This is a genomic window from Pantoea sp. At-9b (assembly GCF_000175935.2).
Taxonomy (GTDB): Bacteria; Pseudomonadota; Gammaproteobacteria; order Enterobacterales; family Enterobacteriaceae; genus Pantoea.
Genome location: NC_014839.1, coordinates 346,029 through 394,054, shown reverse-complemented (window position 1 = coordinate 394,054; position 48,026 = coordinate 346,029). Strand labels below are relative to the sequence as shown.

55 protein-coding genes and 3 pseudogenes are annotated in these 48,026 nt (G+C 55.8%); 10 read left to right on the top strand and 48 right to left on the bottom strand.

The window, feature by feature from the left end:
- Positions 1-58: 58 nt before the first annotated feature.
- The 32 genes from PAT9B_RS25820 to PAT9B_RS25665 all read right to left on the bottom strand — a co-directional run bounded on the left by PAT9B_RS25820 (position 59) and on the right by PAT9B_RS25665 (position 24,384).
- The gene (locus PAT9B_RS25820) at positions 59-367 is read right to left on the bottom strand and encodes a hypothetical protein (protein WP_013512226.1); all 309 of its coding nucleotides are present in this window, start codon (positions 365-367) and stop codon (positions 59-61) included.
- Between the two features lie 336 nt (positions 368-703).
- A complete protein-coding gene (locus PAT9B_RS25815; RefSeq protein WP_013512225.1) occupies positions 704-1,018 on the bottom strand; it encodes a hypothetical protein in 315 nt (104 codons plus the stop codon).
- An 84-nt stretch (positions 1,019-1,102) separates the two neighbouring features.
- Positions 1,103-1,834, bottom strand: coding sequence for a complement resistance protein TraT (gene traT / locus PAT9B_RS25810; RefSeq protein ID WP_013512224.1), 732 nt, complete (start codon positions 1,832-1,834; stop codon positions 1,103-1,105).
- Between the two features lie 128 nt (positions 1,835-1,962).
- The gene (locus PAT9B_RS25805; RefSeq protein ID WP_013512223.1) at positions 1,963-2,532 is read right to left on the bottom strand and encodes a hypothetical protein; all 570 of its coding nucleotides are present in this window, start codon (positions 2,530-2,532) and stop codon (positions 1,963-1,965) included.
- 26 nt (positions 2,533-2,558) lie between these two features.
- Entirely contained in the window at positions 2,559-5,690 is a 3,132-nt protein-coding gene (gene traG, locus PAT9B_RS25800) for a conjugal transfer mating-pair stabilization protein TraG (RefSeq protein ID WP_013512222.1), read from the bottom strand.
- Positions 5,683-7,050: a conjugal transfer pilus assembly protein TraH gene (traH, locus tag PAT9B_RS25795; RefSeq protein ID WP_013512221.1), complete on the bottom strand. Its 1,368-nt coding sequence runs from the start codon at positions 7,048-7,050 to the stop codon at positions 5,683-5,685. Before traH ends, traG begins: the two co-directional genes overlap by 8 nt.
- 74 nt (positions 7,051-7,124) lie before the next feature.
- Positions 7,125-7,628 carry an ATP-binding protein gene (locus PAT9B_RS25790; protein ID WP_041526184.1) on the bottom strand — a complete coding sequence of 168 codons (504 nt, stop codon included), beginning with the start codon at positions 7,626-7,628 and terminating at the stop codon, positions 7,125-7,127.
- Positions 7,629-7,651: 23 nt separating this feature from the next.
- Positions 7,652-7,957, bottom strand: coding sequence for a hypothetical protein (locus tag PAT9B_RS25785; RefSeq protein WP_013512219.1), 306 nt, complete (start codon positions 7,955-7,957; stop codon positions 7,652-7,654).
- Positions 7,958-7,992: 35 nt separating this feature from the next.
- On the bottom strand, positions 7,993-8,619 hold the full coding sequence (gene trbB / locus PAT9B_RS25780) for an F-type conjugal transfer protein TrbB (RefSeq protein ID WP_013512218.1): 627 nt from the start codon (positions 8,617-8,619) through the stop codon (positions 7,993-7,995).
- Positions 8,609-8,821: a hypothetical protein gene (locus PAT9B_RS25775; RefSeq protein WP_013512217.1), complete on the bottom strand. Its 213-nt coding sequence runs from the start codon at positions 8,819-8,821 to the stop codon at positions 8,609-8,611. The genes trbB and PAT9B_RS25775 overlap by 11 nt, the downstream gene beginning before the upstream one ends.
- Positions 8,818-9,288, bottom strand: coding sequence for a hypothetical protein (locus PAT9B_RS25770; protein WP_013512216.1), 471 nt, complete (start codon positions 9,286-9,288; stop codon positions 8,818-8,820). Before PAT9B_RS25770 ends, PAT9B_RS25775 begins: the two co-directional genes overlap by 4 nt.
- 10 nt (positions 9,289-9,298) lie before the next feature.
- Entirely contained in the window at positions 9,299-10,096 is a 798-nt protein-coding gene (gene traF / locus PAT9B_RS25765; RefSeq protein WP_013512215.1) for a type-F conjugative transfer system pilin assembly protein TraF, read from the bottom strand.
- Positions 10,096-11,934: a type-F conjugative transfer system mating-pair stabilization protein TraN gene (gene traN / locus PAT9B_RS25760; protein ID WP_013512214.1), complete on the bottom strand. Its 1,839-nt coding sequence runs from the start codon at positions 11,932-11,934 to the stop codon at positions 10,096-10,098. Before traN ends, traF begins: the two co-directional genes overlap by 1 nt.
- On the bottom strand, positions 11,931-12,557 hold the full coding sequence (trbC, locus tag PAT9B_RS25755) for a type-F conjugative transfer system pilin assembly protein TrbC (RefSeq protein ID WP_013512213.1): 627 nt from the start codon (positions 12,555-12,557) through the stop codon (positions 11,931-11,933). The genes traN and trbC overlap by 4 nt, the downstream gene beginning before the upstream one ends.
- A 9-nt stretch (positions 12,558-12,566) precedes the next feature.
- The gene (gene traU, locus PAT9B_RS25750; RefSeq protein WP_013512212.1) at positions 12,567-13,559 is read right to left on the bottom strand and encodes a conjugal transfer pilus assembly protein TraU; all 993 of its coding nucleotides are present in this window, start codon (positions 13,557-13,559) and stop codon (positions 12,567-12,569) included.
- Positions 13,556-13,897 (bottom strand): hypothetical protein, encoded by a 342-nt coding sequence (locus PAT9B_RS25745; RefSeq protein WP_013512211.1) that lies wholly within the window; start codon positions 13,895-13,897, stop codon positions 13,556-13,558. The genes traU and PAT9B_RS25745 overlap by 4 nt, the downstream gene beginning before the upstream one ends.
- Positions 13,898-14,068: 171 nt before the next feature.
- On the bottom strand, positions 14,069-14,359 hold the full coding sequence (locus tag PAT9B_RS25740) for a hypothetical protein (RefSeq protein ID WP_013512210.1): 291 nt from the start codon (positions 14,357-14,359) through the stop codon (positions 14,069-14,071).
- Positions 14,356-14,976, bottom strand: a complete 621-nt coding sequence (gene traW / locus PAT9B_RS25735; RefSeq protein ID WP_013512209.1) for a type-F conjugative transfer system protein TraW — start codon at positions 14,974-14,976, stop codon at positions 14,356-14,358. The genes PAT9B_RS25740 and traW overlap by 4 nt, the downstream gene beginning before the upstream one ends.
- Positions 14,973-15,419, bottom strand: a complete 447-nt coding sequence (trbI, locus tag PAT9B_RS25730) for a type-F conjugative transfer system protein TrbI (protein WP_013512208.1) — start codon at positions 15,417-15,419, stop codon at positions 14,973-14,975. Before trbI ends, traW begins: the two co-directional genes overlap by 4 nt.
- A gap of 15 nt (positions 15,420-15,434) precedes the next feature.
- Positions 15,435-18,074 (bottom strand): type IV secretion system protein TraC, encoded by a 2,640-nt coding sequence (gene traC, locus PAT9B_RS25725; RefSeq protein WP_013512207.1) that lies wholly within the window; start codon positions 18,072-18,074, stop codon positions 15,435-15,437.
- Complete coding sequence (locus PAT9B_RS25720) at positions 18,064-18,342, bottom strand: hypothetical protein (protein ID WP_013512206.1); 279 nt, start codon at positions 18,340-18,342, stop codon at positions 18,064-18,066. The genes traC and PAT9B_RS25720 overlap by 11 nt, the downstream gene beginning before the upstream one ends.
- Entirely contained in the window at positions 18,342-18,890 is a 549-nt protein-coding gene (gene traV / locus PAT9B_RS25715) for a type IV conjugative transfer system lipoprotein TraV (protein WP_013512205.1), read from the bottom strand. The genes PAT9B_RS25720 and traV overlap by 1 nt, the downstream gene beginning before the upstream one ends.
- A gap of 156 nt (positions 18,891-19,046) precedes the next feature.
- Positions 19,047-19,331, bottom strand: a complete 285-nt coding sequence (locus tag PAT9B_RS25710; protein WP_041526183.1) for a hypothetical protein — start codon at positions 19,329-19,331, stop codon at positions 19,047-19,049.
- The gene (locus PAT9B_RS25705; RefSeq protein WP_013512203.1) at positions 19,321-19,503 is read right to left on the bottom strand and encodes a hypothetical protein; all 183 of its coding nucleotides are present in this window, start codon (positions 19,501-19,503) and stop codon (positions 19,321-19,323) included. Before PAT9B_RS25705 ends, PAT9B_RS25710 begins: the two co-directional genes overlap by 11 nt.
- Entirely contained in the window at positions 19,496-19,969 is a 474-nt protein-coding gene (locus PAT9B_RS29520; protein ID WP_013512202.1) for a hypothetical protein, read from the bottom strand. The genes PAT9B_RS25705 and PAT9B_RS29520 overlap by 8 nt, the downstream gene beginning before the upstream one ends.
- 53 nt (positions 19,970-20,022) lie before the next feature.
- Positions 20,023-20,397, bottom strand: coding sequence for a hypothetical protein (locus tag PAT9B_RS25695; protein ID WP_013512201.1), 375 nt, complete (start codon positions 20,395-20,397; stop codon positions 20,023-20,025).
- Positions 20,394-20,906: a transcription/translation regulatory transformer protein RfaH gene (rfaH, locus tag PAT9B_RS25690; RefSeq protein WP_013512200.1), complete on the bottom strand. Its 513-nt coding sequence runs from the start codon at positions 20,904-20,906 to the stop codon at positions 20,394-20,396. Before rfaH ends, PAT9B_RS25695 begins: the two co-directional genes overlap by 4 nt.
- 18 nt (positions 20,907-20,924) lie before the next feature.
- On the bottom strand, positions 20,925-22,292 hold the full coding sequence (traB, locus tag PAT9B_RS25685; RefSeq protein WP_013512199.1) for an F-type conjugal transfer pilus assembly protein TraB: 1,368 nt from the start codon (positions 22,290-22,292) through the stop codon (positions 20,925-20,927).
- The gene (gene traK, locus PAT9B_RS25680) at positions 22,289-23,026 is read right to left on the bottom strand and encodes an F-type conjugal transfer protein TraK (protein WP_013512198.1); all 738 of its coding nucleotides are present in this window, start codon (positions 23,024-23,026) and stop codon (positions 22,289-22,291) included. The genes traB and traK overlap by 4 nt, the downstream gene beginning before the upstream one ends.
- A 3-nt stretch (positions 23,027-23,029) precedes the next feature.
- The gene (locus PAT9B_RS25675; protein WP_013512197.1) at positions 23,030-23,629 is read right to left on the bottom strand and encodes a TraE/TraK family type IV conjugative transfer system protein; all 600 of its coding nucleotides are present in this window, start codon (positions 23,627-23,629) and stop codon (positions 23,030-23,032) included.
- A gap of 51 nt (positions 23,630-23,680) precedes the next feature.
- Entirely contained in the window at positions 23,681-23,983 is a 303-nt protein-coding gene (gene traL / locus PAT9B_RS25670) for a type IV conjugative transfer system protein TraL (protein WP_013512196.1), read from the bottom strand.
- Between the two features lie 8 nt (positions 23,984-23,991).
- Positions 23,992-24,384: a type IV conjugative transfer system pilin TraA gene (locus PAT9B_RS25665; protein ID WP_013512195.1), complete on the bottom strand. Its 393-nt coding sequence runs from the start codon at positions 24,382-24,384 to the stop codon at positions 23,992-23,994.
- Between the two features lie 211 nt (positions 24,385-24,595).
- Here PAT9B_RS25665 and PAT9B_RS25660 point away from each other — a divergent pair, with 211 nt between their 5' ends.
- The gene (locus PAT9B_RS25660; protein WP_013512194.1) at positions 24,596-25,282 is read left to right on the top strand and encodes a hypothetical protein; all 687 of its coding nucleotides are present in this window, start codon (positions 24,596-24,598) and stop codon (positions 25,280-25,282) included.
- 371 nt (positions 25,283-25,653) lie between these two features.
- On the opposite strand, the gene PAT9B_RS25655 is transcribed toward PAT9B_RS25660, so the two are convergent.
- The gene (locus tag PAT9B_RS25655) at positions 25,654-26,046 is read right to left on the bottom strand and encodes a relaxosome protein TraM (protein WP_013512193.1); all 393 of its coding nucleotides are present in this window, start codon (positions 26,044-26,046) and stop codon (positions 25,654-25,656) included.
- Between the two features lie 849 nt (positions 26,047-26,895).
- On the opposite strand from PAT9B_RS25655, the gene PAT9B_RS25645 reads away from it, so the two are divergent.
- The gene (locus PAT9B_RS25645) at positions 26,896-27,429 is read left to right on the top strand and encodes a lytic transglycosylase domain-containing protein (protein WP_013512192.1); all 534 of its coding nucleotides are present in this window, start codon (positions 26,896-26,898) and stop codon (positions 27,427-27,429) included.
- Between the two features lie 22 nt (positions 27,430-27,451).
- Here PAT9B_RS25645 and PAT9B_RS25640 read toward each other — a convergent pair whose 3' ends face one another.
- Together PAT9B_RS25640 and PAT9B_RS25635 are read right to left on the bottom strand one after the other, a co-directional pair.
- The gene (locus PAT9B_RS25640; RefSeq protein WP_013512191.1) at positions 27,452-28,273 is read right to left on the bottom strand and encodes a DUF932 domain-containing protein; all 822 of its coding nucleotides are present in this window, start codon (positions 28,271-28,273) and stop codon (positions 27,452-27,454) included.
- Between the two features lie 56 nt (positions 28,274-28,329).
- Positions 28,330-28,641 carry a hypothetical protein gene (locus PAT9B_RS25635; RefSeq protein ID WP_013512190.1) on the bottom strand — a complete coding sequence of 104 codons (312 nt, stop codon included), beginning with the start codon at positions 28,639-28,641 and terminating at the stop codon, positions 28,330-28,332.
- Positions 28,642-28,880: 239 nt separating this feature from the next.
- On the opposite strand from PAT9B_RS25635, the gene PAT9B_RS31040 reads away from it, so the two are divergent.
- The gene (locus tag PAT9B_RS31040; protein ID WP_190274693.1) at positions 28,881-29,045 is read left to right on the top strand and encodes a hypothetical protein; all 165 of its coding nucleotides are present in this window, start codon (positions 28,881-28,883) and stop codon (positions 29,043-29,045) included.
- A 319-nt stretch (positions 29,046-29,364) separates the two neighbouring features.
- Here PAT9B_RS31040 and PAT9B_RS25630 read toward each other — a convergent pair whose 3' ends face one another.
- From PAT9B_RS25630 to PAT9B_RS31295, 11 genes are all read right to left on the bottom strand, one after another.
- Complete coding sequence (locus tag PAT9B_RS25630) at positions 29,365-30,960, bottom strand: IS66 family transposase (protein WP_013512188.1); 1,596 nt, start codon at positions 30,958-30,960, stop codon at positions 29,365-29,367.
- Between the two features lie 26 nt (positions 30,961-30,986).
- Positions 30,987-31,358, bottom strand: a complete 372-nt coding sequence (tnpB, locus tag PAT9B_RS25625; RefSeq protein WP_013512187.1) for an IS66 family insertion sequence element accessory protein TnpB — start codon at positions 31,356-31,358, stop codon at positions 30,987-30,989.
- Complete coding sequence (locus PAT9B_RS25620; RefSeq protein WP_013512186.1) at positions 31,345-31,689, bottom strand: hypothetical protein; 345 nt, start codon at positions 31,687-31,689, stop codon at positions 31,345-31,347. Before PAT9B_RS25620 ends, tnpB begins: the two co-directional genes overlap by 14 nt.
- A 326-nt stretch (positions 31,690-32,015) precedes the next feature.
- Positions 32,016-32,198, bottom strand: coding sequence for a hypothetical protein (locus PAT9B_RS30795; RefSeq protein WP_049792248.1), 183 nt, complete (start codon positions 32,196-32,198; stop codon positions 32,016-32,018).
- A 244-nt stretch (positions 32,199-32,442) separates the two neighbouring features.
- The gene (locus PAT9B_RS31305; RefSeq protein ID WP_223300512.1) at positions 32,443-32,694 is read right to left on the bottom strand and encodes a hypothetical protein; all 252 of its coding nucleotides are present in this window, start codon (positions 32,692-32,694) and stop codon (positions 32,443-32,445) included.
- 51 nt (positions 32,695-32,745) lie between these two features.
- Positions 32,746-33,012, bottom strand: coding sequence for a hypothetical protein (locus PAT9B_RS31300; protein WP_223300511.1), 267 nt, complete (start codon positions 33,010-33,012; stop codon positions 32,746-32,748).
- A 229-nt stretch (positions 33,013-33,241) separates the two neighbouring features.
- The gene (locus PAT9B_RS31430) at positions 33,242-33,376 is read right to left on the bottom strand and encodes a hypothetical protein (protein ID WP_255360073.1); all 135 of its coding nucleotides are present in this window, start codon (positions 33,374-33,376) and stop codon (positions 33,242-33,244) included.
- A gap of 41 nt (positions 33,377-33,417) precedes the next feature.
- Complete coding sequence (locus PAT9B_RS25605) at positions 33,418-34,191, bottom strand: hypothetical protein (protein WP_013512184.1); 774 nt, start codon at positions 34,189-34,191, stop codon at positions 33,418-33,420.
- 3,446 nt (positions 34,192-37,637) lie between these two features.
- Complete coding sequence (locus tag PAT9B_RS25595; protein WP_049792247.1) at positions 37,638-37,976, bottom strand: PerC family transcriptional regulator; 339 nt, start codon at positions 37,974-37,976, stop codon at positions 37,638-37,640.
- Positions 37,969-38,166, bottom strand: a complete 198-nt coding sequence (locus tag PAT9B_RS25590; protein WP_255360082.1) for a hypothetical protein — start codon at positions 38,164-38,166, stop codon at positions 37,969-37,971. Before PAT9B_RS25590 ends, PAT9B_RS25595 begins: the two co-directional genes overlap by 8 nt.
- 337 nt (positions 38,167-38,503) lie before the next feature.
- Positions 38,504-38,824 carry a hypothetical protein gene (locus tag PAT9B_RS31295; protein ID WP_049792245.1) on the bottom strand — a complete coding sequence of 107 codons (321 nt, stop codon included), beginning with the start codon at positions 38,822-38,824 and terminating at the stop codon, positions 38,504-38,506.
- A 287-nt stretch (positions 38,825-39,111) separates the two neighbouring features.
- Between PAT9B_RS31295 and PAT9B_RS25580 the strand changes: the two genes are divergently transcribed.
- The 5 genes and pseudogenes from PAT9B_RS25580 to PAT9B_RS30770 all read left to right on the top strand — a co-directional run bounded on the left by PAT9B_RS25580 (position 39,112) and on the right by PAT9B_RS30770 (position 42,274).
- Positions 39,112-39,390 (top strand): hypothetical protein, encoded by a 279-nt coding sequence (locus PAT9B_RS25580; protein ID WP_013512179.1) that lies wholly within the window; start codon positions 39,112-39,114, stop codon positions 39,388-39,390.
- A 133-nt stretch (positions 39,391-39,523) separates the two neighbouring features.
- Positions 39,524-39,694, top strand: coding sequence for a hypothetical protein (locus PAT9B_RS31035; RefSeq protein WP_013512178.1), 171 nt, complete (start codon positions 39,524-39,526; stop codon positions 39,692-39,694).
- Positions 39,695-39,760: 66 nt separating this feature from the next.
- Positions 39,761-39,919, top strand: a complete 159-nt coding sequence (locus tag PAT9B_RS31030; RefSeq protein ID WP_013512177.1) for a YlcI/YnfO family protein — start codon at positions 39,761-39,763, stop codon at positions 39,917-39,919.
- 200 nt (positions 39,920-40,119) lie between these two features.
- Positions 40,120-40,916, top strand: a pseudogene (locus PAT9B_RS31025) (transposase).
- 237 nt (positions 40,917-41,153) lie between these two features.
- Positions 41,154-42,274: pseudogene (locus PAT9B_RS30770) on the top strand (IS3 family transposase).
- Between the two features lie 208 nt (positions 42,275-42,482).
- Here the strand turns inward: PAT9B_RS30770 and PAT9B_RS25560 are convergent.
- Positions 42,483-43,226, bottom strand: a complete 744-nt coding sequence (locus tag PAT9B_RS25560) for a YdiY family protein (RefSeq protein WP_041526178.1) — start codon at positions 43,224-43,226, stop codon at positions 42,483-42,485.
- 1,165 nt (positions 43,227-44,391) lie between these two features.
- Between PAT9B_RS25560 and PAT9B_RS30125 the strand changes: the two are divergent.
- Positions 44,392-45,509 (top strand): annotated as a pseudogene (locus PAT9B_RS30125) (IS3 family transposase).
- 281 nt (positions 45,510-45,790) lie between these two features.
- Positions 45,791-46,000 (top strand): hypothetical protein, encoded by a 210-nt coding sequence (locus tag PAT9B_RS30460; RefSeq protein WP_013512174.1) that lies wholly within the window; start codon positions 45,791-45,793, stop codon positions 45,998-46,000.
- Between the two features lie 644 nt (positions 46,001-46,644).
- On the opposite strand, the gene PAT9B_RS31290 is transcribed toward PAT9B_RS30460, so the two are convergent.
- Entirely contained in the window at positions 46,645-46,929 is a 285-nt protein-coding gene (locus PAT9B_RS31290; protein ID WP_049792243.1) for a DUF1173 family protein, read from the bottom strand.
- Between the last annotated feature and the right edge of the window lie 1,097 nt (positions 46,930-48,026).

Sequence of the window (48,026 nt, the reverse complement as noted above, 5' to 3'; positions counted from 1 at the left end):
AACGTGAGAGGCGGGCCGCAGCCGGGCCCGTCAGGGATGAAAAACTGGCGCGGGTGCGTTATGACACGCGGGAAAAATGTGAAGCCTGACGTCGGGAGGTCCGGAAGAGTGAAACTGCCACCAGTGACCCCGTTGACAGCACCGCGCCGGCGGCCAGCACCAGGAGGGCCAGCAGCATCAGCGGGATACCGTCCGGTAACAGGGTACCGGTACTGCGCAGCGCAAGGTCATACGCGAACAGGCTGCTGTTGCTCATCATAAATTTCATCAGCGCTACCCCCTGAAACCAGAGGACAGAAGCACTCCACGCGAAAAACAGGGTAAACCAGGCAATAAGGGTGCGGCCCGCACCGTGATTCTGCAGCATAAAAACTCCTTAATGGATGAGGTATTGAGGAACAGACTGACGTTAATAACACCGTAGCTCCCGCCACAGTACAGGTGCCGGCGGCACCTGTGCGAGGAGGCGAAACATCACGGGAATGGAAATAAACACGAACGCACCGTCCTGACGGACAGCGACGAATAAATAATTACGGGAACCCTTTGTCAGGGAGGAGGCGGCACCTGCTGTGCAGGTACCACCTTTGTGTCCGCAGAATGCATGTGCGGACGGGGGAGTGCGGATGCCGTCGTGTTCAGTGAGAACGGGTAAATGCTCACCGGGGACATCCGCGTCCGGTGTGGTGGACCCGGCTGATAATTAATAACCTGTTTCTCTGCGCTCTGCAAGACGCCACAGATACCGCGCAAAACGGTTGATTACCGTACCGACAGTCAGCCCGACCGCACACGCCAGCAGTACATACAGAAAAAATACCGGCACCAGCACCTCCGCAAACGGGATGCCTGCGTGAGAGGGCCCCTGCTCCATCGTATTCTGTACCACGTCCAGCAACATTTCAGGAAGAAAGTCCTGTGTGGAAAAGAGGAAAATCAGCGTGAACGGGATACTCAGCGCCACAGTTGTGGACCATTCAGGCAGCAGGCTGTCGAGCAGTTCAGTTTTTCGGTGCATCCGGGGATCCTGTCATGGCTTAAAGTCCCGAAACAGTACCACATATAATCAGAGAAGCGGCACCGGGGTGCCGCTCCGCGGGACTTACATAATCCCGGCAACCGACTTCGCCAGCTGGGCTTCCAGCACCGGCTTCGCTTCCTCAAATTTCAGGTTGACCTTGTTGGCATTGGAGACGACGCGGGTCTGGTATTTCATACGATTACCTTCCTCGCTGCTGATCTGCACTTTAACACCGGAGGTTCCCTGTCGCAGGGCCGCCACGTTATCGGTGGTCACTTTTGATTTACTGCGTTCGGAAATCTGCAGATCGGTCACCATCGTGAAGTTCACGTCTTCCACCATTGCATCTGCCGCCATGCCTGCCAGACCGGCCGCCAGTCCGACGCCGAGGATGGCACCGCCGGATGAGCTGTTATACGCAGTGATCCCGCTGCCCAGGGCAGCCCCCATAGCTGCCCCCTCATACCCGCTGGAAAGGAACCCCTGCGCCTGCCGCAGGTCCATTTTCTCGGCCTTCAGCACGTTTGCCTGAATCCAGTAGTAGGCTGCATCCGGCGATGACGTCACGGTGTAGCCTTTGGCGCGAAGATCCTGCGCCAGCAGGGTCGGCAGGTCGCTCATGTCTTTATCAGAGGTATTGCGCACCTGCAGATATACGGTCTTCTGATCAGACGGTTCCAGCCAGACGGTCTGGCTCATCTGCGTTTTGACTTCGAGATTGCGCTTTTTGATGGCGGTGCTCATGGCACCACAGCCGGACAGTAACAGGGAGGCAGCAGCAATGGCCGCCACAAGCAGATTGCGGTTTTTCATGGACGTATCCTTGTTGAACGGAAAAAGCGGGCCGCACGCGCCCCGGGGCACGCTGATTTAATGGTATTTACGGAGAGAACCCTTCCGTCAGAGTGCCGGAAGGGAATATCGGCAGACGCCGTGAGAACTTAAATCTTTTTAATCAGGTTGCTGATTTTTTCCAGAGCCAGACCAGCTCCGAGACGATTGATTTCCATTCCTACAGTAATGTTAAGAACCAGAAACAAAGCAAACTCTAGTGCCGGAATACCGAAAGCAAACCATGAAATGAAACCTGATAAAATCACTGAAAGAATCATTAATCCTACAAAAAAAGTAAAAGTGCGCTTAACAACCTTTCTCAAGTGACTAAATATCAATGATTTTTCACGAACATCTTCAGGTATGACCATGTACATAATAATGTTGCTATAGGTCATAAATGCAAAAATAAGCCCTATAATTGCAGTAGGAACAGTGACAACCCATCCTTCACTTAAAAAGTAGTCCCAATACCCATATATGGAATTAATATCGCTATAGAAAGATACATATACCATTGAAATACTGGCAAAACTTAACAGGACCGCAAGCATGGGGAATAGGATACTTACCCTAAATACCTTTGAGGCTGAAGGAATCACCCTGTAGTCCGAGCTAAAACTTCCAGTAATCAAGGATATATCGGCATTAATTTCAGAAACAGAAAGATTTCCCATAATCCCTCCTCATAAAAACTTTAGATTTAAGAAGCTTTATTATGTGCTGCGCGGAGATTTTCCAGTTTTTTCTTAAACTCTTTAATCTCGGCACCATCCCCAATTGGTTTAGTCTGCCTTAAATCTTCTTCTGTACGGCCTATCTGTTGACTCCGGACCGCATCCTGATGCTCATCCCTGAGTATATTACTGGATGCCTGAACAGTGGTTTTATTTTCAGCGATTTTCCCGTCATTTTCCCTGACAGTTTCCATCAGGCCAGATCTTTGTGCTGCCACCTTATCAGCCACGTTACTCTGAATACCCGAGCCTGCGGCCTGCCCGCTCACGCGACGGGAACTGCTGAGGAAGTCATCCGTCATTGCCTGTGACGGTGCACCTGCCGGCACGCTGAGGTTGCGTTCACGGTGCTGAACGTTTGTCGCCGTTGCCCGTCCGTTTCCGCTGACAGCCCCCTGCGATTCGCCAGCTGTAACTTCACGACCGTTCTGCCGCAAGCTGCCCGACACAGGTTCTGTACTTCCCGCCGTCGGACCGGTCGGATATTGCTCACGTGCGTTGCCGATGCTGCCGGTATGTTCCCCTGCTGGTACGGCGGGTCCTGACACCGGTGAACCCGCCTGAACCCGTGCATCACCGTTCACAGGCATATAAGGTGCATCCAGTGAGCGGGTAGGCTGCAGCGGCTGTCCGTTCACCTGGTCAGTCCGCGCACCGTAGTTCCGCATGATTTCCGGCTCAAGCCGCTCGTGCATAAACTCGGTGGCCGCGCCCTGTGCGCTCCTGACGTTGGTCAGGATGTTCTGCGCATCGCTGCCGTACTTCGCCGTGGTCCAGTCCACAAACTCCTGGTTGTAGTTGGCGTCCAGGCTGGCGCTCTGCGTCTGCGACAGCGTGGCCATGCGGCTGAACTCCTGACTCCGTGTGCTGCTCTCCGTGTACTGGTGGTACTGACTCTTCGCATCGTTGAGCGTCGCCGCAAACTGCTGCGCCTGCGAGGCCGACTGATTGTCGGTATGGCTGCCTGATTCGCTCAGGCGGGCAGAGGTGACCATATCCACCCCCTCCCGGAAATCGCGCGCCTCCTGGCTGTTCTGGTCGTGGCGGTTGTCGCGCCCCTCGGCGTGGCTGTCCTGCGTACCGTGTGAGCTGCCGGAAGTATGACGCCAGTCAACGCTGCCCTCACCACCTGCGCTGAGTCCGGTGGCCCACTTACCGAGTTTACCGGCCAGCTGGTCACCGGAGTCAAATTTGACATATCCTCTGGCACCCGTTCCCCCCTGGTTAGTGATATCCATCAGCTGGTTATACGCCTGCTGTTCAGAGACATTATGCGACTTCGCGTAGCTCTCCACCGCCGACTGCATTTTGCTCGCGCCGCGGCTGATGTTCGTTGATACGGTGCTGTCACTGCCCTGCGTCACGCTGTCGCTGTTCCCGCTCTGGTGCGTCAGCTGGTTCATCTGCTGGAAGCCGCTGGTCACGCTGTGATTATACCCGTCCAGCGAACTCTGCGCCTCCTGCTGCGCCTGACGCGCCTGTTCGGAGAAACCGCTGCTGGCCAGCGCGCTGAGCCGCATGTTCACCGGCAGATTCGATATCGCCCCGCTGGTGTCATAGACGCTGTGCCCGTCGGCCGTCTGCGTGTGCATCGAGCCGTTGCCGGTCTGAAACGCCTGCTGCCCGGACCGGCGACTCATGTTGGTGTCAAACTTGTTGGCGTTGACGTTATCCATCGACATGTTGTTAAACGACCAGTTGCCGTCGGCCGTGGTGGATGCCTGTCCGCCGGTCGCAAACGCTGCCGAACTCATGATGCCACCCACGGCCTGCGACGCCACCGATGCCGCGCCTTTCGTCAGGAAAAACGCCAGTACCGGTATCGACATGCTGAGATAGCCTGCGATGTTTGCCGCATCCGAATGCTGCAGAGCCACCTGATCCTGATTTGCCAGCACCAGCGCCGTGCTGCCGGTCTTCGACTGCAGGTAGAAGTTGGCCAGCGAGTTGAGGATGGCAAACATTACCGGCCACATCTGGAAGTAGAGAAAGCCCCCGGCGTAGAGCTTCAGCGTGTTCAGCCCGAAAATGCTGTGGTTGACCAGCGAAAGCGCAATCACCAGTGGAAACAGGCCAATCAGCACCAGCATCATCAGCGACTGAAACATCGGCAGGGTACGGGCCGCTATCACGCCGCCTGCCCCCCAGCTGATGCGCTGTTTGGTCAGGCTGGACTCCGTGGCCAGGTTGAGCAGGTTGGCCGTGTCGGACGACCGCGCCGCAAACCCTTTCCAGCCGTCTCGGACGGCGGCATACGTGACGTTATTACGCATAATCTGCGACGCACTCTGCCCCCCGGCGTAAAAAAAGTCATAGCTGTCAGCCATCGCGCTGCTGAGCAATGAGCTTGCGTCAATCCGGCTGCCGAACAGTCGCGTCGAAAGTGCCTGCCAGGTGGTCCCCCCGATGCTGATGTCCGCCCCGATCAGGTTCTGAATGAGCCCCGCCGCCTGCTGGCAGGTGATGAACTGGCGGCCGCCGCCGGTATCCTGGTACAGACCGCGCAGCGGACTCGGATTACTGGTGATGAGCGTCAGCGGGTCCTTGCTGTTCAGCAGCTGCGCCACGGTGTATTTGTTATTCAGCAGAATATCGCCCATCACGCAGTTTTCCACGTAGTCGGTGAGCATCTGCGACAGCTGCGGGTTCTGCGTGCGGAAGTCAGACGACTGCGCCACAATCTGCGAGCCAAACAGCATCCCCGACTTCGTGTAGGTCAGTGAGTCCGGTCGGGCCAGCGCATAGTCATACAGCTGCGCCACCCCAAAACCGGCCCCCGTCGCCAGTCCGGCAATCGCAGCCAGCCCCGCCGGCACGTTATCCACCTCGTACACCGCGGCCGGGTCCGTGATGTCAATAATCTGCACGCTGCGCTTCGGCACCAGCAGCACGGACGTGATGACGAAAAAGATGGCCACCCAGTGCAGAAACACCATCGGATTGCGTGATTTGATAAAACTGAACATCACACCCAGCACGCCGAACAGACCGACGATGCGCTTCAGCGTGCTGAACGTATCCGAGCCGATGATGGTGACCACGCCGTTAAACACCTGCCGCCACATGTCCCCGCCGTAAATGGTCCAGACTTCAGTCATTGCCGCGCCCCCACTGGTAGTTGCCCTGATAAGACGTTGAGATGATGGTTGAGACCTGCTGCTGAAGGTACTGCATGTTGCGGTCGATGCCGTCCAGTGCGTTCTGGTCTGCGGTGGACTGCAGCTTCATCTGCGCCAGCAGCGAAGTCGCCGCCATCACGTTGTTGCGCAGTTCACCCGCCGCCTGTTCCGGGAAGTTCTTACCCGCCAGCGACTGGCTGGCCTGCTTCACCAGCTCCTGCAGGTACTGGATCATCATGTCCTGCGCGATAAAGTCCGCCACCTGTATCAGGTAGGTCGGGCTCATCCCCATGCTGCGGGAGTTGGTCAGATACTTCAGCACCGGCACCGAGGTGGTGTTGATAAAGCCCTTTTCCTTATCCGACAGGCCGGTGTCTGCGCTGAGCTTGCTGTCGATGGAAATCATCAGGTTACGCACCTGCGTGACCAGCGCGACGTCACTGCTGACGGTCACGTCCGTGACCACCGGACCCAGGCAGAGGTCGGCCTCGTCGCAGCCGTAGATTTTCGCGGTTCCCCCGCGCATCAGCACGGTGATGATGTCCCGGTTATCAACCAGCGGTGAGAGGATGGTGACCTGCCCGTCCTTGTTGAAGATAATGGAGCCCACTACGCTCATGACCAGCTCCTTCAGCTGCCGGTTGCCGTCAAACAGATGGTTACGCCCCAGCGCATCCCAGATGAGGTTTTTGTTCTTCAGCACCTGGTCTTTTTCAGCGTCAGAGGCTTTACTGGTGACACTGTCACCCTGACCGCCCACCGTGCATCCCTGACGCGATGCCGCCCAGTCCGCAAAAATGTTGCTCTCCCCGGCAATGTCCTGACAGATTTTCAGGTTCGACGCCTGGGACACCGGCCACAGGCCACCGATGATCCCCTGTGCGGCCTGACACGAACTCATGTTCATGGAGTTGACATCCGAGGCCAGCTTCTGCAGGAAGTCTTTGGCCTGTTTTAGCTCCGGGACCATTGTCTGCAGTGCCAGGTCAAAGGCATAGCCGGCGGCATTACTCATGATCTGCTTCACGAACCGCTGCAGTTCAGCACCGTTAATGAAGGAAAAAGCCCCCAGATAGGCGTCAATGCCGCCGCAGCCGGCATTGAGTGACGGCACCTGCATTGAAATAAGCTGTACCTGCTTGACCGGGTTACGCAGATAAATGGAGCCGCCGGTAACGTAACCGGCCGCCTGCCCCTGCCACGCCTGCGCTTTTGAGACGTTGCCGTCAAAGCCGAGGCTGCCGAAATAGCCGTTCAGGTCGCCCTGCACGTCGGCCAGAGCCGGTACGCTTATGACCAGGGCCGTCGCGACGGAAAGAAGGAACTGCCTGAGTTTCATGTGATAAAGCTCCGTAACGGGATAGGTTCATGGTTCATTCCATCGGAGGGATTAAATGAACGCGCAGGCAGCTGTTATTTCACCTGGTGGAAGGTAACGGGGTAGCGGGACCCGGGGCCGTAACGAAATTCAGCAATCGTCTCAAAGGCGTCGGTGGGAAGTTCCCCTCCATGAGGCAGAGCGTTACCTTTTGAGGAGAGTGATTCCTGCGAAAAGATAAACAGGCTCACGCCTTTATCGCTGAGTTCGCTCAGCAGTGCCCTGAACGCGCTGCCTGCATACTGCGGAAAAAAGCCATCGAGGATGAGGATCTTTTTCCTGCTGGCGGCCAGCCGCGCGAGGATGTCATCCAGTTCCGCTTTAAACTCTTCCGGCGACAGCAGCTCGTAGCCGAACCAGTCCGCTTTAAGCTGCGTGGCCAGAATACGGGCAACAGTCGATTTGCCGGTTCCGGTCGCGCCCTGCACATAAACGTGTCCACCGCGCGTGCGCCAGAGCTCAGTCAACACCCTGGCATGTTCTTCCACGTTCAGCTGCAGCATTTTTTCCGGCGTAAGGGCCTTAAAAAGGGTATGCATGTTTTTTTCCATTTCAGTTAGTCTCAGTGGGGGGACGTGTTGCCGGGGCGGTAAGGGCCGCGGTCAGTCATGAATCCGTGCCGGCGCAGCGTGAGGCTGACCAGCGCGCCGCAGCCGAAGCCGCCGGCAAGGGCAAAAAGAAACAGCAGCGGGAAGACCTGCAGACCGTTCATGAGCAGTCCGTCAGGACCGCCTGCCGCCGCCATGATGTTGCGGTTCATCAGCTCACAGACCAGCCAGGCATACAGCCCCGCCGCAGCCAGCAGCGACACACAGACGAGCAGCAGCGCCGTCTCCAGCCGCGAGAAGGTTAAGGGAGTCTCGTACATGATTTTTCCGTCAGACGACGGCCATCGCCGTCGGGTTACTGTGGGGTCACTTCCGCGCTGGAAGGCACCGGGCCGAGCGTATCCGGGGCGAGGTGGTCAATGTCGGCCTCAATCATCAGCGCAAGGCGCTGACTGAGCGTGTTCATGTCCGTTTCACCCTGATAAAGCGGATACGCCACGTTGGTGTTGACGTTGACCATAAAGGTCGTCGGCGTCGCAATCGGCAGTCCGTTGCCGAAGAAGGTGAGGATCTCACCGGCTATCGGCTCATTTGCAGCAGCCTTACGCGGGATAAGTGCCACCGGGAAAGAGGCGTCACCGTAGCCATCCAGCGTGTAGGGATACACTTTTATCCCCATCCGGTCGGCCCAGTCCCGCAGCAGGGGATCGAATTTCGCGCTGTGGGTGCAGCTGCGCTGCATGAACACCACGATGGCGTAATCATTCAGGTTCACCGCGCGACCGCCCGTGAGCGTCATCATGTGTGGGGGCTTTGGCTGAATCCGCCGCGCCGGTTGTGAACCCGGGAGGCCAAAATCCGGCAGCGGCGCACCGCGCTGCGCTTTCGCCTGGTCCAGGACCGCTATCTCATCAGCCACCGTCGCCTGCGCAGCCAGCGGGCTGAGCAGCATCAGGGCCGTAAGGAATGCACTACGCCTCATGGTGAGCCTCCCGGCTGCGGCGCATACGCCGGTATGCCATGATATCGACCGCCAGCACCGCTGCGGCCAGAACAAAACCGGCCACGGTGCCGGTGACCAGAACCTGATGGGTCAGCGTCAGCGAATAGTTCATCAGCTGGCGCAGACAGTTAAAAATGATGCCGGTCATAAACAGCGTGGAAATCAGGGGCAATCGGTTCATACGGTTTCTCCTTTTTCCCGGCGGCGGATGCCCCACATCACCAGACTGGCGAGGATCGAAAACAGCACCCCAGTCTTATAGAACATCAGCAGCGTGTCGTTTGTCTCGTGTATCCAGACCTCGCGACTTTCCGGTGCTTTCACGCATGTGAATGGCGGCGGAGCTGTCTTCAAATCAGCAGGAACAGGTGCGCCGTCACGAAGCGTCTGGAGAGAGGCGGGAGGAAAATCCGCCTCGCGCGTGGCCTGCGGTGCACAGCCCCATACCTGCCCTGCCGGCGCGTCCCGCACCAGCCTCTCGGCTTCGTTCAGCAGCATCTGTCCGGCGCTGCCGGTGTTATGCGCGTCCAGCACAAACAGCAGAAAGAACAGCAGCGCAGGGTGGATAACCAGCGTCTGCATCAGCAGGTTCGTCAGGCTGCGGACGGCGCGCAGCCGCCCGTGCCAGACGGGTGAATGTATCAGCATCACTCAGTCCTCAGAAGTTGGGTTTAAAGCCGGTAGCCACGTTGAGAAAACGTTTTGCCAGGTCGTCCTGCGTCATAAAGCCGTAGGCGAGCGGGCGGTAATTCTTTGTGGCAGGGTCCACCAGGAACAGCGCAGGGAAGTGGCTGATCCCCATGCGCGCGCTCTGCCCGCTGTCCTGACGGCTGTCCGGCACCTGCGGCGACACGGTACCGTCCACGCTGACCGGGATGAGGGAGATATGGCGCAGACGCGCAAAATCCGCCACCACGCCCGCCATCTGCGCATCAATCGGGTCACTGCCGCGGTAGAAGTAGAACAGACCGTACTGCCCGGCCAGCCTGCTGATGGCCTGCGTCTGCTCCTCCTGATCGCGCGCCTGCTGGAGCGGGGCCGTGCTGTTGTAGTGCGGGTGCTCCAGGTTGTAGTCGAGGTCCGGGTGATCCAGCTGCGCCACCGCGAACGACTGACTGAACATCGAGGCGCGGTCGGTCCAGAACTTCTGCCAGCGCAGGAAAGTCGCCGTGTTTTCCGCCGAGGGATACAGAATGGCGCGATCCAGCGCCTGTTTTGTATAGCCCTTAAGCACCTCCGCCTGCTTCTCTGGTGAAAGCTGACTGAAGTCCGGCACACGCGGTGCCGGCGGTTCCGGAGCCGGGGTGTCCGGTTTTTTCTTCGGCTCGTTGTACCAGTGCCAGCCGGTAAACGGGTCGGCCGGCGTTACCACCGTATCGGCAGGTGGTGACGTTTCATCCGCCTGTGCACCGGTCACACAGACCAGAAGCAGCAGGGCAGGTAACAGATTTTTCATTATTTCCCTCCCGTCTGCGCCGCCACCTGCGCGGCAATGCGGTCTTTTGCCTGCTGCACCATCGTCGCCGAGTCCGGGATTTTCTGGTTGGCCATCAGGTCGCTGTAGAAGTCCTGGAAGTTAATCAGGTCGAAGTTGATGCTCTGCAGCTCCGGTACCGTGATGCCGCGGCAGTCGGGTGAATCGCCGCTGCCGAAGCTGATGTGCAGCTGGTCGCGACGCCCCTGTTCCTGAATGATGCGCGCGAGCTTGCCCTGAAAAACGCAGTACGCCTGCTTTTTCTGCACGCAGACGCCGAGCACCTCCCGGTTACAGGCTTCGCCGACCAGTACCGTCACCTTTTTCGCTTTGGCTTTACCGATGGCCATCTCGTCGCTGTTACAGTTCGCCAGCCCGGCGCTGTTGCCCCAGCCGGTGTCCACACAGCAGTTGGAGAAGCCCGCCATCGCCTTGCGGCAGTACAGCGCCTGCCCGGTAAAGGCCTTTATGTTGACCTGGTCATCCCTGACGTCCTCACCGGCCGAGGCCAGCCCGGCGAGTTTGGCCACTGCAGTATCAAACCCGCTGTCGCCCGCCCCGTCAGTCTCACTGCAGTCGCCGCTCTGGCAGAAATACTGCCCTGCACACAGCAGCCCCTGCGAGCTGTACGTGGTCTGGCACTGATACGTGTCCGCCTCATGCAGGCAGATACCCCCTTCCGATGCGGTACAGCTGCGCCCGGACACCGTGCAGTTCCGGTCTGCCATCAGCGTGGCGCAGTTGCCGGTGGAGTTCACCGGGACGATATACGCATCCGAATACTGCCAGCAGTCCGCGCTCTGACTGTAGGTCTGCCCGTCCACCGTCACAGTACGCGTCCCTCCCGGATCGACGCAGGTGGTTCCGTCAGTGGCGATTGCCGTGGATTTATCAAAGCCGCAGGACTCAGACCAGGTCACGTCCGTGACATATTTACGATCCGTTTTCTGTATCGTGAGGGTCAGCACAAAGTGATACATCTTGTTGGCCTGACCCGCCGTCCAGATTGAACCGGGGTTATTTGCGTTGGCCTGATTGCCCAGGGTGAACGAAAGGGTATCGCCGGCACTGAGACTCACCCCGGACGCCAGGGTATATGATCCGGAATCGTCGTACATTGTCAGCTTCTGGCCGAGCGTGGTCACGTTGAGAAACCAGACGGGGTTGCTGTAGGCCAGACCTTTCCTGAACGTATAGGTAAACACGGCCGAGGTCACCGTGCCTTCCGGCACCGGCCCCCAGTTTACCGTCAGCGTGTCTGAGTTGAAGCCCAGCGAATCCGAGTCAATGGTTATCGTCTCCGTGGTCGTGGTGTCTTCGTAGTGCCCCGTTACCGTGCCCGTGCGGGCGCAGGTCTGTACCTGATTCACATCCCTGTCGCAGCTGTAGTTCTCAAACACCGATTTCGACACGACTTTGGTGGTGCACTGCGTATTCGTTCCGTCCGTGATACTGGCGCTGTTTGCCTCGGCATTTTTGCCGTTCTGAATAAAATCCGCCGTCGGGTCAATCGTTGTCGCCGGATTGGTCGTGCCGGAGCTGATGATGCTCTGACCGGCATCATCCTGCCCGAGCGCTGACTGGCCCTTTGAGCTGATGTCGCCGTCTCCGCCCTGCACACCGCCGTAATAACTGCTCTGCGAAGGGCTGGCCGTGTAGCCGGGAATGACCGAGGACGGGTCGGTCCCGGACGCCGCCGATGTCCCCTGGCTTTTACTGCTTGCCGCGGCGGCTGCGCCGGCGTTGTACGCATCACTGACGCCGTCCGCAACGGCGCAATGCCCCACAGCCAGCAGCAGAAAAAGAAGCAGTCTTTTCATCGGGCGGCCTCCCCGTTTTTCAGCAACTGAGCGGCCGTACCGGCACAGTCACCGCGCTGTCTGACCTCTTCCAGCGCCTGCTTCACCGGCAGGCTGCCGTACAGCACATCAAATTTTCCGCCACAGGTGACAACCAGCGCCGGGACCGCCTTAATGCCGTACTGCTGATACAGCGTCGGGTCAATCTGGACGCCCGCCTGCTTATCCTTTTTAGAGAGCTCAAACATCTTTTCAGCGGTCTGGCGGAAGTCGTTGTTCAGCAGTCCGCGCAGCGTGGCCGGAATACCGAAGCGCCGGGCGTCGGCGAGCATCGGCAGCAGCCCTTCTTCCGGGATACCCAGGCTCACAAAATAGACGGCCGCCGGCGTGGTCCGGCTGCTGCTGTTCTGGTCCGCCTCAGAGGCCGCAATTTCGTTCTGCATCTGCGCCACCCGCCCCTGCTGTGCCGCCGGCAGGGTGATGTTCATGCCCTGCAGCTGGCTTTTGAACAGTTCCAGATCGCGCTGCTGCTGTTTCATGTAGGCCATGTCATTGCCGGACACGGTGGGCTGCTGTGCGGCGCCCGCCTTTACACACAGCAGCGCAGCGCTGAGCATCAGCATCGTTATCAGAAAGGTTTTCATAACAGGTCCTTAGAGGAAAACGCAGTTGCGTTTGCGCCACATGAGGTAACCGAAGTTCTTTTTCGACGTCGGGGAATTGTGTGTACTGCCCCACAGCTGGGTCGTGGTGCCGAACGGGTGACAGTCCGAGGGTTCCGGGTACATGTTCACCATCTGATAGCGCCAGCGTGATTTCGGCATGATCGGGGAGGGATACTCATAACAGACGGCGGTATCCGCCCCCACCGTTTCCATCACCAGTCCCTCACGGTGCAGCTTGAAGGCCATGCGTTCGCTGACCAGCAGCGAGGCCTCCAGCGGGGAAAACTCATTGCTGGTATAGCCCGTGAACGGGTACATCGAGCCCTGGGCACCGGCACACCAGAACAGCGGGTCCAGCGGCATGCCCGTGGCGGACGCCAGGGCGTCTGCCGCGCAGGCCCCCTGCGCCAGAAGGTTACTGAACAGCGCCACCTCCGGGTTAATGATCATGGACAGCGTGCTGTCGTTCCAGAGCGGGTCCACTTCGGAGAGATAAGCGATATCCATGTCCCCGGTCTGCATGCAGCCGACGCTGGTGATGATGTTCAGCCACCAGATAAGCGGATACTTGTACCAGTGCACATGATAAAAGCTGCCGGGTGTGGGGGCATCGCTCTGCCCGCCCCGCCCGGTACCGGTCCGGCCGAGGTCGATTTTAAAGCCGCCCATATTGACCATCACCCCGGGTTCACGGGTCACGTCAGTCATCGCCATCGGTTCCCAGAACCCGATGGCCAGCCCCAGCCGGTAAAGGATGCCCACCGGGCAGAGCTGAATGGGGGACCCCGGGTTTGGCGTGTCCGGATGCGCACCGGAAGCCAGCTGGATGCTGCCCAGCGTCATCGGGAACAGGCACTTCCAGCAGACGTCGCTGATGGGATTCACCCAGCGACCGTCTCCGGCGTTACTGGCCGCGGCCATGACCGGGTTTGCCAGCATGGCAGAGAGCAGCAGGCAGGCCACAAGAAAGAACCGCTTCATGCTGTCCCGCCCTCATCCCGTCGGCGCAGCCAGATACAGACCGCACCATCCTCCGTGTCGTGGATGCTGCCGGTAAACCAGCCTTCACCCGTCGGGCACGAAGGCAGCCAGTCGCTGCAGTCTCCCGTTTTCCCGAAGCGGACGGACATCGCCTCCGGCACCTCGTTGTCCATCCAGACCGTGGCTGAGATCAGGTGGTGCGCCGTCAGCCAGGCTTCAAACTCACCCGGCAACGGATATTCGCGGTTGTCTGCAGGCGTAAAAAAACCGGGGTGTGTCCAGCAGCCCCACCGATCGCGCACGACCGGCTGAGCCGATAATTCAGCAGGATGTGTCATAAATGATTTTCCGTAGTGGTGGCAGCGGAACTGCCGGAGGATCAGACGTTAATCAGGCCTGCCTGCGGGGTGCAGGCTGAGGCGTACCGCAGCGGCGCGAGGAACGAACAGCCTGCGCACGGCAGGAAGAAGACATTTTTTGAAGGCTGTGGAATTCAGCGCGGGATCAGGTCAGTCTGCATGTGTCACCTTACCTTCAGGGGCAGGCTGCATGCCGTGGCGGCGCATCACCTCACCCACATCTTTATCGGTCAGCGAGGCCAGCACGATGGCTGACCGGACTTCTCCGTTGCAGGCCAGCAGGGTCTGCAGCGCCGCACGCAGAATCACCGACTCCGAATACAGCGGAAATTCGGCGGTCATCCGGCGAAGCCCGGATTTGTCATCATCATCCAGGCGTACCTGGGCGTTATGGCGTTTTACTTTCTGCGGGGCCGTCTGCCCCCGTGCGTTGTGACTCATTTCAGTGCCACCTCCTCCACCCTGAGCCACCGGTCATCGCGCGTGACGCGCACCGGCGTGTGCTCAAAGCCAAATTTCGTTGTTAATGTGCCGTACTGGTCGAAGTACACCGGCTCGTCCAGCGCCAGGCTGCTGTCACGGATATTGCCCTTCACCAGGATGACCTTGAAATTCTGCTGCCCGGTCAGCTGCTGTTTTACCCAGCGCATCTGTGCCGGATTGTCACCGTCGATGAAGTACAGCGTTTCGCTGTACGGCACCTTATCCAGCGGGTTCACCCGGTCACCGGCCCGGGCAATGACGTTGCCCTTCATGTCCCGGATGGTTTCCTGCACGGTAAAGGTCGGGTCATAACGGAATGACCGGTCTTTCACCGCCGGCGTCAGCCCCGCCACCGGCTCAGGCCGCACCGCATGGGCCTTTACCCGCGCTTCGGCCTCACGCTGTATCCTGTCCAGCTCCCCGCTCTCCTTCATCCCCTGCAGCCGCTGACCGATAAAGGTCAGCAGGTCAGGCTCGGCAATCGGGAACAGATGGCCGAGGGTGCCGAGGTCTTTTGCGCCGGTGAACAGCGGGAACGTCAGGACAAGCAGCAGCACTGCCAGCCGGGGCCTCATGGTGTCCCCTGCATCTGCCGCGCAATGTCCGCCTGTATTTCCGGCGTGATGTCCGGTACGCCGGAGACAACCGCGCCTTTTACCAGGATGACGCCACCGTGCGCCGCCTGCCAGCCGGTCAGGCTGGCATTCAGCGCCGTCCCGAAGCGCGCCGTCAGCGTCGCGATGGCCTCTATCGTGAGCGGCGTCTGCGCCGTCTGCTGGCGGAAGGTGTCGAGGGTCCCCTTCATGTCGAACACCACGTATGCCGGCTGCAGGGTCCGGGCAACCAGCGCACTGATACCGGCGCTGAGTGCCATGACCACTGTGGCGAGGGCGGCAATACGGATCACCCGACCGCGCACCGGCGATACTTCTGTCTTTTTACCGATGGCTTCACGAAGCGTGCTGTCGTCTGCCGTTTCATTCTCCGCCCCTGCGGGCAGCCTTTTATCTTCCTGCATCAGTGTGTCCCCGTGTTATGCGGTGGTAATCCCGGCCCAGCGCTCCAGCTCCTGCATTTCGGCCTGGTACATGTGCGGCTCGCAGGCCAGCAGGTACGCCGACTCCTCGCTGGTTGCCCCGGCCCTCTGCGCCTCGGTCATATACTGGTAGTCTTCACCCGTGGTGCTGAACATCGCGCGCGTGACCGGGTCTACAAACACCCGGTAAAACGAACTTTGCTCACCCATAGAAATCATCACGGAACTGAAGCCCGTCAGACTGGCTTTGGCAAAGCCGCGGATAATCTGCGTTTCCATTTCGCTGAACTGCTCCGGCCACTCTTTGAGGTAAGTTTTAAAGGCTTTCGCTTCCTGCAGCAGCGTGATTTTGGTACCGCTGTTGTCCCATGCCGCCGCGGCGGCGGACGGAGCCGGCCTGTCCGGCAGGCCGGTAAAGTCTTTAATGCCCTGCGTGATGGTGACAAATGCGCCGCGGTGGCGACGCACCGTGCGGTAGCCGGTTTCGATAAAGCGCGCCGCATGCGGGTTCTGACCGCTGAACAGGCGCCACGCTTCGTCGATGATGGCCACCTTTTTCAGGTCGCGCGGCGAGTGGTACATCTTTTCCTGGATCGCCAGAATAAGTGAGTAAAGCACCGCAGAAAGCAGGTGGGGACGTTTCTCAAGGCCGAGCAGCTCCAGCACTGTGAAGCGCGTCTCGCCGTCCAGAGTCGGCTTGTCGGAGTTAAAGTATTCACCGTCGCTTCCCCATGTGCACCAGCGGTCCAGCAGCAGCACCAGCTCGTTAATACGGCTCATAATGGTCGGCTGCTGCCCGTACTCCTCACGGACCACGTCGCATTTCATGTACAGCACCACGTCATCGATACGGGCTTTGTTGCGCCTGGCCTCCCAGGCCGCCACTACGCCCTTCTGCAGAATGGCTTCGCTGACCTCGTCCAGGCTGCCCTGCGGACTTGCCAGCACGGTCAGCAGGCCGGTGATACCTTCCGCCGATTCAGCAATGTCCGTGACGTTTGCAAACGGGTTAAAGCGCAGCGTTTCGCCGTCAAGATAGGCCCCGCCCGCCTGCCGGCAGTAGTTCCGGTAGCTGCCCCCCATGTCGATAACCCAGGCAAATCCCTGTGCGTTAAGGACCTCACGCAGGATGCCCTGTATCAGGAAGCTCTTGCCTGCGCCGGACGTCCCTGTCACGCCAATGTTGAAGTTGGTCGAGCCGTTGTCCTCATCGAACATGTCAAAAAAGGCAATCTGGTTGCGGTAGGTCGCCAGCGGTATGCCCTGCGGCGACATCTGCCGCTCGGCGACCACCGGCATCAGGTTCACCGCGTTAAAGCTCTTGCAGCGCAGGGTGGCATTCATGTGCTTCATGTCGTCCCACAGCCCCTCCTGCATCAGAAACGGGAAGGTGGTGAGCCAGTTGCGCAGCTGCTGATAACGCGGGGCGGACATCTCCAGGTCATTTTTACGGAACACGTTGATGGCTGCGAGTTCGCAGGCCTGCTGCCCGCTGTCGCTGTCGGGCGTGAACAGCGTCAGGTTAAGGTTGAAGCTGCACATGGCGATTTCGTTGCTGGCCAGCCCCATGCGCAGGTCACGCCATTGCTGATAAGCAAGCTGCGTGTTCGGGAACAGTTTGCCGTAGGAGGAGTTGGCCTTTTTGCCCATGTCCTGTTCCTTACGGAACGCCTCGTTCTGGCTGGTGACCTGATCTTCAACGCAGATGGTCCAGCTCAGCAGGAACGGACAGGGAATACCGAGGTCCGGAAAGCGCATGTTCTGCAGGTTGTCCGACATCTGCCAGAGCGCGAACTGCTTCGGCTCCTTCGTCAGCTGCATATTGACGATGCGCGCGCTGGCAATGGCATCCTCCCTTCCCACACGTCGGTCACCGGGCTGCCGCGCCGTGGTGAGACGCAGGTAGCCCGGATGCACTTCCATTTCGGTACTGTGATCCACGCACTGCCGGTGCAGCTCCTGCTCCTGATTCCAGTGCCCTGCACCGGCATTCACCTGCCCCGGACGGTAGTTGATCTGCTCGCGGATGAGGGTCAGGAACTCCGGCGGTGTCACCCGCAGGGTATCCATATGGGCAGCCTGCATCGAGACGCGCAGGGTTTCACGTATCTGGGCCACCTCATCCATCACCCGCAGCCCCCCGGTGCCAGGGTGGGCGTACACCAGAAACACGCGGTAATTCCGCAGATAGAGCGGGTATTCCCGGTTATTGACGAGCCCCTTCAGCGCCGAGCGTTCCCAGTAGGCTTTGGTGATGGCGTTGAGGCGCGGTGCCATGCTGCCTTTCCACATGTCGCGGCTCAGCCCGTTTTCCAGCATGTCGCCCACGCACTTGCTGGCAACCATCAGCACCGTGACCGGCGTTTTACGCGGCAGCTTTTTACGCAGCAGGTCATCCAGCGCCTGCACCACCTGATGATTGGCCCCGGCGAGCGGTGCCACCTCCATGATGAAACCGACCGACCGGCTGTTGATAAACAGGTCGGATTTTTCATCGTACTCGCGATAAGGCAGCAGGCTGGTGAGGGAGGGATAGCTGAAGTTCTCCTCCAGCTTCTGCCGGGCCGACTTTGCGCCCCCTTCTTCGCGGCTGCTGCTGAGTATGCCGGCCAGATGATCGATAACGTTACTGAGCATGATGACCTCCGGCACAGGGTGTTCCGAACGCAGCCCTGAGCATGTCCTGAAGCAGGAAAGATTTTCCGGCGCCGGTGGTGGCGCTGTACATGAAAGCGTGTCCGCAGACGTTATCCGCCGGCAGCAGGCTGAACCCGGGCCAGACGGCATGATGCAACGCCGTTGTTGACGCTTCAGTGGCTGGCATGCGTGCCGTCATGAAAGTCCGCATCCCTGTCCCGATCCCGGTCTGTTGCGGCGATGGCGCCGCTGCCACGATTGGTTTCATTATTCCCCCTCGCTGATCACGCGAAAATCTTCGTCCCAGCGGGATTTCTGCTTCACAAACTCCACCACGGCGGGCTGATGGAAGCTGTCCTGTTCATCCACCCAGGGTGCTATCCACAGGCGCTGTGTGGCATCCGGGATACGCCGGGCATCCACCTGGCCGGGTCCGCTGTAATCCGCCGGGGTAATGCTGCCGGCCCCCACTGCACCTGTGCGCACCGGCACCGTGGAAGCCCGGAGCAGTGCGGGACTGACGGGCTGTCCCGCCACGGCGCGGGGCGCGACCGTGGCCACACTGACGGTGCGGTTCGGGTTAACGGCAGGCTTCAGGTTGCCGGGCGTCGCCAGCGCCTCAGCCGCAGGCTTTGGGCCGCTGTCCTTTGCAGCACTCAGGTCGTCCAGACTCTGGTGTTTCGAAGCCAGGTGGCTGGCATCCGACATTGAGAGACACTGGTCGGTGGCGGTTTTGTTACAGTCAAAGTCGGAGTTCATACCGGCACAGCCGGTGAGCGCCGCGCACAGCAGTGCGCACGCAAAGAGTTTATGCATGGTGGTGTCCTCAGTGGCGGGCGGGGCGCGCCGGGAATGTTGATGGTTGAAAAAGGGTGAAAAGTACAGAGAACCGGCCGGAGAAGTGCACAGATGAAGCCCCCCGATGGGGTCTTTCAGCGCGTCTCCCTGTCCGTATTCAAAGAGATGATCGGGTCAGTTAAATAAAAAGCTGGCAGCGGTCAGTGAGCTCCAGGACAGCGTGATGTTAATCTGCAGATCAACATTCTCCACGGCGTCAGCATGCATCTGCCGCAGCGTGGCCGCTTTATCTTCTTGAGCCGCACCACGCAGCAGATCAATACAGCGCCAGTCACGCATCATTGCGTTTAACCTGATAATTTTCCGTATACGCAGCGCCAGCAGCAGCCAGAGCACCACCGCGCAGGTCATCAGTATCCAGTGAATGGCGCACCAGACTCCGGGCGGATTAATATTCACCCGCTCTCTCCTGTGTGATACCTGCGGCCGCGAGCAGGCGTTGCTGATGTTCCGTCTCCGTCAGCAGTGCCGCGAGCTGACAGGCAGCTGCCTTTGACTGCCAGGCCTGACGGTAACGGACGCGCAGGGCACATAACCGGATAAGCTGCTCACGACGGGTGTGGTTATTCATACGGGATATCCTCCGTCTCATCATTTCTGACCTGACGTGATGTAAACGCGTATTCACACCGGGTGAGCGTACTCCGCTCTTTTTCCAGCCAGTCTGACAGCACCCGGGCCGTGAGATGCCCGGTTTCCGCCACACAGCACTGCAGTTCCCGGAACGCCACTGCGTCAGCGGGGCAGTACGATTTCAGTTCCTGAGCGGTAATATCCGGCCAGGAATGCGGTCTGCCCACCCGCTGTATCAGCAGGATGAGTGACAGCAGGACAAAACCGGCTGTCGCAACGTAAAGCACCGGTCTGCCGGTAAAGAGCCCGGTCGCCACCATCGCCGATAAACATGCCGTGACGAACCATACCGTCAGACTCCCCACATACGGCGGATAGCCTGCTGACCATTCGGCCGCCATGCGTCGCAGCCGGCAGTGCTGCGCCCACTGCTGACGGGCAGCCGGGTTCTGATTTCTGTTCATTTTTTTAAGCCCTTATATGCCGCTCATTCCGTGCAGGAAAAATACAAACCCCGTCATGACCATCCCCAGTAAAGGAGGAGCGCCACTCCCGCCATGACCATCCCGAATAAAGGCGGAATGCCCAGGTCACGGATGTCAACGACGGGGATCTGCCAGTACCAGAAGGCAAGCCCCCCGTACCAGACCACGGGCATCAGCCAGGCGATAACGAGTAATAACGGCACGGTCCATTCCAGTGAGTCGCATATCGTATGGCTGAGCACAACGATACCGGCGGCAACCAGCAGGGACACCCGCCAGAGAGGCCATTCACCCAGCCCCCACGGCATGTTCCCGGCGTGCACCAGCAGCCCCAGCGTGGTTTCGTTGACCACCATCAGCAGTGCCGTAAACAGAACAGGAAGTCTGCGTCCGACCGTCAGTCTCATGCGGCGGCCTCCCGCGCGGTGATATGAAAGCGCATATGCCCCTCCACCGGGACGCGCACCTCACGGTTCATCAGGGTCAGGAGCAGCATGGCGCGCTTCAGGCCGTCCGGCTCGTACCACACCGCCTCCAGACCTTCGAATGCGCCATCCCGGATAACCACCCGGTCACCGTGCACCGGTGCGTCCGTGTTCAGTGGCGCACGCTCCCAGCCCTGATTGAGCCGGATTATCACGCTGTCCGGCACCACGGACGGCAGGCCGCCGAAGCTGATGAGCGACGAGACACCGCGCGTGGCCTTGATGGCGGTGGTGTGCACCACTTCCGGGTCAAAACGCACAAAAATGTAGTTCGGGAACAGCGGTTGCTCGGCAATGCGCCGGATGCCCCCGTTCTGCAGCCGGACCTCGGAGAATACCGGAAACAGGCAGGTCACTCCCTGACTCAGCAGCTGCTGCTGCGCCCGCTTCTCCTGCGCATACTTCGTCTGTGCCACGTACCAGTTTTCCATTGCCCTCTCCTGCTCCTGTCAGTTGATGGTGTCACCGAGGCGAAGCTGACTGGCCTGACGCAGCACTTCGTCGGGGTTCAGTACCGGGGCGTTGCCGCCACCGCTGTTTGCCGGCGTAACCGCAGCAGTCTGCTGCGTGCCGGCCTGTGGTGCGGCTTTCTTCTCTTTCTCCGCGTCCGCATCCTCGATGGTCGCCAGCCGGAATCCCTGCTGGAAGACCACGGTGACGGCGTTACCGGCCCCGATATCAATCACCGGGTGGTACTGCTCAGCACGTTTGATCCAGTACTGACTCAGCGTGTCGGCGGCCTTGCTGGCCCCGCCACCAAATCCCTGCTTCAGGATATCGCCCGCGCCCACAGACGCCGAGGCCCCCAGACCCACGGTCGGCGTGGCGGCAGATTTGATCCCCTCCCCGAAGCCGGAAAGCAGGCCGGCTGCGCCGGCGTTGGCGATGATGGCACCGTTGCGCATGACCGGCTTGCCGCGGATACCCTGCTTGCCCTGGTAAGCCACATGCCCGTCAAACGGCATATCGATGTGTTTACCGTTTTTCAGGATGCAGCTGATGTTTTTCGTGCGGACTTCGCCGCGCTCGCTGGAGATATCACCGTAAATTTCCCCGGTGACGCGGCACTGGTCGAGGCTGTACGTTTTACCGTTGGGCATCGAGACATCCCCGATAAGGGTGATGACCACGGGCGAGGTGTTCTGCTGACCGGTCACGCTGGCGTTGGCGTCTGCCCCCTCAATCATGACCGCCTCAGAGAACGACCCCGACGGTATCCACGGCAGGTTCGTTTTTTTCGCCGCGAGCGAGGCATACGTGAAGGTGTCACGCTGAAGGCCACCGGCGCGTACCGTGCCGGTGCCGGGGTAAAACCGGCTTCCCTGACCGGCAGAAGGCCCGCCTGACGGATCCCCCACTCGCCACTGTGCCGGTCCCGCCGGGCCGGTGGAGACCGGGGCATTCGCAGCAGGACCGGACGGCGGTGTGCTGCCCTGTCCCGGCCCGGCAGGCGGTTTGCTGCCCTCCTGCATCTGCTGCTTCTGCAGCTGAGTGATGGCATCCGCCATCGTGCCCAGCTTCTTCTGCAGGTCCTCATTCTGCGCCTTCAGCGTGCCGGTGAGCGACGCGAGGTCCTTTTCCAGCCCGGCGGTTTTGTTCTGCTGCTGCTGCAGCGCCGAGGTAGCCACGCCGCTGGTGAAGGACGTGTTCACCAGGCTGCCGGTCATATCCGGCGCGGATTTCTGTGCCGGATGGTTCAGCTCAGCCTGATGGCGTGAATACGCCCAGATGCCGCCGCCGGTGGCGAGCATCACCGCCGCGGCCGCGCCGGCAATCATCCACTGCCGGCGGCGGGTCAGGGTATTGATGCTGCTCATGCCCCGCCCTCCTTATCCGTGGAGAAAATCACCCACACGTACCCTTCCCCGTTCGCATACAGGGTGCGGGTGGAGAGCATCACCGCGCGCACGCCCTGCTGCCAGAACTGCTTTTCACTGAGGGCGCGGGTGACATAACCGGTGTTTTTCATCCGGTAACGCACCACCCGCAGGTGTGAGCCTGCCAGCTGACGTTCCGGCGAGAGCAGGACGTCGGCGGGCGGGTTGTACGCCGGAGCCCGGCTGGCCTTTACGTCGGTATAGCCGTCAGGCACGCCGCCGTTTGCCACGGTGCGCGCCACGCTGACCAGCGTTTTCGGGAACGGCTGGCTCTCTTCCCACACCTTCGCGTCCGGGTTCGGCTTCAGCGGCACGTCCGAAGGGATAAGCTCCAGCGTGCGGCCGCTGCCGGGTTTCGGTGACACATCGAGCGAGACGCTCACCCCGCCGGCCGTTTCGATAAAGAGGGTGAAATCCTGCCCGGTCAGCGGCGTGATGAGCAGCGCGCCGTCGGCGGTGCTGTCCCGGGTGTACGCGCCCTCCGGGCCGGTGACGGCGGTAATCAGTTCGCCGTCGATGACAATTTTGTTCGGGCTGGTGTTGCTCATCTGCGCCTTCAGGTGCGCGTTATTTTCAAATACGGTGCCGGCCGGGCCGGGCACCACGGCTGAGGCCACGGCGGGCAACAGCGTAAGCGACGCCACGGCGGTGAGCACGAAAACGGTTTTCTTCATGATTCAGTCCTGTTGCGGGCGGCGGTCAGGTTGCGTCCAGGGCACTTCCGTGAAAGCCGTCAGGCGGATAAGGCCGTCCACGTAGTGCACGCTGAGTCGCCAGGCTTTGTTAGCGTCAGGCAGCGAAAGTTTCAGGTTGCCGCTGGAGGTGCCGGCGCTCAGCGTGCCCCTGACGGTGATATCACCGGTGATGGTGTCGGTGGTTTCATCGTCAAGGCGGAACACGGAGGAGACGCCGTACTTTTTGATGTATTCAGCTTCGGCGGCCAGCTGTTTTTTCATGGCGTCACGGTCTTCCGGCGGAACAAAGCGCAGCAGGGCGGCGTGCTGGCTGTCCACGGTCTCGGGCGTGACGGACAGGCGAAGATTGATAAACGAACGGACCAGCAGTCCGTTCAGGGCGTCGTCTCCGGAGGCGGCGGTGGAGACAAACGGCCGGTCAAACAGCATGGGAACGGTGATGGTTTTCTGGGTGCGGGCAAAGTGCCATGCGAGGGCGCCGGTGATGCCGTTCGCGGCAATGCTCAGGGCCAGAAGCGAACCCAGCCCCGCCAGCGCCAGCACCGTTACACGATTGCGCCCCTCCCGGACCTTGTACTTCATATCGGTTTTCCTTCTGTCGGTAATACGCGCCACCCGCAGGTGGCGCACGGGTTACTGCATCCAGTGCCGGTTGCCCGAGTCGGGCACCCGCCTGAACTGCAGCCGGAGCAGCGCGGTCGGCAGATACCAGTAAAGGAGATTCAGGAGCCACCAGGTGCCCTGCCCCTTCTTCAGATGGCGGATTAACAGCCACAACGCGCCGGCCACAACCAGCATCACGATGAACATGTCGCAGAGCAGGCCGATACCGGCGCACGCAACGATGACCACGGCCTCTTCTGTCGGGAGTCCGAGAATACGTTTCTGCTGATTGAGGGTTTCCGGGAACTGGTACTGAAGCGATTCCCTGTCCATGACGGGGATTAACCGGCGAGGCTGAAGAGAACGCGGGTGACGACAATAAGGAAGCCGAGGCCGCCCACGAACAGCATCGGGTTGCGGGTTTTGATGTAGGCGCCGATGGAGATGATGACTTCGGCAATGTACAGCCCCCACTCGATGGTACTGCCGTGGCCGAACGTATCCTTCGCATCCTGCTTCTGGCTGGAGAGCAGGTCTTCGGCGCGCACCAGATGCGGGAGCGCGAAGCACAGCACTGCCAGGGCAATCAGCAGCACGTTAACGCGGTGGCGGCGGATAACGCTAAAGGCGCGCAGAACGATGCCGATAATGCCTGATGGCACTCTGGCCCGGCGCGACGGGCAGGCTTCCGCAGCCCCCTCCGCCAGCGCGGGATTGCCTGAGATAACTTTCATGTAAAAAACCCTCAGTTTGAGTCAAGGAAATGTCATTGCGCGTAAACAGACGTAACGCGACACAAGTGTACATTTACGCAAAAAAAAAAAATCTGTGATACTCATCACATTTTTTACCTTCATTTTAATATTTTTAGGATTATTCCCGGTCGGCGGACGCGTAGGCTTTCCGTTTACTCAGGGGCACGCCTCGTAAGGAGGTCATAACAACATGAAGGTCAAAGAGAAGCTGGGCGACGGACGGGGACGTCCGCGCAAGTATGCGCACGGCGAAATGCAGTACCGCAAGCTGTGGCTGCCGGAAAACCTGCTGACGGAGCTGCGGGTCGCCGCCCGCGTCAGGGGGTACACGACGAATGATGAGGTCATCAGTCGTCTGGTGAGTTCCCTGCGCTTCACGCCGCGCCGGCCGGTGATTAAAACCGACGGGGGCCAGCGGCTGGTCGCACTGGCAAGATTATTTGATGAGTTTCTCCGGTCGAGGCTGGATATTATCCGCAGTGAATACGAAGAGAATAATCATCAGAACGAAACAGACGACAGAAAAACATTTGTGCCGGGAAAGAACCGGGCGTTCAGCAGCAGCTTTCCCGTTAATTTACGCCGCGATATGGAAATCAGCGCACGGTTTAATCAGCACAGCGTCAACCAGGAAATCATGGAGCGGCTGCTGGCCTCGCTGAATTATTTCACGGAGCAGCAGCTGCCGGAGAACGAAGAAGTACACCGCCTGCGTGAACTGGCCATTCTGTTTGACGAATTTATTTCAGAAAAAGTGGCGGTGGCGGAAAACCCGCTGACGAATAACACCGGGGAAGAAAAAAAGAAAAGCAGTAAGGCAGTCTTCAGGCCGGGCGGAATGCCCGGATTTTTTATTCCTGTCAGGAAACCGCCGTAAAAAACGAACAAGTCCCGTCCCCCCCTTAATTTTTAATCCCGGACATGAAGCATAAATCCGCACCGGAGCCATACCGGCTGGACGAAATCATTAACACCACGGCTGAATCCGATAACGCCGGCACAGAATCTACTATCACTCCCTTCCCTGCCTGCATTCATTCCGGTGAGGAAAATAAAAACCCGGCACCTGTTTTTTGCCGGTAATGATAATTTTCAGTGGTGTTTATTCCGGATGCCGCTTACCTGTTCAGTGATACAGGACAGAAAATATGAGAGGTTTCATGGGGGAGAAAACCGCCGTCTTTCCCGACGGTTTTTTAATTAACATTACTGAGTAACTTCAGACCGGATACGGAAGAATCAGGGTGGTTAATTGTCTTCCAGAAGAAAGTGTTTACTCTCCGCTTTATCTTCAGCGGCGGACATGGACGAAAGGTTACGGTCAATAATCTCTTCCAGTCCCTTGTCCACGTCTTCACCCCGGATCCGCAGATACATTTCGGAGAGCATCGCCATCATGATGCTGATTCCTTCACGACTGCCGGAGACCTTACGGATTAAATCCCGATTGAATCCCTCCATGTCGAACTTATTCCCCTCACCCTGGTGTTTCTTTACCATCAGACCGATACCGACAAGCTCATTCACCACGGAGGAAAAGTTCACGTCACCGTGTGTGGCCCCGTTCTGAATCTCAATCTGCACCAGCTCCTGGACTTCCCTTTCGGTTTTTTCTTTGAAGTAGATGTTTCGTCTGGCCATACCATTATCCTTAATGCACGCTCAGGATATTTCCTGCTCGCTGTGTGTTGTATGTTTTTATTTTTAAACTCCGGGTCAGCCACCGGGACAGGCTGAATCCCTGCGGTTCCTTTTTTTATTATTCTTACGGATTTCGCTGTGTGTCAATCCGGCACTGTGTATTAATTTTACCGGGTGTGTTAATCCGGCACTGCACCCGGTTTTTATGTGTGTCAATCCGGCACTGCGCCCGGTTTTTGTGTGTGTTAATCCGGCACCGCACCCGGTTTTTGTGTGTGTCAATCCGGCACTGCGCCCGGTTTTTATGTGTGTTAATCCGGCACTGAACCCGGTTTTTATGTGTGTTAATCCGGCACTGTGTCTGTTTTATTATATCGCAACACACTGATTTAAAGAGATAGCCACAATTAACACACAGGGGAGTGCCGTTTGCAGTGCCGGATTAACACACAATCCGGCACTGCATTAACACACAATCCGACACCGTAATATCATCTAATCAGGCACTGCCTTAACACACAATCCGGCACTGCAAAGTGTGTTAATTAACACACCTTTTCGCGGATACTGGCCGGATGCAGTAAATTATCAGAAGTAACACCATGTTTTAAAAACAAAAAACCGCAAGATAAAATCTTGCGTGGGGTGTGATGTGAGTAACCCTGTAAAAGCGGCTTGTGAAATACCCCCCTTCCCGCTGTTTTAAATAATCCGGCATGGTCATAAGAAGGTCACGCAGAGCGCCCCGTGCGCGTCTGTAACGAATTATCTTGCGCATGATTACCTGAGAGGGTATTTTTCACGCAGACGCCCTCAGCGCATTCTGCGCGTTATGATGAGATTATTTTTATGAAATGGTTCGCCTGTGCAGGCTTTGCCGCAATATTCAGCGTGCAGGCTGCACCAGAAATGTGTTTCACAAAGGCCGGGGAAGGTTTCGGTATTGATCCGCGCCTGCTGATGGCACACTCCATTCAGGAATCGCGCATGCGTAATAATGCGCTGAATACCAGAAGCAGCGGGGGAACGCATGACGTCTGCAACATGCAGATCAACAGCTCTCATTTTGATCAGCTGAAAAAGTTTGATATTACGCGGGAAAGGCTTCTGAAAGATCCGTGTATCTGCATTTATACCGGCGCGTGGATCGAGGCGCGCAATTTCAGGCAGTACGGCAGGAACTGGGACAGCGTCGGGATGTATAACACCGGCCCCAGCCCGAAGCTCATAAAACAGCGCCGTGAGTATGCGGCAATAATTAAAAGTATCTATCGCGTGCTTATCGCCCGTGATGAGGTTTATGCTGCCATGACACAGCAGAATAAAAAAACGCCTGCGCCGGAAACTTTTCTCAGCGCAGACGTTGACACCCGCATAAAATAACCCCGTATATTGGAGTTAATATTTATGCTTTGAGTTTTGCGAACTCCTCCGCCATTTTCCACAGCGCCTGATTAAGTTTTATATCGCCATCAATTCCCGTCACCGGTCGGGTAGTGATTCTTTTTCCTTTCGCCGTTCTGCCGGAGACGCCACCTTTGATCAGATTCTCCTGAACGATATTAAATGCGGTCCACAAATCGGTGCCTTTGTCATACCAGGCACGCGGCTGAATAATACGCTCAGCCGTGACGGGCGACTCTTTACCGTCATATTTATACTCCAGAGCCAGCTGCCCCAGCAGGCGGCGTTCTTCACTGTTTACCTGAATGGATTTCATTGTGTCGATGTTATTTTCGACCTTATCGAATACGCCCAGTACCTCATAAGCACCCTCAATCACCTGCGACACAATATCACCTTTGTGCGGCACGCTGATTTCGCCAAATGATTTCCAGCACACCAGTCCGTTGCTGCACACCTGGCGGAAAATACCGGGGATCATTTTATAACTGCTTGAGCCATCGTGACTGTTCAGTAAAACAATTTCAGGGACTTCGGCACCGGACAGATTATTTCCCCGGCGCAGGCGGATCATGTGTTTGGTAAAGTCACGGCGCTCCGGGTCGCGCACGCGTGACTGACTGGCGTAATAAGGCTGGAAACCTTCGTCGCGCAGTTTATCCAGCAGGGTGATGGTTGGAATATACGTATAGCGGTCAGATCGGGAGTCGTGTTTTTCAGCGGAAAAGGCGCTCGGCACGACGCGCATCAGCTCATCATTGGTCAGTGGATTATTTTTACGGACAGACGTGGGGGCGGCGTAGCGGGTGGCAAAACGGACCATAATAAAATTCCTTATATTGAGAAAGACGGTCAAATCAACGTGTTTTCTGGCCGGGATCATTCCCCGGCAGCAGCGGCGTAATACTCCCGGACGACCACAAATCCGGTGTCATATTCCTGGACGGCCACGGGATACCCTTTGTGGACGTAAATTTTCAGGGCTTCCGACTCCGGGGTAGGCTCCTCAATGAGCGTCATCCCGGCCAGTACGGCCTGGTGCACGCCCGCCACGCCGGTAAACTCACCGTTTGCACGGATCCAGAGGTACAGGTCCGCAAACTGAGCCGGACTCAGGTCGCGGTTTTCCTGTCCCTTCCCCCGTGTTTCGGTAGATTCTGAAGCGGCGGTGTTGACGTTCTGTGTGTTCATGCTGGTTTCCTCTTATCGGTTGCTTTAACCCTGTTTCGGTGAGTTCCTCGCGGCGAAGGGCAGAGTAGCGACGGGCGAGGGATGCACGAAGGGCGTCACCGGAGGCCGCAGCGCAAGCGAGCAGAGCGAGTGCGAACGGGCGAGGAACGGCGAAGCGTACCCTTCAGGGCAGACGGAGAACGGTGCTACGAACAGCCCTCCGCGGGGAGCACACCGGAACAGGCTGCACGACTGGGGAGATGAGCAGGAACACACCCGACACGACGGAACGGCGTGGCGGCATTAAAGGGCGCAGCGCGCCCGGTGAATGCAACGGCGACAGCCGGTTGCAGCCACTGACCTTCGCCATCAGACCCTGGCCGGGAGGCCCGGAACACGCCCCCGCGTGGTCCGGTGGAGCGTAAGCATGCGGGCAACTCGCATTGACAGAGCGGTTTTGGCTAATTTCGGCGAATCGATCGTCTCAGGTTTCAGTGCGGGTGTTCTGTCAGGCGTTGAAGTACTGACCAGGGTGTTTGCGGACAGGTGTCGAAGTACTGACTGCGGTAATCGCGGAGATGCGGTGCAGGTGCTGACTGTGGCTGAAGCCCCGTGGGACAGGGCTTTGCCGCGATCCCTGTGTCAGGGGCGCAACACCCGACTACAGGAATGACGCCGGTATCGCGGATTAGCTGCCTCCGGTTCGCCTTTCCCGACAACGGTTTTTTTCAGTATCCCGAGCCTTTACCTGCTGAACCGGTATGTCGAAAACGGCAGCAACTCATCCAGCCGATCCTCCGACCACGACGGTAGTCGTTTCAGCACGTCCGACAGCCAGGCATGCGGCTCCAGACCGTTCATTTTCGCCGTTTCCAGCAGCCCCATGATTCGCGCGGCACGTTCTCCTGCGGCCAGAGAACCCGCGAACAACCAGTTGTTGCGCCCCATCGCCACCGGCCTGATGACCCGTTCGGCACGGTTATTTTCCATGGGAACCCTGCCATCCTCCAGGAAGCGAACCAGTGACGGCCACGTTTTCTCCTTCAGCGGATAACGTATCGCTTTATACAGGGCAGACCCTTTCTGGCAGGCATCCAGTTGCTCTGTCAGCCAGGTATGAAGTTTCTCAAGCAGAGGTCTGGTATACCGTCGTCGCCACCGGACCTTATTTTCCGGTGAGCGGGTGCGGATGCGCTCCTCCAGACTGAATATCCGGGCGAGCACTTTCAGAACGAACCCTGCACGCGGATCCCCACTGGCCTTATATAACTCAGCGAACCGTCGGCGGGCGTGACTCCAGCATCCGACGTTGATGATACGGTCGTTTTCTTTCGCCACCGACTTGTAGACGTCACAGTCATCGGTGACCAGATATCCGCCCGCCCATTCTGACAGGAATGCCAGCGGATATTTAGCACCCCGGCCCGCATGACATTCGAAGACAACGACGGGATTGCCGCTATGCTCGCCGCTGATGTAGCTCCAGAGCCAGCCCCGTAAGGATGAGCCTCCTTTTTGGGTATCCAGGATACGCATCGACGTCTCATCGGCATGGATAACATCGCGGGTTAAGATTAAACGGCGTAGCTGTTCAGCCAGGGGCATCAGGGCTACGCTGACTGCGCCAACCCATCCGGCCATTGTGCTGACTGACAGATCGACATCGGCCCGGGCAAAAATGTGCCGCTGGCGATAAAGTGGCAAATAGTCCCGGTATTTGCTGACCACCACCTGAGCAGCCAGGCTGGCTTCTGCATTCCCTTTCGGGATAATCTGCGCGGGCACGTCACCACTGACCACCCGCTGGCAGCAGGTGCACCCGTACTGTGGGCGAACATACTGATTAACGACGAAGTGCGCCGGGATATACTCCAGTTTTTCACTCACTTCGTCGCGGATATGGCGCAGCATCCCCGGGCACCCGAGATCCGGACAGTCATCAGTCGACGCGGGTTCAATGGTTTTTACGACCCGTGGCAGATGGGCCGGAAGGGGTTTACGAACGGGGCGGAGTGCGGGCCGGGTTTCACCGGCATCATCGGGCTGTAACAGCGTTCTCAGCCGGACTTCCGTCGCCGCGATATCCGTGTCCACATCCTCTTCGAAGAGCTGGCGCTGTAGCCCGGACAGCGATTCGCTTTTTCGCCCGAATCGATGCTGCCGGGCCAGCATCAGCGCCTCTTCCAGCAGACGGATACGTTGTTCTTTTTCAGCATTCTCAGACACCACTTTTTGCACCATGGCAAGCGCCAGAGTGCGAAGCTGTTCGATGTCATTGGTGGTGCTGAGAAGTGAGATATCCATACCCTTAATACTACCATGGCGGGCATGGATATTCATTATTTTACACAGGGTTACACCCTGTTTTACAGCTGATGTGCAGATGGAAGGTCTTCACTCCGGAAGACCCCGTCCGCCAGGTTATGTCCGTCCATTTGTTGCCAGTCGATGCCGGTTATCAGCCATTCGAACTGCTCAGGCGTCAGAGACCATGCGGCATCATTTGCACGTGGCCAGTGAAAGTGACCTTTATGCAGACGCCGGGTGCACAGCCATACTCCGTGCTTGTCCCAGCGCAGCACTTTGATGCGCGTCCGGGCCTTATTGGCAAAGACAAAAGCTGCACTTTCGTGCCATGAAGATTTCAGCGTGTCCTGCACATACTGTGTGAGGGTGTCGATCCCCCGGCGCATGTCCACAGGTTTCACGGCCAGGAAGACATTATCAGGTTTCAGCATAGCGGAGGGCCCTGAAGACGTCGGTCAGTTGTGAAGGATGGCAGCACATGCGTATTCCACCGGGCAGAAAGAGCGTGACAGGTTCATTTACAGCAGCAGGGGGCTGCTGAAGGGTGTCGACGGGTGCTGCAGGTGCATCAGAAACCCTGACGGGGATGATTTCCGGGGCGTTTGCGCGTTGTTCAGCTTTTGCGACATCCTGCGGCCACTGTCGCAGTGATTTGAAAGGAATATCGTAAAGGTCGCAATATTGTGCACGGGTGAGGCCACTGGCTCTCCATGCGGCGACGTGATGCTTTTTCTGGTCAAGAGTCCATCGAATTTTTGGCATTGTTCGATCTCCACGGGAGTTGTACGAATGCCGGTAATGCTAACTGCCTGAAAATTCCTGTGAAGATGAGTTCGCCGCAACATTACGGTGGAGCTTACCGGCTCTGCCGGTTAGCGGAGCGGGGCTGACGACCCGGCACCGCCGGGGAGCCGTCAGGGGGCCATGCCCTTTTCTTCTGTGGTTCTGGCGCGGAAAAATGCCCACAGACAACCGTCAAAAAAGTACAGCATGAGGAAGAACAGCAGGGGGAAAACGCGAACACTGCACGGGGGCGGACGCAGAAGGAGGAAGCAGTCCGGTGCGTCAGCACCGGGCCGCTCCTGCTTTTACCGCCCTTCTTCTTCGTTTTCCGTCTCCGCATCGTGGTGCAGTTGGGCAGTCGCCAGCAGGCCATCAAACGCCATTCCGCCGCTGTCACACAGGTGCATCAGGTCAGCCAGCAGGTCCGAGACGGCGGTCTCTGCCGGTTCCCCGTCAGCATCGAGGCCGGTCCTTTCCGCGAAGGTCACGAGTGCGGCCGCCGTGGCGCTGATGCGCTCAGTGTTACCGGCGTCAAAAGGCAGTACCCCGTCCCCGTCACCGGCCAGTGTGATCAGGTCTGCAAAACAGAGTTCCTACCCGGCAGGATAAGTATCCGGTGCTAAAGTCATTAATGATGTCATGGATGATATCGCCGATTATCAGAGTACTGTTGTCTTTGTATTGTTATGACAACTGAAACAGGCAGGGGCACACCCCCCTGCCTTTTTTCCGTCAGGTGATAACTTTCCGGTTACAGATAACTTTCCAGTCGGTACAGGACGGGTTGTCCCGCAACGGCGTCAGGCTGACCACGTTCTCCGCCACGCCGTTCATCACCAGAATGCGCTCAATGCCCGCAAACCAGTCCTCACCTGGGCGCACCGGAAACCACAGGTTGCTGTTGATGCCGCTCAGCAGCGGATCGTTACAGAAGTGCACGCCCCGCCCCTGCCGCGTTTCACATCCCGTGACGATAAGCTCCATGCGCACCCCCACCGTGACGGCGCTGCGCGCCAGCTGCTCCGCGACGTCGCTTCAGCACCACTCTGCCGAATCCGGCACCGGCAGCTCCATGCAGCGCAGGAATTTCTCCCCTGCCCGTGCCGCCCGCTGCGCCAGGCCGAGCACTGAAGGTTCGCCGCTGGCGGCGTCTGCACCGTCCAGCCAGTGTCCGTTGTGGAAAAAAGCCTCATCCCCGCTATCAAGACGGATAAAACAGTATGCACCCATCACGCGGGCGATATCGGCCTGTTTGACCGGCGTCAGCGCGGATGCCGCATTCAGAAGGGTTTCCGTACTCATGCTTTTGCCTCCATCATTGTGTGTACAGCCTGCATAAACTGCGGCCACTGCCGGAATGGCATGGGACGCATGGTGGCCCTGCGGCCATTTCTGAGGCCATTTACAAACGCCTCTGCCTATGACAGGATTTGCGGGTCAGAATTCATAACAACTCTCCATTGTTGGTTTTGATGAGGCAGTCAGCCGGTAACTGACTGCCGTGGAAGAAGCAGGCAGACGCCTGCTTTTTTTACGCCCGTGTTCTGCCGGACGCTCCGTCACTGATTTCACTAAGACGCCCGGCCAGCTCTGGCGACAGACCGGCAGGTGGCGTGAATTTTCCCGGCAGGGACGTGTCAGTACTGTCTGCGTGATGTGTCTCCATAGTTATCTCCCGGTCCGGCAGCCTGGCTGCCGGATAAATAATCAGGCAATATCAGCCACATACATGGAATACCCTGCCATCAGTAACAGCGCCAGGTGAGAACGCCCCGCACTCCATGCAGTTTCACCGGTTTCTCCGAATAATTTCATGGCAAGCTGACCGGCACAGTTCCAGGCTGACAGGGAGGAAAACGGCACCACCGGACGCGGACGGGTCCAGTCCGTTACCGTGTTGCAGACGCGTTCCGCGATATTCCGAATCGTGCCGTTCAGCAGCTCCTCCCGTTCCATTTCGTCCATTTCTCTTGTGCTGAGTGTGGCCAGACAGGCCAGATCGTTGCGCAGTGCCTGACTGAGGCCCGGTATTTCCGGCACGTTAGCAGACACCGGAGCGACTGTTTTCATACTCCGGAGAGTCCGCGCCTTCTTTTCTGCCGATGCGGCCTGAAACACCGCCAGTTCCGGCAGGCTTTCCGGGTATTCCTCATCCCACAGAGATGACAGCTTCATACCCTGTGCCAGAGACTCTACGGAGCGGACCATGTCATACACCACAGGCGTGGTGAGCCCGCCCATCTCCGCCAGCTCTGTCACCAGGCAGGCGGCTTCCTGCGGGGCAAAAATTTCAACGTTATAATCCGGTGCATCAATGCCGAGGCGTTCAAAGGCACGGTACATCATCAAATCGCCTTCCGTTTTTGCGAGACGGATGAGCGCACTGGTTTTGCGGGAAATAAAGGTGATGGAAGGGTTGTTCACCCATGTTTTGGGAGATTCTGGCGTGGCGGTGTTGACGTTGACGTTCTGTGTGTTCATGGCACTTCTCCTGTTCCGGTGTGTAGTCATGTTTCGGTCGATCCAGTCGCGGCGAAGGGCAAAGTAGCACCGGCAGTGAACGGAGAAAGGGAGCCCCCGCAAACCGCAGCGCAAGCGAGCAGAGTGAGTGCGAACGGGTGAGGAGGCAGCGAAGCGGGGCCCTTTCGGAAGTGAATCGACTGTGCTACGGAAAGTCCTCCGCGAGTGGCGACCGGGACATGCTCTCCGGACGGGCCGACGGGCAGGAACACACCCGACACGACGGAACGGCGTGGCGGCATTAAAGGGTGCCGCCCGGTAAACGCACCGGCGGCAGCCGGTTGCAGCCCCTGACCTTCGCCATCAGACCTGGCCGGTTAGCGGAGAGGGGCTGACGACTGCCCGCAGGGGCAGGAGCCGGAGGGGCCGAGCCTTTTCCCCCTGTGGTTCTGGCATGGAAAATGCCGGAAAACAACCGGCGAAAAAGCACAACGAGAGGAAAAGCAGCAGGAGGAAAGAGCAAACACTGCACGGGGACGGACGCAGGCGGAGGAGGCTGGCCGGTGTGCCGACAGGCCATCAAACGCATCCCTCTGCTCTCACAAAGATGCATCAGGTCGGCCAGCAGGTCCGTGACGGCGCTCTCTCCCGCTTCCCCGTCAGCATCCGGGCTGGTCCCTTCCGCGTAGGTAATGAGTGTGGCCGCTGATGCACTCAGTGTTACCGGTGTCGAAAGCCAGAACCCCGTCCCCGTCACCGATCAGTGTGACCAGATCAGCAAAACAGAGTTCTTCACCAGCAGGATGGCAGGCAGCTGCTACAGTTACAGATGAGGACATGGATGCTTCTCCGAGGTTCAGGTAATGTCACCGGTTTTACCGGACCGATGGCGGAAACGGGCAGGGGTACCCCCCTGCCTTTTTTCCGTCAGATGATAACTTTTCGGTTACAGATAACTTTCCAGTCGGTACAGGACGGGTTGTCCCGCAACGGCGTCATACTGACCACGTTCTCCGCCACGCCGTCATCACCAGAATGCGCTCAATGCCGCAAACCAGTCCTCATCCGGGAGCACCGTAAATCACAGGTTGCTATTGATACCGCTTAGCAGCAGGTCACTACAGAAGTGCACGCACCGCCCCTGCCGCGTTTCACACCCCGTGACGATAAGCTTAATGCAGCGCAGGAATTTACCCCTGCCCTTGCCACCCGCTGTACCAGACCGAGTACAGAAGGTTTGCTCCTGTCGGTGCTTGCTCCGTCCAGCCAGTGACCGTTGTGGAAAAAAGACTCATCGCCGTTATCAAGACGGATAAAGCAGTATGCACCCACGGGCGATATCGGCCTGGGTGACCGCCGTCAGCGCTGGTGCTGCATTCAGAGTGGTTTCCGTATTCATATTTTTGCCTCCATCATTGCATATAAGCCCGCATTAACTGCGGTCACTGCCGGAACGGCAAGGGCCGCATGGTGGCCCTCGGCCATTTCTGAGGCCATTTACAAATGCCTGTGCCTGTGCCATAGTTAGTTGGTCAGAATTCATAAACTCTCCAGTTTCGCTATTTTGACGGGGCGGATTTTCCCGGGGGGGAATTCTTCGCTGTGGAAGAAGCAGGCAGGTGCCTGCTTTTTTTACGCCTGTGATTTGCCGGATGGCCATCAGACAGCTCCGGTGCCAATCCTTCAGATTGCATGAATTTCCACGGCAGGGGCGTGCTAATGCGGGTGAAAGTCCGCAGTGCATCGGGTTCTGTCCCCTGCGCAATGCTGGAAATGGAAAAGACAATTATCGGGAAGATTGCAGCCGCCAAGAATGCGATGTACCGCCGCTGGTGGGCACCATCGACCCGGGCTTTATCAGTAGACTCACCCCGGGCAGCAGGCCGCCCTCACACTCATTCTGCTGAGTTCTGACCGCTTTACGGCGGTACAGGGGTTTTGTCGACACCGGTAAAACCATGCAGTTTAAGGCTGTAAGGGCGCCAGTTGAGACCCTACCCAGGGCGGAAGCACGCTGGTTATCGGGCTGCCACACTCACCCTTGCGGTAAAGGAAATTCGCGATTACGGTCGTTCGAAATACGACCATCTTCATACAGGGCATTGTAGCACCCGTACGCGCCTGCCTGCAGAATATCACTGTACACGTTGCGGATGCATGCCCTGCGGTCCGGCGAGTGTTCAGCTTTATGGCGGATTACTTTGGGTTTCTGCTCTTTATGCGAATGACGAATTCTGAAGCACACATGGAAACATTCAGCGCGTGGGGGCTGGCTGTGAATTTACATAGGCTTTCACTATGCCTTTTAAATGCGTTAAATTCCCAGCAGGTGCGGCAGACGGTTTTTCATCAGATGGCATCATACTGCCGTTGAAGACAGTTAGGTGTGGTAAAACCGGGCTGAATGCTGGCAAGAGTAACCACGTAGCCAGCCAGGCTTTCAGCATCACGCAGCGCCGTAAGGTGAACTCCCGTCACTAGGGTCGGGATAAACTCTGTAATCCCGGATGCGTTTTGCACCCGAATCAAGGGTCTGCCATATAGCCTTTCGGCACCACATCGTAATCTGTCGCCGTCTCGAGTTCGGGCTTAATTTGTTCTGCCGCAGCCCACTCCCTTTCAGTGCTCGGCCCCCCAGCCTGTGTGCCCTGCTTCACTTTCATGCCAACTTCAAATAATATTTATGCAGTTGATATTATTCATAAAATGGAATTATTAGAACAACAAAACTCCTGTTGCCTTACCGTATCCGACTAAGCACTACACCAGTACCACATTTATACTGTGCTGATTTTTACCTTACAAAAAGGATTTACCAGCACTTGGGTGAAAACACAATAAACCGCACAAAGTGTTAAAACACACCGTTTAATGAAAAGATTGCGACACATACCGTCAATTAGCTTGTGTGAGGTAGGTTTGGCAGAAAGGATATTCCGCTGAGTTAATCTGATACTCACGAGGTGATATGGGTATGGGTAAGGTAATAAAGTGGGGTGTCAGAATTGCTGCTCTTATTTCTGCATCTTCCCTCATAGCCATTCCATTCGGTCATTGTTCTCAGGATTATATGACCTTATCGGACTGCATTATGTTGCTGGTATGGGGGCACATGGAGTGGGAAATCTGGTTGGGTAAAAAATAGACCGCTCATGAAACCGGTGGTTGTAAAAACATATACCTCATGCTGTTAACTTTGGAAATGGCTGCCACCGAACTATCTGATTACTCTGCCTTCTTTCCTGCTGGCAATTGCGACACAATGTATGCAGGGCAGCGGTTCAACCCCGTACAGAAGCCTTGTCAGTTGGATCCCATCTTTGCAGCCTACCTTGTACCCCAAGGTAGGCTAGCGATCCGTGCGATTCCATCACCAAGCATCCTTCCCTGTGAACTGTCGACAGTGCGGGCATAATAGTTATTACCAGTCAGAAACAGCAGGGTGCCTAAGCCTGTTATGAAAGTTATTATCGGGAGTTATTGTCATTTCGTCTTCTCAGCCTGCCTTTTCGATCGCGATCTATTCCCATCTCTTTCTCGGTTTTACTGGCCGCTTGCCGCAACTTATACTGTGCGTCAGGTTCGCGTTGTGCTGGCTCCAACTGCCTCAGGCATCGCTTCTGATGACTCACTGCCTGCTCCCGCTCATCATCTGTGACGCTGTTTCTTGCCACTTCTGCCCAACGAGTGGCAGCCCGCCGAAAAAATCCTTTTTCTTCCAATTCTTCGGCTTTTTTATCAGTGACCATATGCTCTCTCTGCTCAGTATGCCCGGTGTCATGCCAGCCACTGACGGCTCTATTCATCCTTCAGCGCCCGTCTGACCTTATCCCTGATCAACTGAAGAAATTCAACGGGTGTGGTGCCGCACGGTTCGGGAACGAATGTGCATCTGAAGTCCTTCTTCAAATCATCGCATTCATTGATGAAAAGGTCGATATCATCTATCACAGCGTATCTCATTCCTTTATGTGATACCGCCAGAAATGCATCAATCTTTGGTTCAAATTTTTCATTGTCATAAATGAGGTCATAATCCTGAGCGAAATAAATTTCAACGGATCACCCAGCGCTCTGATGTCGATTCTGCCCTTCGCTTATATCTGCAGTAAAGCAGTCAGCAGAAAGTAGGTTTTACCATTATATAGATTGAGTTCAATTACAACGCGAACCCTGTAGCAGTACTTAACCTGCCGGGAATCACGCTGAACTGGAATACTTGTTGGATGAGAGAACATCAGGCTCAGGAGCACCCTTACGGAAGGTTTAACGGTGTATTTTCACCCACATCAGAACTTGGTTTTATTATCGCTGAGAAATCTTGAAATCAGCTTCAGATCAATTTTTGCAGTCCGTGACGGCTTTTCAGTCTCATAAACAACTCTTCCGGTTTTTTTCCAATATGTCTTCCAAGTGCATGTCCACCTCCTGCACGACGGGACACCGCTTCATCCTCAGCCAGCTTGATCCACCCGCCACGATTAGCAGCAAACCCGAGCGGTATTGCCAAATCCACAGTCAGTCCCACTTTCATGGCCGTGTTTTTATTATCAAGCAGCGATTTGGCCGACAGGACAATAGATTGTGTCAGTCTGCCGTCCGGTCCATATCTGCCGGCCAGATGACCGGATAACATCAAGGTGGTGAGTACCAATAAAAACGCATTTGGCTTTGGTCAGCATGGTGTGTTCAGGTAACATACACATAGCACCTGCTCAAAACATCGCCATCAAAGCACCAAACATCCACAGACATCCATACAGCCGGTTACTGTGCGGCTCACCTTCCCTGCGGGATAAAACAACGCCAGCGCAAACTAATACGCAATGGGTATGTTAACACTCCGAAAGATAAAGACTGATTAATGTAAATATTCTTACCCGAGGGCACATAACTGCCAGTTCGGTGTCTATTCACCAGTTAGAGAACCAAGGTAAACACATGCGATACAATAAAACCGAGGCATATAAGAAAATCGTCAGCGCCTTCAATGATTACGACCTCGAGTTTGAGGCAACTGAAGTAAGAACTATAAGGTTTCGTGTATTTCTCGACAGCGACAGACTTACCTGCGTCAGGCTTCCAGCCATCAGCTATTACGAATGGAAAAGTCCCTTTCTCCTTGACAATGCCATTATCAATGCCAGAAATTACCTTCAGGGTGAGATAGTCAATCTTGGCGGTCTGGCATGGGCCAAGGCTTCCGGAGATAGGCTATAGCGGCCAGAATTGTTCCTGAATCTCTGGTCGGAGTAGGGATTGTGCCTCAGCCAGAAAGCGCGAAATGCCTAAAACCGTTTTTTTCAATAGCGTTATGCTCAGGCTTCCATCCATCTTTGCTGAGGAGTGAATCATGAGCACAGATCCGCTGAAAACTAATGTAAGTGACGGTCTGGTAAAAATGCATGAGGCAGCAGAACTTATTCCCGAAGAAAAAATTGCAGAACTTGCTGAAAAAGCAAAGAAGGATGCTGAAGAATTCATGCAGCAACGGCGCGAACATGACAGAAAGTCTGACAACTGAGTGGTCTCTATTTCTGGTGCGAGATCTGATGAGGATTCAGGCGCACAACCATAAGGAGCTTTACTTATGGCAACTGCCAAAGAAAATAAAAACTCACAATCATTTACGGCCCGCATTCCTAATGAGATTTTTGAGAGTATGGAGGCTGTTAAACAAGACGGCGAAAGCAACGCTAAGTTTATTGTTAATGCCCTGCGTGGGGAAATAGCTCGCAGACAAACCTAAGGCTGTAGTAAAAACTCTTTAGTAACAGCTTTTGAGGCGCTAAGCTTCCCAGAGTTCAACCGCGGCTCGTCTTTGTTGAATAAATCGAACTTTTGCTCAATCTCACGATCAGAACACGCATTATCCTGATAACATAGGCAATCCCCGTGGCAAAGCAGAAGTTCAGAATCACCAACTGGAAGACCTAAAACAAAGCCCTTATCAACCTTGGCTCCATCACCTTCTGGCTGGATCATTAAGCGGTTAAGTGCATGGTACGAAACTGCAACACCGTTATCATGGGAACGACCTCAGCGCTATCCTGACCTTGCCATCACTACCGTACTGATGATTAAACGAATATCTCAACTCACCCTGCGGGCTGCTCAGGGATTTATTGATTCCATTTTTTCCTTATGGGCGTCCCGCTGCGTTGCCCGGATTGCAGCAGCGTCAGCAAACTGGCAAAGTCGGTTAGCGTCTGTTTAAAGCCCCTCCCGAGGTGAGATAGCCAAACTGGTGATTGATTCCACAGGGCTGAAATTCTTCGGTGAAGGCCAAAAAACACGGCAAAGAACACCGTCGGACCTGTCGCTGAACAACGTTCCGGACTCAGAGGCTTTTCCCGGCTTAATCCGGCAGCCCCACCGAAAAATCAGGTCAGCCACTGCGGACGGTGCTTATAAGAGCCGGTTATGCCACGATGAATTACGTAGTAAGAAAATCAGTGCCTCATCCCACCACAAAGGGTGCAGGTTACTGGGCTGGTGACTACACAGACCGCAATGGTGCTGTTGCAAACCAGCGACTGAGTAGAAGTAATGGCCGGTGGAGATGGACAAGAGATTACAGTCGTCGCTTGATAGCGGAAACACCCATTTACCGTCTAAAACAGCTTCCCGGTGGTTCACTGACATTGCGTGACTACGACGGTCAGGTAGCAGAGGCTTTTACCATGGTGCGTGCGCTGAACAAAATGATGAAGGCTGGCATGCCAGAACGCGTGCGTTTAGCCTGAGAATGAATCTCTTGTAGAAAGCCTCGCCTGGAATATGATTTATTCAACAAAGCCTTGTTAATTACAAACATTCCTGCCATTTGCCCTGCCCCCCACGAAACATTACTCTTTAACCCTGAGTATACATTTGTGCATCAGTAAAACCGGTTCAACATTGTTAATATCATGATCTGCTCCCCGTTGATTAACACACCGCGATGTTAGTAATGTCTTCATTAGCAACGTGAGGGCATCCCCATGAAGAAGCGTTTTTCCGATGAACAGATCATCAGTATCCTCCGCGAAGCCGAAGCCGGGGTTTCTGCCCGTGAGCTCTTCCGTAAGCACGCCATTTCTGATGCCACCTTTTACACCTGGCGTAAGAAGTATGGCGGCATGGAGGTGCCCGAGGTTAAGCGCCTCAAGTCGCTTGAGGAAGAGAACGACAGACTCAAGAAGCTCTTTGCCGAAGCCATGCTGGATAAGGAGGCACTTCAGGTGGCTCTGGGGCGAAAATACTGACGACAGACCAGAAGCAGGAAGCCGTTAAGTTTATGTGTGATGCGACCGGTCTGTCGCAACGCCGTGCCTGCAGGCTTACAGGTTTGTCCCTATCGACCTGCCGCTATGAGGCTCAGCGTCCGGCGGCTGATGCACATTTATCAGGGCGTATCACAGAACTGGCACTCGAACGAAGGCGTTTTGGTTACCGGCGCATCTGGCAGTTATTACGTCGGGAGGGCCTTCACGTCAACCACAAGCGGGTATACCGCATTTACCACCTTAACGGCCAGAGTGCGAAGCGCAGACGACGTCGTAAGGGTCTGGCGACTGAGCGGCTTCCGCTTCTTCGCCCGGATGCGCCGAACCTGACATAGTCGATGGATTTTGTCATGGATGCACTTGCCAGCGGCCGCCGGATTAAGTGCCTGACCTGTGTGGATGATTTCACTAAGGAGTGTCTGACCATCAGCGCAGCTTTCGGAATTTCAGGCGTTCAGGTCACGCGTATTCTGGACAGCATCGCGCTCTTTCGTGGCTATCCGGCGACAAGAAGAACCGATCAGGGCCCGGAATTTACCTGGCGCGCGCTCGATCAATGGGCCATTGATCATGGTGTGGAGTTGCGACTTGTCCAGCCAGGTAAGCCAACGCAGAACGGATTTATTGAGAGTTTCAACGGTCACTTTCGGGATGAATGCCTGAATGAACACTGGTTCAGCGATATTCTTCATGCCCGGAAAATCATTGATGACTGGCGGCAGGACTATAACGAGTCCAGACCTCATTCATCGCTGAATTACCAGACGCCGTCTGAATTTGAAGCAAGCTGGAGAAATGGAAAATTAGAAGGTAAACAAACCGACATTACTAACTGATCGTTGTATCTAATACTGGGGGCAGGTCACTGCGTAGAGACGGCGCAGTTTATGAAGCCCTATACGGACCGGGACCGCCCCCAACGGCCCAAGATGCCTAACGGTCAACAGTCCCACATATTACCGCACTTTTCCTACTTTTAGGCCGGTTTCTTTAAAGCACAGCAAACATCAGAGTTATACTCTGTACAAAAGGTACCGACATTTATCAGGGTATATTATAAACAATGGATATTTGCGTCTTAGTGTCACTTTTCTCCGGATCACTGGAGGGGGGGCTAGAGTTATGGGTGTAGTTATAGGTTAATTTCAAGGAAAAACTTTTATTAATATTAACCTGTAATCCAGTTTCCGAATTGATGGTGGTGTCATGCGTAGCAAGGACCGACAGCCCCTGAATAAAGCTCGCATTATCCGTTAATTTATAGGAATAGCTGAGTGCACCATAGGCCAGTGCACGAGTTGTCTCTCCCCCGTCGGTATATTCATCGTAGCGCACACCCGGACCAGCCTCGATACGTAAAGTATGCACAGGGCCACTGGCAATCTGCCTTCCATAACCAACGACTCCGGTATCCCTGGTCCTGTAGCCATTAAAACGATCGCTGAGCCAGCTCAGCTGGCCAAAAAGAAAATTGCGTTCGTCAAGATTATGCCTAGCTCGCGTCCCCATCTGATATTTTTCAGATGAACGAGTGTCATCAGAGGTATAGTTATATGCTTCACCCCATACGCTATACGCGTTCATTGCCCTGAACCAAGTCAGAGTTGAATCTGCACTGAGAGTTGAATTGCGTGAATTGCCCGACTGATGATTGTAACTTCCTTCAACATTCCCGGTAAATGCCTTTTTCGCTGTAGATGGATCATCTGGCACAGTGAAGATATCAACATTGGCGAACGCCGGGCACGTTGTGAAGAGCCATACTACGGCGAGAGTTTTTTTCTTCATGAAGGGTAATTTCAAAGCATATCCTCATTATTTAAAAGACATATATAAACAAGAATATTAGATATTCACTAGTCTCATTGGTAGTTTATTGTAAAAAGCACCAGCTTTTTTTGTAAAGAACACTGCAGTGTTAACACATGCCCCCCAAAAGCATAATATGGCAATAAGTAGAGTAAGAAACATTGTAGATAATGTCATATAAAACATGATTATTGCGCAACCAGTTTAATAATAAGCTGAGATCATTATGCTTCACAAGATAAACATGACCTTCTTAAAAAAGATATTATTTGAAGGTGATTATCAATTTATAATGTGACTTTAATGGCCGTTACTAAACCGAACCTAAATCCTTAACTGATATTATCTGTATAATAGATGTAATTTCGCAAGAGATGGCAAAAACCCCCTCAAATTATGATAATCACTGGTAAAATATACTTTTAAAACTGTATTTGTAACTCATAAAAAACCATTAAAAGAAATTAATCACTCTACTCAATGATGACAGTGTTCTCATAGATTAACACCGAGTATTTTACTGCGAGATGTGGTTCACTTCGCACAAAAAATTCCTTTCAAAAAAGGGAAGATAAAATTACAAAGCACATACATAATTTACCATTCTCAATATTTTTTCAACGCGAATAGAGTGATAGGCTATTACTTATGCTTGCAGGTCCCTTCGTATAACTTTAATCATAATTACGTTGTCAAACTGACTAAGAGACATATTATGGAAACTTTATTGCTTATCGCTATTAATATCATTCTCCTTTTGGTGATTATTTTTTCAGTATATAAGATAATCACCAATAAAACAATTCGGTCACCGTACAATCGTAAAAACTGATGTCTGTTTTTGCCTAAGCTAATAGACCATATATTATTATCAGATAATTAATAGGGAATAACAATTCTAGTGTCTTATAATTTCACCAATTTTCAGATCCAAGAGCCGGAAATGATCGCATACCCCCTTATTAAGATCGCTAAAGTCTGTATAGAAATTGCTTGATCACCTTCAACTTTTTCTTCAGGCGCTCCGCATACAGCGAGAGAGCAAACATCATCCTTATGATTAACAAGATTCTTGACCTGCTTCCCGTTGATTAACACACCACGATGTTAGTAATGTCTTCTTCAGCAACGTAAGGATATCCCCATGAACAAGCGTTTTTCTGACGAACAGATCATCAGTATTCTCCGCGAGGCCGAGGCTGGCATTTCCGTCCGTGAGCTTTCGTAAGCATGCTATTTGTGACGCGACCTTTTACACCTGCCGTAGGAAGTTTGGTGGTATGGAAGTACCTGAAGTAAAACACCTTAATTCTCTTGAAGAAGAGAACGCCCGCCTCAAGAAGCTGCTCGCCGAAGCCATACTGGATAAGGAGGCGCTTCAGGTGGCTCTGGGCCGAAAGTTCTGACGACAGACCAGCAGCGGGAAGCCGTTAAGTTTATGTGTGATGCGACCGGTCTGTCGCAACGTCGTGCCTGCAGGCTTACAGGTTTGTCCCTGTCTACCTGCTGTTATGCGGCTCAGCGACCGGCTGCTGACACGCAGTTATCTGTCCGCATCACAGAGCTGGCGCTTGAACGTCGGCGCTTTGGTTACCGGCGTATCTGGTAGCTTCTGCGGCGTGAAGGCCTTTGCGTTAATCACAAGCAGTTTACCGCATTTATCTTCTTAATGGCCTGAGCGTAAAACGCAGACGGCGTCGTAAAGGGCTGGCGACTGAGCGGCTTCCACTGCTGCTCCCGGATGCGCCGAACCTGGCCTGGTCGATGGATTTTGTCATGGATGCACTCGCCAGCGGCCGCCGGATTAAGTGCCTGACCTGTGTGGATGATTTCACGAAGGAGTGCCTGACTATCACCGCCACATTCGGGATTTCAGGCGTTCAGGTCACGCGTATTCTGGACAGAATTGCACTATTTCGTGGCTATCCGGCGACGATAAGAACCGATCAGGGCCCGGAATTTACCTGTCGGGCACTCGATCAATGGGCCTTTGAGCATGGTGTGGAGTTGCGCTTAATCCAGCCGGGCAAGCCAACACAGAGCGAATTTATTGAGTGTTTTAACGGTCGCTTTCGCGATGAATGTCTGAATGAGCACTGGTTCAGCGATATCATTCACGCCAGGAAAATCATTAATGACTGGCGGCAGGATTATAACGAGTGTCGTCCACATTCAGCACTAAATTATCTGACGTCATCAGAGTTTACAGCACGGTGGCGAAATGGAAAATTAGACAGTAAGAAAATAGATATTACTCACTGACGGTTGTATCGAATACTGGGGCAGGTCATTGCCTCATAAGGGCCACAGGAGCTACATGAAACTTCTGCGGATGCGGTCTCGTTGGCGGCGTGTATGTTACAGATGAGTGCCACCGAGCGTGGCGTTGTGGAGCATCAACAGATGATTGACGGCACGTAATGCCCCGGTATTTACGTACCGCACTTCCCCAGGACATAATCATTGCGTACTGTTCGTAACAACATTCAGCCGGTAGAAGGAAGCCGCAGTTGCCATACCAGCTATTTACGGAGGTGTCACGTATGGAGGATATTTCAGCAAGGCTCTGGACAATCGGTGCACTAGTACTGATAAGCCTGATGCTCTGGAGCTATGTGTTATGCCGAAGCATTGATTACTTTTTTCCGGCGGATGCCCGGGAACGTCAGCATCATAGCGTACGTTTACGTCGGGCGGGTCTGACGGCTGTGATGGTTACTTTGGCAACACTGCTACTTCTGCTGTCCGGTTGACTACGGGGAATAAAGATATTCCTGAGCAGGCATTGCGGATTTCTGTTGCCGGGTAATACCTACATATCCAGCGTTTTCCCTTCCGACCAATACAATACTGTTGTCCTTTGGAATTTACGGGCTTAAACTGCCCAATTCATTTGCCCTTCAGACTCATGCCGTTGACGTTCACACTCTTATTCAATTCATTTTTACTTTTATGGCCCTTCATAATGACCATCCTGCCATTTTTTACACTTGCTACGGTTCCGACTGCTGAACGGACAACCTTATGCATGCTGCATCATCTGAAGAAATGAGACCGGCCGTTCCTTCGTTGAGAGGGACAGATTAACTCCGATGAACCGCCCGGCTACCTCTTCGCAGATTTCGGTAACACCCGCCACGGTCGGGGAAAAGACGACATTGCCGCGCCATCCGGGTCGGCTGACGCATCCCACTGCCACCAGCTACCTACGCCATATTCCAAGTCATAGCGCAGCGGTTTTATGAAGGCGCGTTTTTCCTGCTACAGCTTTCCTCTACCAGCCCCTCATACACCGAGTCCAGCGGGATAAAACGCGGGCTAACCGTTATAAGCGCAACGTCAGTGAGCGTGCAGCTGCCGTCAGGCCATGTCAGACCGTTTGATGCCGGAAAGGTCATTATCGCGGATCGCCCTGAGCGATCACCACCACTTTCATGCCCCGGCGCCAGTGCCCCAGTTCACGCGAAAAGCTCCTCAGCAGCCGCCCGTGCACGTATTCCGGCAGCGTCAGTACCGGAAACCCGGCAAAGTGCCCCAGAGGCAGGGTGCTGAGCAGCCGTTCTTCTGCCTGCTCACTCCAGCCGGCCAGCAACGAGACGAAAATGAGCAGGCGGGATGCTTCTTTTGCCCTCCGGACCGCAGCGCGGTTTTCATCGGCCTGCGGTGTCCCTTTGCGCGCCATCAGCAGCAGGCTTTCCGGCAGCGGTACCCGCCCCAGCCGGCGTTACGCTTTATCCGGCTGCAGTCAAACACCGGCTGCCACAGCAATTGCATTGAGGGCTGGGGGCATCAAGTCTTGTTTTACCCGTCTTCAGGCGGTACCGCCGTTTTTTCCTCCCCGGCTTCATTCTTCTGCAACCCTGTGGGCAGGCGGATCACGAACACGCCGTCAGCTTCGCCTTCACGACGCCCGTGGTGTATATCGCAGCCTGCCGTTCGTCCGACCATACTCAGTAAAAGCGGCAGTCCGGAGCATGGTCATGCCCCGTAAATGCATAAGAGGAAAGCCAACACTGGTCCGTATTCTGCGACAGGTGTGCTTTCAGAAGTCGTTTCACCTCTTCACCTTCCGGCGGCAGACACTGGCAGGTAACAACGGTGGTAGTTCTGTTATCCCGCGCGCCTCAGCCATCGCTGCCAGTCCGCCACCCTCTCCTGCTGAGAATCTCCGCCAGCCTCAGTCATGCCCGGATACCCGGACGCCCGAACGTCTGAATGTCTGAATGTCTGAATGTCTGAATGTCTGAATGTCTGAATGTCTGAATGTCTTACAAGGTAAGATATTTTTATACCCATAACATTTATCCTCTCTCGACCTGCAGTTATTTCGTCCTATCGCAGGGAAGCGTTACTGACTCATTCCACAGGAGGTCAAATTCGGTCTGATACTGCGCGGTAACAATGCTGTCATCTTTTATCACCATCGTTTTTTTCGCGTCCGTCACGGTGAAATTAAAGGAGCCCGTTTAAACAGCGTTATTTCCGATGACGATAAATTTATTATGCTGTAATGGCTGTTGTGCCGCACCCAGATTCCGGCACAGCCCAACTGATGTGCGGGCAACCATACCCGACGATTTGCCCCACCGTCGGCGACAAGCGGGACGGCCACGCCTTGACAGCCGCTACGAGCACATCGATTACGAGACAGCTGGTAATTCATATACCGCGACATCAGCGATCTGCGGTGCGCAGCCAATCGTCCCAAGAACATAATCCAGAGCCGACCTGCCAGGAGAAAACCGGATGAGATACTGTTTCATGCATAAGCCAAATGCT

Excerpts from the sequence above, each read along its gene's own strand:
- PAT9B_RS25820 (WP_013512226.1), bottom strand. The coding sequence starts at position 367 with ATGCTGCAGAATCACGGTGCGGGCCGCACCCTTATTGCCTGGTTTACC.
- PAT9B_RS25815 (WP_013512225.1), bottom strand. The coding sequence starts at position 1,018 with ATGCACCGAAAAACTGAACTGCTCGACAGCCTGCTGCCTGAATGGTCC.
- traT (WP_013512224.1), bottom strand. The coding sequence starts at position 1,834 with ATGAAAAACCGCAATCTGCTTGTGGCGGCCATTGCTGCTGCCTCCCTG.
- PAT9B_RS25805 (WP_013512223.1), bottom strand. The coding sequence starts at position 2,532 with ATGGGAAATCTTTCTGTTTCTGAAATTAATGCCGATATATCCTTGATT.
- traG (WP_013512222.1), bottom strand. The coding sequence starts at position 5,690 with ATGACTGAAGTCTGGACCATTTACGGCGGGGACATGTGGCGGCAGGTG.
- traH (WP_013512221.1), bottom strand. The coding sequence starts at position 7,050 with ATGAAACTCAGGCAGTTCCTTCTTTCCGTCGCGACGGCCCTGGTCATA.
- PAT9B_RS25790 (WP_041526184.1), bottom strand. The coding sequence starts at position 7,628 with ATGCATACCCTTTTTAAGGCCCTTACGCCGGAAAAAATGCTGCAGCTG.
- PAT9B_RS25785 (WP_013512219.1), bottom strand. The coding sequence starts at position 7,957 with ATGTACGAGACTCCCTTAACCTTCTCGCGGCTGGAGACGGCGCTGCTG.
- trbB (WP_013512218.1), bottom strand. The coding sequence starts at position 8,619 with ATGAGGCGTAGTGCATTCCTTACGGCCCTGATGCTGCTCAGCCCGCTG.
- PAT9B_RS25775 (WP_013512217.1), bottom strand. The coding sequence starts at position 8,821 with ATGAACCGATTGCCCCTGATTTCCACGCTGTTTATGACCGGCATCATT.
- PAT9B_RS25770 (WP_013512216.1), bottom strand. The coding sequence starts at position 9,288 with ATGCTGATACATTCACCCGTCTGGCACGGGCGGCTGCGCGCCGTCCGC.
- traF (WP_013512215.1), bottom strand. The coding sequence starts at position 10,096 with ATGAAAAATCTGTTACCTGCCCTGCTGCTTCTGGTCTGTGTGACCGGT.
- traN (WP_013512214.1), bottom strand. The coding sequence starts at position 11,934 with ATGAAAAGACTGCTTCTTTTTCTGCTGCTGGCTGTGGGGCATTGCGCC.
- trbC (WP_013512213.1), bottom strand. The coding sequence starts at position 12,557 with ATGAAAACCTTTCTGATAACGATGCTGATGCTCAGCGCTGCGCTGCTG.
- traU (WP_013512212.1), bottom strand. The coding sequence starts at position 13,559 with ATGAAGCGGTTCTTTCTTGTGGCCTGCCTGCTGCTCTCTGCCATGCTG.
- PAT9B_RS25745 (WP_013512211.1), bottom strand. The coding sequence starts at position 13,897 with ATGACACATCCTGCTGAATTATCGGCTCAGCCGGTCGTGCGCGATCGG.
- PAT9B_RS25740 (WP_013512210.1), bottom strand. The coding sequence starts at position 14,359 with ATGAGTCACAACGCACGGGGGCAGACGGCCCCGCAGAAAGTAAAACGC.
- traW (WP_013512209.1), bottom strand. The coding sequence starts at position 14,976 with ATGAGGCCCCGGCTGGCAGTGCTGCTGCTTGTCCTGACGTTCCCGCTG.
- trbI (WP_013512208.1), bottom strand. The coding sequence starts at position 15,419 with ATGCAGGAAGATAAAAGGCTGCCCGCAGGGGCGGAGAATGAAACGGCA.
- traC (WP_013512207.1), bottom strand. The coding sequence starts at position 18,074 with ATGCTCAGTAACGTTATCGATCATCTGGCCGGCATACTCAGCAGCAGC.
- PAT9B_RS25720 (WP_013512206.1), bottom strand. The coding sequence starts at position 18,342 with ATGAAACCAATCGTGGCAGCGGCGCCATCGCCGCAACAGACCGGGATC.
- traV (WP_013512205.1), bottom strand. The coding sequence starts at position 18,890 with ATGCATAAACTCTTTGCGTGCGCACTGCTGTGCGCGGCGCTCACCGGC.
- PAT9B_RS25705 (WP_013512203.1), bottom strand. The coding sequence starts at position 19,503 with ATGAATAACCACACCCGTCGTGAGCAGCTTATCCGGTTATGTGCCCTG.
- PAT9B_RS29520 (WP_013512202.1), bottom strand. The coding sequence starts at position 19,969 with ATGAACAGAAATCAGAACCCGGCTGCCCGTCAGCAGTGGGCGCAGCAC.
- PAT9B_RS25695 (WP_013512201.1), bottom strand. The coding sequence starts at position 20,397 with ATGAGACTGACGGTCGGACGCAGACTTCCTGTTCTGTTTACGGCACTG.
- rfaH (WP_013512200.1), bottom strand. The coding sequence starts at position 20,906 with ATGGAAAACTGGTACGTGGCACAGACGAAGTATGCGCAGGAGAAGCGG.
- traB (WP_013512199.1), bottom strand. The coding sequence starts at position 22,292 with ATGAGCAGCATCAATACCCTGACCCGCCGCCGGCAGTGGATGATTGCC.
- traK (WP_013512198.1), bottom strand. The coding sequence starts at position 23,026 with ATGAAGAAAACCGTTTTCGTGCTCACCGCCGTGGCGTCGCTTACGCTG.
- PAT9B_RS25675 (WP_013512197.1), bottom strand. The coding sequence starts at position 23,629 with ATGAAGTACAAGGTCCGGGAGGGGCGCAATCGTGTAACGGTGCTGGCG.
- traL (WP_013512196.1), bottom strand. The coding sequence starts at position 23,983 with ATGGACAGGGAATCGCTTCAGTACCAGTTCCCGGAAACCCTCAATCAG.
- PAT9B_RS25665 (WP_013512195.1), bottom strand. The coding sequence starts at position 24,384 with ATGAAAGTTATCTCAGGCAATCCCGCGCTGGCGGAGGGGGCTGCGGAA.
- PAT9B_RS25660 (WP_013512194.1), top strand. The coding sequence starts at position 24,596 with ATGAAGGTCAAAGAGAAGCTGGGCGACGGACGGGGACGTCCGCGCAAG.
- PAT9B_RS25655 (WP_013512193.1), bottom strand. The coding sequence starts at position 26,046 with ATGGCCAGACGAAACATCTACTTCAAAGAAAAAACCGAAAGGGAAGTC.
- PAT9B_RS25645 (WP_013512192.1), top strand. The coding sequence starts at position 26,896 with ATGAAATGGTTCGCCTGTGCAGGCTTTGCCGCAATATTCAGCGTGCAG.
- PAT9B_RS25640 (WP_013512191.1), bottom strand. The coding sequence starts at position 28,273 with ATGGTCCGTTTTGCCACCCGCTACGCCGCCCCCACGTCTGTCCGTAAA.
- PAT9B_RS25635 (WP_013512190.1), bottom strand. The coding sequence starts at position 28,641 with ATGAACACACAGAACGTCAACACCGCCGCTTCAGAATCTACCGAAACA.
- PAT9B_RS31040 (WP_190274693.1), top strand. The coding sequence starts at position 28,881 with ATGAGCAGGAACACACCCGACACGACGGAACGGCGTGGCGGCATTAAA.
- PAT9B_RS25630 (WP_013512188.1), bottom strand. The coding sequence starts at position 30,960 with ATGAATATCCATGCCCGCCATGGTAGTATTAAGGGTATGGATATCTCA.
- tnpB (WP_013512187.1), bottom strand. The coding sequence starts at position 31,358 with ATGCTGAAACCTGATAATGTCTTCCTGGCCGTGAAACCTGTGGACATG.
- PAT9B_RS25620 (WP_013512186.1), bottom strand. The coding sequence starts at position 31,689 with ATGCCAAAAATTCGATGGACTCTTGACCAGAAAAAGCATCACGTCGCC.
- PAT9B_RS31305 (WP_223300512.1), bottom strand. The coding sequence starts at position 32,694 with ATGGAGCTTATCGTCACGGGATGTGAAACGCGGCAGGGGCGGGGCGTG.
- PAT9B_RS31300 (WP_223300511.1), bottom strand. The coding sequence starts at position 33,012 with ATGAGTACGGAAACCCTTCTGAATGCGGCATCCGCGCTGACGCCGGTC.
- PAT9B_RS31430 (WP_255360073.1), bottom strand. The coding sequence starts at position 33,376 with ATGGAGACACATCACGCAGACAGTACTGACACGTCCCTGCCGGGAAAA.
- PAT9B_RS25605 (WP_013512184.1), bottom strand. The coding sequence starts at position 34,191 with ATGAACACACAGAACGTCAACGTCAACACCGCCACGCCAGAATCTCCC.
- PAT9B_RS25595 (WP_049792247.1), bottom strand. The coding sequence starts at position 37,976 with ATGAATAGAGCCGTCAGTGGCTGGCATGACACCGGGCATACTGAGCAG.
- PAT9B_RS25580 (WP_013512179.1), top strand. The coding sequence starts at position 39,112 with ATGCGATACAATAAAACCGAGGCATATAAGAAAATCGTCAGCGCCTTC.
- PAT9B_RS31035 (WP_013512178.1), top strand. The coding sequence starts at position 39,524 with ATGAGCACAGATCCGCTGAAAACTAATGTAAGTGACGGTCTGGTAAAA.
- PAT9B_RS31030 (WP_013512177.1), top strand. The coding sequence starts at position 39,761 with ATGGCAACTGCCAAAGAAAATAAAAACTCACAATCATTTACGGCCCGC.
- PAT9B_RS25560 (WP_041526178.1), bottom strand. The coding sequence starts at position 43,226 with ATGAAGAAAAAAACTCTCGCCGTAGTATGGCTCTTCACAACGTGCCCG.
- PAT9B_RS30460 (WP_013512174.1), top strand. The coding sequence starts at position 45,791 with ATGGAGGATATTTCAGCAAGGCTCTGGACAATCGGTGCACTAGTACTG.
- PAT9B_RS31290 (WP_049792243.1), bottom strand. The coding sequence starts at position 46,929 with ATGGCGCGCAAAGGGACACCGCAGGCCGATGAAAACCGCGCTGCGGTC.